This window comes from Plantactinospora sp. B6F1 (assembly GCF_040120695.1).
Classification (GTDB): domain Bacteria; phylum Actinomycetota; class Actinomycetes; order Mycobacteriales; family Micromonosporaceae; genus Plantactinospora.
Genome location: NZ_JBEEAC010000007.1, coordinates 172,093 through 229,763, shown reverse-complemented (window position 1 = coordinate 229,763; position 57,671 = coordinate 172,093). Strand labels below are relative to the sequence as shown.

The window sequence follows — 57,671 nt, the reverse complement described above, 5'->3', positions numbered from 1 at the left end:
GTGACCTGGACCTACGGCGGTGACCAGCGGATCACCAACAGCTGGAACGCCCAGGTCAGCCAGTCCGGCGCGACCGTCACCGCCCGGAACGTGGCCTGGAACGGGTCGCTGCCGGCCGGCGGCTCCACCGAGTTCGGCGTCCAGGGCAGCTACGCCGCGAGTTCGGCGGCACCGAGCGGCTTCACCCTGAACGGCGAGTTGTGCAACGGCGCCGAGCCGACCACACCGCCCAGCACCGTACCGCCGACGACCGCGCCGCCGACGACGCCGCCCACCAGCGCACCGCCCACGGTGACGCCGTCGCCGACCGTCCCGCCCAGCACGCCGCCGCCGAGCGGCTGCGGTACGGCGGCAATCTGCGACGGTTTCGAGAACCAGACCGGTACGTCGCCCTCCGGCGACTGGAGTGTCAGCTACCCGGACTGCTCGGGCAGCGGCACCGCCAGCATCGACACCTCGGTCGCGCACCAGGGCACCCGCTCGGTACGCATCAACGGCGCCGTCGGCTACTGCAACCACGTCTTCGTCGGCTCCACCCGGGATCTCGGCAGCGTCGGACCGGTGCGCTACGCCCGACTCTGGGTACGGCACACCACCGCGCTGCCGACCTCGCACGTGACCTTCCTGGCTATGCGGGACGCCGCCGACGGCAACCGTGACCTGCGGATGGGCGGGCAGAACGGCGCCCTGCAGTGGAACCGGGCCTCCGACGACGCCACCCTGCCGGAGCAGAGCCCGAACGGTGTCGCGCTCAGCGCGCCGCTGCCGGTCAACCAGTGGACCTGCCTGGAGTTCATGGTGGACGGCGCGCAGGGCCGGCTCTCCACCTGGGTAAACGGCACCGCGGTGACCGGGCTGACCGCCGACGGTACGCCCACGCACGACGTCGACGGGCAGTGGTACAACCGGGCCAACTGGCGGCCGAACCTCACCGACCTGCGGCTGGGCTGGGAGAGCTACGGCGAGGGTGCGAACACGCTCTGGTTCGACGACGTGGCGCTCGGCTCGTCCCGGATCGGCTGCTGAACTGAGAGCCGGCTGCTGAGCTGAGGACCGGCTGCTGAGTTGAGAACCGGCGGCCGCTGAACGGAGAACCGCCGGCACTGCCCAGGGGTGGCGGGCGGTGTCGGCGGTTCTCGTTCGGTGTGCGGGTGCGGCCGATCAGTGCATCGACAGGTGCACGTGGTTGGTGTGGTCGCTGGACGGGTCCCCGTTGCCCCCGTTGTACGTCTTCCAACCGCTGCTCGGCAGCCAGATCTGCTTGAACCAGATCACGTACAGCACACCGAGTCGATCGGCGTTGCGCACGAAGTACGCCGCCAGGTTGTTGCCGTACGTCCGGTCGCCGCCGGTGGCCACCCCGCCGAACCCGTTCTTCTGGGCGGCGAAGTCGCACGCCTGTCCCTTCGGATGCTCGCCGCTGCCTCCGTTGCGGAAGCAGGAGACGAACCGGGTGAAGCCGGCCGCCTGGGCCTGCTTCAGCGCGTGCAGGGTGCGCGGGGTGATGCAGCCGCTGGTGGTCGGGTCGTTCTGACTGCACGACTCGTCCGGGAAGGAGCCGTCGGCGTTGCGGGGTGCCGGCCGCGCCGACCCGCCGCCACTGCCGCTGATCCCCGCGCCGGCGCCGCCGCTGTTGTTTGCCGCCGCCAGCGCCCGCTCGGCCTGCTTCTTGCGGGTCTCCATCACCTCGACCTGCTTGCGCTGCTCGGCGATCTCCTTGTCGAGCGCCGCCTTGGCCTGGGTCTCCTTGTCCAGGCTCTCCCGCAGCCCGCGCAGCTCCCGGCTCTCGTTCGCCGAGATGGTGTCGAGTGCGGCGGCCCGGTCCACCAGGCTGGTCGGAGATCCGCTGTTGAGCAGGGCCGAGACCTGTCCGAGCCGGCCGGTCCGGTATGCCATGTCGGCCATCCGGGCGACCCGCTCACCCCGGGTCGCCACCTCGGTGCGCAGCGCGGCGAGCTGCTGGTTCAGTTCCTTCTGCCGCTTGACGGAGTTGTTCAGCTTGTTCTTGGCGTTCAGGTAGCCCTTGCTGGCGACCTGGAGTTGCTCGCGCAGGCTGTCGCTGCCTCCGTCGATGTCGTCCCCGCCGGGTGCCGCGGCCAGCACAGCGGCGGTCGCGTACTCCGGTGCCGCGGCGGCGGGTGCGCCGCCGAGTGCCGCGAGGACCATGCCCAGGGCGATGGCCGCGGTGGTCGCGGCCTTCCGGGACGGTCTCGTGGCGCTCCGCGCGGACGCCGGAGCCTGTCGGGTGGGTGCCAGGAACGGCATATGACAATGTCCTTCCGTCAGCCGCCGACCGGGTTAGCTGACGGGTTCGGGACGGAAGATCCCTACCGCTGGCGCGGATACACCCCTGGTACGTGGTTCCCCGGCTCGCGCGTGCGATTAGGCGACGGCCTCCGCAGGCGCCGGAGGGCGCCGCCCGGCGGAGACCGGAGCCGAGCTTACCGGCAGTTGTCGTCCGGGGATACGTGGCGTCGCTGCCGTCGAATTCACGATTCTCCTGCTTCAGACGGATGTATCCGGACAAAAATAGCGAGCGTGCGGGCGAAACTTAAGATGCCGCTAACTATCGGTGAACCTCTACGCCTGCCGGGGGCGGATTTCCGACAGTTTCCGGCCGGTCGCCCCGACACGCAGCGTCGCGGCCGGTTACCAGTCGGTGGGTCCGCAGCCGCCCAGCGCGGCGTCCGGCTCGACCTGAAGGGTGGCGTGCGAGATGTCGAACTCCTCGCGCAACGCCGACCGGGCCGCCGCGAGTACGGTACCGACCTCCGCGTCGCTGTCCAGCCTCAGGTGCGCCGAGGCCACCTCCATCCCGGAGGTGAGGGTCCAGACGTGCAGGTCGTGTACGTCACACACCCCCGGCACGGCCGCCAGCCGGGTGCCTACGGCCGCCACGTCGAGATGCTCCGGCGCGGCCTGCACCAGGATGCGTACGGCGGTCCGGCCGAGCCGCCAGGTGCGGGGCAGAATGAACAGCCCGACCGCCAGGGCGACGATCGGATCGGCCCAGCGCCAGCCGGTCAGGATGATCACCACGGCGGCGACGATCACGCCCACCGAGTTGAGCAGGTCCCCGAGCACCTCGAGATAGGCGCCGCGCAGGTTGATGCTCTCCTGCGCACCGGGTCGGAGCAGGCCGAACGCGGCGGCGTTGGCCAGCAGGCCGAGTACGGCCACCGCGAGCATCGGGCCGGCCTCCACCCGGGGCGGGTCGGCGAACCGGCGTACCGCCTCGACCAGTACGTAGAGCGCCACCCCGGACAGCAGTACCGCGTTGGCCAGCGCGGCCAGCACCTCCAGCCGGTACAGGCCGAAGGTCCGCTGCGGGGCACCGACCACCCGCCGGGCCGCCGTGATCGCGGCCAGTGCCATCCCGATCCCGAGCACGTCGGTGAACATGTGCCCGGCGTCGGAGAGCAGCGCGAGCGAGCCGGTGACCAGTGCGGCGACCGTCTCCACCACCATCAGGACGGCGAGCAGCACGAAGGCGGCAACCAGCCGTCCCCGGTGCCGCTGCGCCGCCCGGATCAGCGGCACCCCGTGGTCGTGCCCGCCTCCCAACGCGTTCTCCTTTCCCCGCTGTCGATACTGCCGGCCGACGCGGTGTCGGGGGAGCCGGTCCCATCGAAGAGGCGACGCCGAACGCCCACCCCTCGGCACCGAGGGTGCCGGCGCCCGGCGCCCGGCGCTCGCGGGGCCGGCGCTCGCGGGGCCAGAGGCGCGGTCGGGGTCCCCCGGGGCCCGGCAGACCGCCAGTGACTTGACGCATTCCCTTATGGGTATATGATGACTGCCATGGCACGAGCAGCGACGACGTCGGACGTCTTCAACGCGATCGCCGAGCCGCAGCGCCGGGAGATCCTGGTGCTGCTGCGGTCGGGTGAGTGGCCGGTGACCGACCTGGCCCGGGAGCTGGGGATGACCCAGCCGGGGGCGTCCAAGCACCTGCGGGTGCTCCGGGAGGTCGGGTTGGTGCGGGACCGCAAAGCGGGTAAGCAGCGCCTCTACGGCCTGGACGCCCGAGGGCTGCGACCGGTCCACGAGTGGACCGGCGGGTTCGAGCGGTTCTGGAACGAGAGCTTCGACCGGTTGGACGCATACGTGCAGGAACTGAAGAAGGCAAGGCAAGGGGAGTAGCTGATGGGTACGACGGGACGGGAAACGCCGGCGCGATCCGCGACGGCCGACCGGGAGATCGTGGTCTCCCGGGTCATCGACGCCCCGCGGGAGCTGGTGTTCGAGGCGTTCACCGAGGTGCGGCACCTGTCGCGCTGGTGGGGGCCGGAGGGGTTCACCACCACCACGCGGTCCTTCGAGTTCCGCGTCGGCGGGGAGTGGGACTTCGTGATGCACGGACCGGACGGGACGGACTACCAGGAGTGGATCACCTGGACCGAGATCGTCCCGCCGGAGGGGATCACGCTGCTGCACGGTGAGTCCCGCGGCGACCCGAACGCCTTCGAGTCGGTCCTCACGTTCGCGCCCGACGGGGCGGCGACCCGGATCGAGATGCGCACGGTCTTCCCCACCAAGGAGATGCGCGACGAGGCGGTCGAGAAGTACCACGCGGTCGAGGGCGGCCAGCAGACCCTGGACAACCTGGCTGCCTACGTCACCGAGATCGCTCGGAAGGGAGCGGAGGGCTGATGGCCGGGAAGGTCTTCTTCAGCGTGTCGATGTCGCTGGACGGGTTCATCGCACCCGAGTCCAGCGGGAAGCTGATGGGACGACAGTGGATGGAACTGCAGGCGTGGATCTTCCCGCAGCGGTTCTTCCGGGAGAACCTGAAGCTCGGCGAGGGCGGCGAGGAGGGGCGCGACAACGACATCGCGCGGGAGACGTTCGAGCGCACCGGCGCGAGCGTCATGGGCAAGCGCATGTTCGACGCCGGCGAGCAGATGTGGCCGGCCGAGGCGCCGTTCCACACGCCGGTCTTCGTGGTGACGCACGAGAAGCGTGACCCCTGGGAGCGGCCCGGCGGTACCACCTTCCACTTCGTCAACGACGGCATCGAGACCGCGCTCGACCGGGCCCGTGAGGCCGCCGGCGACCGCGACGTCCGCATCGCGGGCGGCGGCGCGACGATCCTGGAGTACGTGAACGCCGGCCTGATCGACGAGTTCTCGATCGCGCTCTCACCCGTGCTGTTCGGCTCCGGAATCCGCCTGTTCGAGGGCGTGGACGCCGCCAGGGTCGCACTGGAACAGGTCCGCTCCGAGTCATCGCCGCGGGTGACACACCTGACCTACGCCGTGCACCCACGGCAGCAATGACCTCGACACCTGGAGATCGTGCTACAGCCATTCGTCACCAGGCGTGGGCAGGGCCTACGACTAACCCCAGTCCTCGTCGAGTGGATCTCCGGGCAGCCATAGGTTCACTGGCCGGCGTACGGGCTCGGGCTCCCATGCCTTCGTCTCCGGGTTCCAGCGGAGTGTGGCCGCGCGCAGTGAGCCGCCGGAGAGGTCGATTTTCTGCAGGGCGGCGAGCGCGGTCTCGTCGACCCGGGCGTCGATGACGACGCGTACGTCGGTCTCGCGGTCGCCCAGCATGATGCGCTCTGGATCCGGTTGCTCCGCCGCGCCTGCCTCGGACTGCTTGCGTGCCCGGAGCCGGCGGACGAGCTGGGTCAGCGCGCGGTACGCGTCGTTGCCCGCGTTTTCGATCAGGCTCTGCACGAAGGGTAGAAGGATGGTGGTGATGCCGACGGTCGAGACAACTGTCAGTGGATCCAACCCACGTGGGCCGGAGTCCTTGATCGCGTCGGCGTCAAGCACCGGATAAAGCGGCGCGAGTGCGTCGGCCGCCCGGCGCGCCCTGGACAACAGCTCATCCGCTTCCGCGATCAACTCGGGATCGAGGCCGTTTTCGCTGCCACGCAGCTCGTCTCGCAAGGAGGAAAGCTGGTCGAGGGAGGACATCAGCTCCGCACGCCAGTGTGACTCGCGCCGCCGGTCACTCATACATCGAACTCTAGTGTAAGTCTGGTGTGGTGCGGTGGAAGAGGAGAGCGCGGGGGCAGGGGGCCGCCGCCGCGCCCGACAGCATCGAGTTGCATGATCGGCTCAGCAAGGCGGCCAGCGCGGTCTACGCCGCGGCCGGCGACGTGTCAGGTCTCAGCGCGGCCATCGACGTGCTCGAGCGGGGGCTGCCGCACGTCGCGGCCGACCATCCCCATCGAGGGATCTACCTGGGTGTCCTCGGTGAGGCATTCGGGCTTCGGTTCAGTCTGACGAGCGTTCCCGCTGACATCGAGGCGGCTGTTGCTTTCGGTGCGCAAGCCGTGGTGGCTCTGCCTGCGGACGATCCGCAACGCGGTGTGGCGTACAGCCGGCTGGCGGAGCACTACATCGTGCGGTTCGAAGCCGTGGGCGATCCGTCCGACCTCGACGCCACCGTCCGGTGCTGCGAGCAGGCCCTGGCGGTGGCGCCGGCGACGCCGCTGGTGCTGGCCCGGCTTGCCTACGCGCACCAGTGTCGCGCCGACCTCAACCCGGCACCAGCCGATGCGGACGCGCAGATCCGGCATGCCGAACACGGTCTGGAAGTGGCCGACGCCGCAAACTCCCATCGGCCACTTCTGCACGAGCTGGCGGCTGCGGGGTACGAGCGACGGTACGAGCGGGTTGGTGACGTCGGTGACCTCGACGCGGCCATCACGTGCCGGGAGGCGGTCGTGGTCGATGGTCGGCGCGTCGACATGCTGGCCCGAAACCTGTCCAACCTCAGCTTCGACTATCTGGAGCGGTACGAGGCGACTGGCCGCTCGGCGGATGTGCACAGTGCCATCGACCGTGCGGGCAGGGCGCTGGAGATCGCTGGCGAGCACGACCGGGACTACGCGGAGCTGCTCTACAAGCGGGGTCTGGCGTTTCGAGCTCGGTTCAACCTGGCCGGCGACGCCGCCGACCTGCGTAGGTACGTCGAACTGGCGCAGGAGTCACGGCGACGCGCTCCTGCCCACTATCAAGGCACAGCGCTGGTCAATCTCGCCGTTTCCTACGTCCAACGCTACGAACACCTCGGTGACCACCGCGACCTGGACGCGAGTATCGAGATCGGTGAGGAAGCGCTGGCACATGGCGGTTTGACCAGCCAACAACGCGGCACCTGCGTTGCGAACCTCTCCAGGATGTACCTGAAACGGTTCGAGCGATTCGGCGCGCAGGGCGACCTGGACCACGCCGTCCAGCTCGGTCACCGTGCCGTCCGGGCGCTGCCCGACGGTCATCCCGAGCTTGTCTCACGACTGGAAGGTCTCGCCAACGCCTACTCCGAACGCTTCGCACGCTTCCGAGAGCTGGAAGACCTGAACACCGCCGTGGAACTGGGTGAACGTGCCCTCGCGATCGCCGGCATCAGGCACACCGAGCAACGGCAGATACAGTCCAACCTCAGCGGGTACCTGCTGCGGCGCTACCTGAGCGGTGGCGATCCCGCCGATCTGGACGCGAGTGCCGGATACAGCCGGCAGGCGCTCGACGGCACCGACGAGGCTGACCCACGGTGGGCTCACTTCGCCGACTCCCTTGCCGGAGCCCTGCTGCATCGGCACCGGCTAGCCGCTTGCACGGGCGAGGAGTCCGGTCACACCGACCTGGACAAGGCGATCGACCTCGTCGAGCGGGCGGCGGCGGCGACCAGGCCGGACTCGCCGGTCTTCCTGGGGCGTCTGCAGAACCTCGCGGTCGCCTACCAGGAAGAGGCAGTCGATCCGGAGCGTCGGGCAGGCGTGGTGCGGCGACTCGTTGAGGCGGTCGGCACCACCACAGATACGACACCGACGGCGCAGGCGAGTGCCCGGACGAATATCGGCCGCCTGGCTCTGCGGGCCGGCATGCTCACCGAGGCAGCGGCGATGTGGCGCGGAGCGGTCGAGCTGCTGCCCCTGTGCGCACCTCAGGGCCTGGCATGGTCCGACCAGGAACACCAGCTCAGCCACAGCTGGGGTCTGGTTGGCGAGGCCACGGCGACTCTCCTCGCGGTCGGTGACGTGGCGGGTGCTGTCGAGCTTGCCGAGCTTGGCCGCGGCATCCTGCTGTCCAACCAGCTGAGCGCCCGCATAGACGTAGCCGAACTCTCGCGCTCCGCTCCCGACCTCGCCGAGGAGTTCACGAAACTCGTGGCCGAGCTGGACACCCAGTCGCGGATCGACGGCCGCCTGCACGACCTCACCGGCGCGCCGGCGCTGCGGCGGCCGCCGCGCCACCTCGCCGACCGCTGGGACCAACTGCTGCACCGGATCCGCGAGCTTCCCGAGTTCGCCGACTTCCTGGTACCGCCCCGGATCGCCGAACTGCAGAGCGCAGCGGCCGGCGGTGCCGTGGTACTCGTCAACGTGGGAACGCTCGGCGGCGACGCGGTGGTGCTCAAGCCGGACGCCCTGGTGCGGGTGCGGCTGCCCGAGCTCACCGAGGCGGACGCGAGGGCCCACGCGAACGCCTTGGCGGGCGTGGAGCTCTGCACGGAAATGCCCGTCACGCAAGCCAGAACCACCCAGCCGGAGGGCGCAAGCCACGAACTGCTCGCCTGGCTGTGGGAGGCGGTCACCGGGCCGGTGCTGACCGCACTCGGATATGACACGCCGCCGGATGCCGGGCAGCCGACACCACGGGTGTGGTGGGTGGCGACCGGGGTGCTGAGCCTCATGCCCCTGCACGCGGCCGGGTTGCCCGACGGGCCCTCGGCACTCGACCGCGTCGTGAGCTCGTACGCCCCGACCATCCGTGCCCTGATCCTCGCCAGGCAACGCACGAGTGCGGAGACCCGCACCCAGCTAACCGTCACCATGCGGCACACGGACGGACTGCCGGACCTGCCCGCTACCGCCGCCGAGACCGCCCACCTGCTGGCCAGGCACCCGGACGCGATCGCGCTCGCGGACGGCGAGGCCAGCGCGGCGGCCGTTCTCGACGCACTGTCCGGCGCCGGCTGGGTTCACTTCGCCTGCCACGCGATTAGTCATCCGGAGAAGGCGTCGAAGAGCGGGCTGCACCTGCACGACAGGACGCTGCGCGTGCCCGAGATCAGCAGGGCCGGTCCGCGGGGCGGTGAGTTCGCCTACCTGTCGGCTTGCTCCACGGGTCAGGGGAGCCTCTTCCAGGCAGACCAGGCGATCCACCTGGCGTCCGCGTTCCAGCTCGCTGGGTACCGGCATGTGGTGGCCACCCTGTGGCCGGTCAATGACCAGGTCGCGGCGATGGCCGCACGTCGCTTCTACCGGTTGCTCGGCGATTCGTCGACTGCGGACGGCGCCGCGGCGGCCTTGCACGACGTGACCCGGCGCCTGCGTGCGAGATTTCCCGCACATCCCGAACTGTGGGCACCGTTCGTCCACAGCGGCCCGTGACGTTTCACCTGCCTCGCAGCCAGACGATCAGCTTGCCCAGTCCTCGCGGCGGCTGCGGGTGCAGCCGCTGGTTTGCGAACCTGACCAGCAGGTTGGCCCGCCGGGTCATGCCGAGGCTCGTCAGCATCCCGGCGATGTCGGAAGCCAGCGCAGCCATCTCCGCGAGGCCTTCGGCGTCACGGACGCGCTTCAAGCATTCAAGGAATGCCCTGTCCGCGTACATCCTGGCATCCGACCGGTGCCCCAGATGCCACATGATCTTGCTTAGGTTGTTCAGTGCGCCCGCCTCGTTGAGGCTGTTGGGATGGTCGCCGCCACTGCGTGCTTGCTGGTAGCACCGCACGGCCTCCTCCGCTGCGGGAAGCGCCTCCTGCCATCGCTCACGATGTGCGAGTGCCGTCACCTGGAGGTCGAGGCCGTTGGCGAGTAGACGCGCGTTCGCCGCACCGGGGTCGCGGGCGTACAGACGTCGCGCGATCGTCACCGACTCCTCGGCGGGGGCCGACGTCTCGTCACCGCGCCCGGCGCTCTGCAGGGCGAAGCAGAGCGTGTGCAAGGTGGTTGCCAGGTAGTGGTCGTGCTGCCCTGGTTGCTCCTCGACGAGCTGCCGCCACATCGCCACGGATTCCCTGGCCGCGCTGACCGCGGCACGGTGGTCACCCACATCCCCGAGCGTGACGCTGGCGAGGCCAAGGGCAAGGGCGAGTTGGGTCTCGTACAGGTCGGACTGCGCATTCGCCATCCGCCTGATCAGCCCGACGCCCTCCTCCATCAGGTCCCGCGCCTCGGTTTTCCCACCGAGTCTGTGCTTGGCGAACCCGAGCCAGCAGAGCATTATTCCCAACTGCGGAAGTGAGCTTGGACTGCGCCGTAGCAGCCTGCGGTGCAGTGCGATGCCTTCCGCCAGGAGGTCCAGGTAGGAGTTGGTAACCGGGCCGGGAGCCCGGTGCAGCTCCATGCACAGGGCGTACAGCGCCAGACCGAGTTCTGGTTCGTACGTGGCGGGGTTGACCTTGGCCAATTCCCGGTACTGCGTCACCATCGCCTGCGCGGCGTCAACGCTCACGTCTCGCCTCCGAACGCCCGAATCGGATCGAAGCCCATCGTAATAGCTCAGCTCATGAGTCGTAAAACCGTCGCGGCGGAAAGTCAAGGTTTTATGCGGAGCCACTAGTTCCGGGAAATAGTGCTTCCGGCGCCGGGTGAAGGCACTATTTCCCGGAAACTGTACGACCTTGCCGGTCAGGCCGGGCCGACGGTGGTGAGTCGCTGGGTGGCCCGGGAGAGGGCGACGTAGAGGGTGCGTAGTCCGGCGGGGGAGTCCGCCCGGATCTCGGTCGGGTTGACCAGCACGACGCCGTCGTACTCCAGGCCCTTGGCCTGCATGGTGTCGACGACCTGTAGGCGCGGGTCCGGTGTCGGGTCCAGCCAGCCGGCGACCTCGGCCCGGCGGGTGACCGCGCTGATCACCCCGACCGTCCCCTCGACCTCGGTGAGCAGCTTCGCCGCCGCCTCCCGGACCGCGTCCGCAAGTTCGGCCGGCGGCACCACCAGCTCGACCGGAGGTACCCCGGTGGTCCGGACCGCGACCGGCAGCGGCAGGTCGGGGGAGACCTCGCGGATCACCCGGGCCGCCGCGGCGAAGATCTCCGCCGAGTTGCGGTAGTTGGTGGTCAGGGTGAACTCGTGCCGGGGACGCCGGCCCAGCGCCTTGTCCCGGGCCCGGGACAGCTCGGCCGGGTCACCGGTCCAGGCGCTCTGGGCCGGATCGCCGACCACAGTCCAGGAGGCGAGCCGGCCCCGCCGGCCCAGCATCCGCCACTGCATCGGGGAGACGTCCTGGGACTCGTCGACCACCACGTGGGCGTACTCGCGGTAGTCGGCCGGGCGATCGCCGGCGGTGTCCCGGCCGGCCCGGGCCACGCGCTGCCGGTCCGCGTAGGTGGTCACCTCGCGGACCCCGCCGGGCAACCGGTACGGGTCCCGGTCGCGCCGCGCCGGTCGGGGTGGCCGGCCCAGCAGGTGGTCGAGTTCGTCCAGGAGTGCGACGTCGGCCACGGTCGGTCCCGCGCTGCCCAGCGTCCGGTACGCCTCGGCGAGCAGCCGGATCTCCGCCCGGGAGAGGACACCGGCGGCGTACCGGCGCAGCCGCTCCGGCTCGGCCAGCCAGGGCAGTACGTGCCGGGGGTGCAGCCGGGGCCACCAGGCGCGCAGGAAGTCCCGGAACTCCGGGCGCTCGGCGATCTCGTCCTCGAAGCTCCGCTGATCCGGCAGGCGGCCGACCCGCAGATCCTGTGCCTGTGCCCAGAGCGCGGCGAAGATGCCGTCGAAGCCGGCCCGGCGTACCTCGTTGCGTCGGGCGCCCGGCGGCAGGGCCCGGGTCCGGATCCGTTCCAGTTCGGCGGCGGAGAGCCGGAGCAGTTCGCCCCGGTAGAGCAGCCGCAGCTCGCCGGGGGCGTCCGGCACCTGGTCCCGGACCGCCCGCTCCAGCACCCGACGCATCCGCAGCGAGCCCTTGACCGCGGCGACCGCCGTCGGGTCGGTGCGGGTCGCCGCGACACCGTCGAAGAGCGAGCCGAGCGAGTGCAGGGTGGCGGCGTTCTCGCCCAGGGCCGGGAGCACCGAGGCGATGTAGTCGACGAAGACGGCGGACGGGCCGACCACCAGCACCCCGCCGCCGGCGAACCGGTTGCGGTCGGAGTAGAGCAGGTAGGCGGCCCGGTGCAGGGCCACCGCCGTCTTGCCGGTGCCCGGCCCGCCGGAGACCACGGTCACGCCGCCGGCCGGTGAGCGGATCGCCTCGTCCTGCTCCCGCTGGATGGTGGCGACGATGTCGCGCATTTCCCGGCCGGTGGTCCGGGACAGGTCGGCGAGCATCGCGCCGTCGCCGACCACCCGCATCCCGTCCGGCGCCGCCGCCGGGTCGAGCAGGTCGTCGGAGATCCGGGTCACCCGCTCACCGCTGGAGGTGATCACCCGACGGCGGACGACCCCGCGCGGGTCGACCGGGGTGGCCTGGTAGAACGCGGCGGCGGCCGGCGCCCGCCAGTCGATAACCAGCGGTTCGGCGTGCTCGCCGCGTACGCCGAGCCGGCCGACGTGCAGCACCTGCCCGGTACGCAGGTCCAGCCGACCGAAGACCAGCCCTTCGTGTTCGGCGTCCAGCGCGTGCCGGCGCCGGGCGGCGTGGAAGACCATCGCGTCCCGCTCCACCAGCGCGCCGAGGTTGCCGACCCGGGCCAGCTGGTAGCCCTCCCGCTCGGCCAGCACGGCGGAGTGCCGCAACTGCGCCAGCCGGGCGTAGACCCGGTCCAGGTGGCGCTGTTCGGCCTCGATCTCCTGCCGCAGCGTGGTGTGGTCGGTCAACGCGTCTGCTCCTGGAGATCGATCTGTGGCGAGGTCGCCATCCGACGCCCGAGGTCCGGACGGCCACGAGCCGAACTGCCAGGAAGCGAGGGTACGCGGTGCCGGCCGGGCCCGGCTCGGCCACGCCAGTTCCGCTGCGGGCCGATCTGGCTCAGGGCCATGATGCCGATCTGACGCAAGGGCAACCGCCGGCCCGGGTCAGGGGAACGGTGCCGGTCCGGGTCAGGGGCGTGCCGCCGGCCCGGGTCAGGGGAACGGTGCCGGTCCGGGTCAGGGGCGTGCCGCCGGTCCGGGGCGGGGGCGTGCTGCTGGTCAGGGGCATGGTGCGCCGCGTCGGGCGCCGACCGGCCTGGGCTGTTCGAGGAGAGCCCCGGACCTCCGCGACCGGGCGGTGGCCGTCGACTTCCGGGTGATCCGCCTCGCCTGCCGCACCCGGTCGACGACCGTGCACAGGGCGGCGGTGACCTCCTCGGGGCGCTCCAGCATCAGCATGTGGCCGGCGCCGGGGCAGACGGTCAGCGCGGCCGAGGGCAGCGCCTCGCTGATCGACACCGTGCAGGGCGGCGGGGTGAGCCGGTCGCGGTCGCCGACCAGGGCCGCCACCGGCAGGTCGCCGAGGGTGGCGAGCGTCTCCAGCCGGCGCTGGGCTCCGATGGAGGGCCGGAACCCGCCGATCGAGACGAGCGAGGCCCGGGCCACCGCCGAGGTGGTGAGCCGGATGTCGGCCGAGTCACAGCCGTCACCGAAGAGCAGCCAGCGCAGAGTCGGCCGGATCGCGTGCAGCAGGGGCGCCGGGGCATGCCAGCCGCCGCACCGGGCCAGTAGCCCGGCGCAGGTGGTCTCGGCGATCCGGATCACCCGGGCCAACGGTGCCGGTACGCCGTACCCGGTGTGCGTGTGGCCCTCGGCGGTGGTGGCCACGAAGACGACTCCGGCGACCCGACGGGCGAAGTCGGCGGGGTGCCGGTGGGCGTACTCCATCACCGTCATGCCGCCCATCGAGTGCCCGGCCAACACCACCGGCCCGGTCGGCGCCACCTGGGCGAGCACCTCGGCCAGGTCGTCACCGAGCTGGGCGAGGGTGGCCGAGCGCAGCGTGGCCGGTCCGGACCGGCCGTGTCCGCGCGCGTCGTACCGGACCACCCGTACGGTGTCGCCGTACCGCTCGCGCAGCGCGGCCACCTGCCGATGCCAGGTACGCCCGTCCAGGGTCCAGCCGTGCAGCAGCAGCACGGTGAGCGGAGCGGTGTCCGGACCGGAGACGTCGACGTGCAGCCGCACGCCGTCGGTGAGCCGTACGGCGGCCGGTTCGGGCATGGTCACCTCCGCGTCGACGTCACCGCCGGAAAGCGTCGCCGCAGCGTGGATACCCGCCCGCCGTCCCGGTGAATCATCCGCGGGGACGGGCCGGACCGGCGCGGGCCGCCAAGGCAGACGTGAACGCCCCGACGGGACCGCCGGGGGAGGGGGCCGTCAGGGCAGACGTGAACGCCCCGACGCGAGGCGACCCGGCCGGGGCGTTACCGGTTGTGGAGCTGGTGGGCTCAGGCCTGGAAGACGCCGGCCTCGACCAGCCGCTTCTCGGTGGTGTCCCAACCGTCGGCCGGGTGGGTGGCGGCCAGGCTGTTCAGCTCGGCGCGGATCTTGATGGCGTGGCCGGCGCTGGCCAGCGCCCGGATCTCCTCGACGAAGGCCTCGGAGTCGGTGCGCAGGTGCGAGGTCCTGCCGTTGAGCAGGTTCCGCACGTAGGCGTACTTGCCGCCGTTGAGCGGGATGAGGTACTTGAACTCGCCGAGCACGCTCAGGGCACCACCCTGGCCTGCCTGTCCGGCGCGGACGGACGCGCGCGCGGTCTTGGAGGTGTTGCTCGCCACGGGGGCACTCCTTGGAGACGTACGGGAGGACTGGAAGTCCGAGGGGACAAGCCGGGCGACAGACGCCGCCGAGCGAATTGTACGGCAGACGCCGCCGAGTGAAGTTTACGGCAGACTGCCGGCTAGCAGACCTTACGGGCCAGCGAACCCGACGGGCCAGCGAATTTTACACGGCACCGGTGATGGCCGGACGGCCGTCGCCGCTGACGTCGGGGTCCAACCACCGTCACCGGTACGGCTATTCCCCCCGGGCAGTTTCGTGAATCCCTGGCGTACCATCCGTCACAAGCGTCATCATGTGTTCCAGCAATCGCACGGTGAGGCCAGCCCACCGAGGTCGAGGTCGTAGGGGAAGACGCACCTCGCTCTCCGGGAGGTCACCGTGCCAACGCGTGGCGTCGTATACGTCCACTCGACCCCACTCGCCGTGTGCCAGCACGTCGAGTGGGCGATCGCGCGCGTCCTTACCGCGCCGGTCACCCTGCACTGGACGGCCCAGCCGGTCGATCCGGGCGCCCGTCGGGCGGAGTGCGGGTGGTCCGGCCGGCCTGGGACCGGCGCGGAGCTGGCGGCTGCCCTCAGACAGTGGCCCATGATCCGATTCGAGGTCACCGAGGAGCCGAGTCCCGGCGTCGACGGGGAGCGGTTCATGTACGTGCCCGGTCGGGGGCTCTTCCGGGCCACCGCGGGAGCGGCCGGCGACATCCAGCTCGGTGAGGACCGGCTGCGGTCGATCATGGAGTCGGCCCGGGCGCCGGAGGCGCTCGCGCACGCGCTCGACAAGGCGATGGGCACCGCCTGGGACGCCGAGCTCGAGCCGTACCGGTATGCCGGGGACGGCGCCCCGGTCACCCTGCTCACCCGGGTCGGGTGAGCGCTTCCGGTCCTCGGTCAAGTTGCCCGGCCGGTGGTGGGCTGGTGGGATAGCGGGCGTGTCGACTCCCCTCCGGCGCGCTCCGGTCGTGCTCCCCCTCCTCACCGCTTTGATCGTCTCCGGCTGCGCCGGATCGCGGACGCCGGCGGCGGGTCCCGCGTCGCCGGCACCGGCAACCACCAGCGCGAGCCCGACGGCGGCGCCGGACCCGGCCGCCCGGGCGGCCCAGCTGGTCGGCACCCTCGCCGACGAGGACCTGGTCGGCCAGGTGCTGATGCCGTACGCCTACGGCAACTCGGCGACCACGGTGTCGGCCGGTTCGGCGGCCGGCAACCGGAAGCTGGCCGGAGTCCGCACCCCGGCCGAGATGATCGCCAAGTACCGGCTGGGCGGTCTGATCCTGGTCGGCTTCTCCGCCGACGACCCGACCAGCGACACCCAGCCGACCACCAACGTCGAGAACCCGGCCCAGGTGCGCGAGCTGACCGCCGGGCTACAGGCCGCGGCCGGAAAACTGCCGGCCGGGGCCGCCGGCGCGCTGATCGGCATCGACCAGGAGTTCGGCGTGGTCACCCGGATCTCCGAAGGGGTGACCAACCTGCCCAGCCCGATGGCCTTCGGCGCGGCCGGCGACCCGGCGCTCACCGAGTCCGCCTGGCGGGCCGCCGGCACCGAACTCGCCGCGCTCGGGGTCAACGTCGACTTCGCGCCGAGCGCCGACGTACTCGAGGCGAACAGCAGGGTGATCGGCTCCCGCTCGTACGGTTCGGATCCGTTGGCGGCCGCGGCGCAGGTCGGCGCCGCCGTGCGAGGGCTGCAGGGCGCGGGCGTCGCGGCCACCCTGAAGCACTTCCCGGGGCACGGGCAGACCGCCGCGGACTCGCACAAGGGTCTGCCGGTGGTCACCGCCGACCGGAAGAAGCTGGAGTCCACCGCTCTGCCGCCGTTCTCGGCCGGGATTACCGCCGGGGCCTGGCTGGTGATGGCCGGGCACCTCGACGTGCGGGCGCTCGACCCGAAGGTGCCGGCCACCTTCTCCCGCAAGATCCTCACTGACCTGCTCCGCGGTGAGCTGGGCTTCACCGGTGTGCTGGTGACCGACGCGATGGACATGGCGGCGGTGGCGAAGCAGCCGGCCGGGACGACCGCGGTCCGGGCACTGAACGCCGGCAACGACCTGGTGCTGATGCCGCCGAACGTGACCGAGGCGTACGAGGGGGTGCTGGCCGCGCTGCGGGACGGCTCGCTGCCCCGGGCCCGGCTGCTGGAGGCGGTGACCCGGGTGCTGACGCTGAAGTTCCGGCTGGCCGGACAGCCGAGGCCGGAGATGGGCACGCTGAACAGCGCCGGCCACCGGGAGGCCGCCCGGCGGGCGGCGGAGTCGTCGATCACCATGCTCCGGGGTAGCTGCGGCAGGCCGCTGGTGACCGGGCCGGTGACGGTGACCGCGGCGAGCGGCCGGGAGCGGAGCCGGGACCGGCTCAGCCGGGCGCTCCGGGCCGCCGGGGTGAAGGTGACACCGTCCGGCGGGACCGTGGTGCACCTCGTCGGGTACGGCGACACCTCCGCCGACCTGCGCGCGGGTGCGGCCGTGACGGTGGCGATGGACACCCCGTACCTGCTCGGCCGGGCCAGCTCCGGGGTGCTGCTGGCGACGTACTCGTCGACCACGGCTTCGGTGACCGCGCTCGCCGAGGTGCTCGCCGGGCGGGCCCGGCCGACCGGGCGGTCCCCGGTGCCGGTGGGCGGCCTGCCCAGGACGAGCTGCCCTTGACCGTGCAGCTCAGCCGGGTGTTCCTGACCGGGCAGCCCAGCCGGTCGCTGGTGAGTTCCGTCACTGGGCTGGCTGGTAGCGTTCGGCTGTCCGGTGAGCGGGAGACGGGGGTGTACTGACGGTGACGAGCCGGGAGCCCACCCTGTCCGTGGTCGTGCCGATCTACAACGAGGAGAGCGTCCTCCCGTTGCTGGTCGAACGGCTGCGGCCGGCGCTCGACGGGCTCGGCGAGCCGTACGAGGTGGTCGCCGTCGACGACGGCAGCACCGACGCCACCCCGGTGGTCCTGGTCGGGATGCGACGTGGCTGGCCGCAGCTGCGGGTGGTGCGGCTGCGCCGCAACAGCGGCCACCAGGCGGCGTTGACCGCCGGCCTGTTCCGGGCCCGGGGCGACTACGTCGCCAGCATCGACGCCGACCTCCAGGACCCGCCGGAGGTAATCGTCGAGATGCTGCGGCTGGCCCGGGCCGAGGGCCTGGACATCGTCTACGGGGTACGCGCCGACCGCTCCACCGACACCCGGTTCAAGCGCTCCACGGCAGGCCTGTACTACCGGCTGGTGCGTCGGCTGGTCGGCAGCGCCGTACCGGCCCAGGCGGGTGACTTCCGGCTGCTCAGCCGGGCGACCGTCGAGGCACTGCGGGAGCTGCCCGAACGTCGTCCGGTGCTCCGGCTGGTGGTGCCATGGCTGGGCTTTCCCAGCGGCGAGGTGAGCTACGTCCGCCAGGCACGTGCGGCGGGCAGCACCAAGTACTCGCTGTCCCGGATGATCCGGCTGGCCACCGACAGCATCATCAGCTTCTCGGAGGCGCCGCTGCGGGTGGCGACCTGGCTCGGTGCCGGCGGAATGCTGCTCTGCCTGGTCATGGTGGCCTTCGCGGTGGTGATGTATCTCCGCGACTCGACGGTCACCGGCTGGGCCTCGCTCTACGTCGCGGTGCTCTTCCTCGGCGCCGTCCAGTTGCTCTGCCTGGGGCTGCTCGGCGAGTACATCGCCCGGATCTACGCGGCGGTGCAGGGCCGGCCCGCCTACTTCGTCGGCTCGGACAGCGCCGAACCGGTCGAGGACCTGCCCCCGCTGGCCGAGGCGCCGCCCCGGGCCGGACGGCGGCCCGCGCCGCCGGCCGCCAGGGACTCCGCGGGCCCGGCCAGCCGCGACGGCGGCGTGCGGACGGTCCGGTGACCGCTACCGACGCGGCGGTGGCGGGCTCCTCCGCACCGGCCGCGCCCCGGCCCGCACCCGCGGTGCTGCGCTGGGCACCGCTGCTGGCCGGTGCGGGCCACCTCGCCGTGGTACTGCTGGCAGCCGACACCGATCCGGCCGACCTCGCCCGGTACGCGGGCTACCTGCTGCTGGCCCTGATCCTCCCCGGCACCCTGGTCTACCGGGCGCTGCGCCGCCGGCCGCACACCCTGGTCGAGGACGTGGCGATGGGTGCCGCCGTCGGGCTGGTGCTGGAACTGCCCGCCTGGGCGCTCTACGCCTGGCTCGGCCTCGTCGGCTGGCTCTGGACCTGGCCGGCGGCGGTGGTCGCGCTCTTCCTGGCCGTGCCCCGGCTGCGCCGGCACTGGCTGGTCCGGGGCTACCGGCCCACCCCGATCGGCTGGTCGTGGTCGGTGACCGGGGCGGTGGCCTTCTTCACCACCTACCTCTCCAGCACCTTCCTGGAGCGCAACCCGATCCTGCCCACCTCGGAGAAGACCCGGCAGTACCTGGACCTCGCCTACCAGCTCTCGCTGGCCGGCGAGGCGAAGCACCAGTTCCCGATCCACCTGCCCCAGGTCGCCGCCGAGCCGCTCGACTACCACTGGTTCGGCTACGTGCACATGGCCGCGACCAGCCTGATCGGCGGGATCGACCTGCCGGTGGTGGCGCTCCGGCTGACCATCCCGGCGCTCTGCGCGGCGGCGATCGTGCTCACCGCCGTGCTCGGCTGGCGGGTGAGCGGTCGGCCGGCGGTCGGCGTGATCGCCGCCGTGCTCTTCTTCGTGATCGGCGAGACGAACTTCACCGATCCGGTGACGATGCCGTTCGGCACCCAGGCGTCGTTCGTGATCTGGCACGGCATGTCGATGATCTACAGCTGGGTGCTGCTGATCGCGCTGATCGCCGTACTCGCCGACGTGGTGGACCGGCGCCCGGGCCGGCCGGTGGCCGCGATCGGCCGGGGCGCGTTCGTGCTCGCCCCGCTGCTGATGCTCGCCTCCAGCGGGGCGAAGGCCAGTTCGCTGCCGGTGGTCGGGCTGGCGCTGGCGTTCACCGCCGTCGCCCTGCTGGTCGCCACCCGGCGGATCCCGTGGGCGGTGGTCGGGGCGGGGCTGGCCACCGCCGCCGCGCAACTCTTCGCCACCGCCGTGCTCTACCGGTTCAAGGCGTACGGGATCGAGGTCGACCCGCTGGCCAGCAGCCTGGAGCCGTACTGGTCACCGCCGCCGGACGGCTGGCCGATCCCGCTGACGGCACTCGTCGTGCTCGCCGCCTTCGTGGTGAACATGCAGCTCCGGGTGGTGGGGATCGGCCCGCTGCTCTGGCTGCGCCGGGGCCGGCTCGAACCCGTGCAGTGGTTCCTGCTCGGCGGCGCGCTGGCCGGCCCGCTGCTCTACCTGCTGCTCCGGCAGCCGGGCGGGGCGAACCAGTACTTCACCCGGGCCGGCTTCACCTTCGCGGTGGTCCTCTCCGCTTGGGGGTACGTGATGGTCGCCGACCGCGCCCGGCTGACCCGGCGCTCCGGCACGGTACTCGGGCTCTGTGCGCTCGCCCTGGCCGCGGCCCTGGTCGCGGTCCAGTTCCGGTACGCCGAGCCGGCCGCCGGGGAGACCATGTTCGACTGGCTGCGGCCGCTGCTCTGGTGGTCGGCCGGTCTCGCCGTGCTGACGGTGGTCGCCGCCGGAATCTGGCGGCCGGCCGGCCTCGGCGTCGCCGCGCTGCACCGGCGGGGGGCGATCGTGCTGCTCACCGCGGTCCTGGTGGTCGGGGCGCCCGGCCTGCTGATGGACATGCGCAAGTCGGAGCGCTCCCCGAACGGCGGCGCGTACGCCAACGTCGCGCTGCCGAAGAGCCGGGTCGACGCCGCCCGGTGGGCCCGGGAGCACAGCGAACCCGGCGACGTGCTGGCGACCAACGTGCACTGCCTGGCGGTGGTGAAGGGCTGGTGCGACGCCCGCTCGTTCTGGCTCAGCGCGTACTCCGAGCGCCGGGTACTCGTCGAGGGCTGGGGGTTCGCGCCCCGGGTGGCGTCGTCGGGGGCGTACACCCCGTTCTGGGACCGGGAGCTGTTGCGGCGCAACGACGCGGCGTTCACCGAGCCGACCGAGGCCGGGCTGCGCGAGCTGCGGGACCGGCACGCCGTGCGGTGGCTGGTGGTGGACCGGTCCGTGGGGGTGGAGTCCCCGGAGCTGGGCCAGCTGGCCCAACTGCGCTACGACAACGGCCGGATGGCCGTCTACCGTCTCCGCTGAGACCGCCCGGCCCGGGCACCGGACCGCCCGTAACCGGCGGATCAGCCGAAGCCGTCCGACCGGATGTGATCGAGGAACGCGGACCATCGGGCCGTTGCGAAGCCCAGTTTGACCGACGGGTCCTTCGAGTCCCTGACCGCGACCGTCTCACGCGGAGTGAGCGCGGCCTCCACACAGTTGCTCTCGACGCTCCGTGAGCTCTTGTGCCAGGTGATCTCGGGCTCCTCTGACGCCACCAACGTGCCTCCTCGCCGTGGCGCGGCCCTCAACGCCGCTGTTCCGAGCCCCTCGCAACCGCCGCAGCGGACCGTTCAGACCGCCCTTGGAAATCGGGGCCGCTGGATGCGAGAGGATTCCAGATTCCGCAAGTGTAAGGAGGAAAGTGAGGCAGAATCCAGCGGCGATGTGTTGGCGTCTGTCGATCTGGGCAGGTCACGGATGCTGGCCGGTATCCGACATCGGCGAAAAAGTGATCTTGTCGTTCCGGGCAGACGTAACGAGCGGAGGACTCTATGCTTGGGCAAGGACGAGGAGGCGGCGTTGTACCTCAGGAAGCGATGAGCGTGAAGGCCGAAGGAGAGATCCGCAGGCGAACTGGTGTTCGACGGTATCCTCCGAATGGCCGAAGTTCATCGACGAATGACGACGAGCCCTCGGCTCTGCGGCTGGCGGTCTATGGCGTGGCGACCGGTGTGACGGCGTTGTTGACCGCGGAGATGCTGACCCGGGCGCTCGGAAACCTGGGCGCGACGGCGAAAGTCGTTACCTTCGCCGTAACGGTGGCGCTGATCAGTGCGGCCGGGGGAATTTATTCCACTCCGATCCTGAATCACGTTCGGGAAGTCGAGGCGCGGGTCCGGCGGATCTATCACTAGTGCGGAGCTGTTCGGCCCGGCTCTGACAGACCTTCGTGACGGTCCGGCACACCATCACGCCGATTCCGGCGCCGGCCACGATCGCAAGCTTCGTCCAGTCGAGCCAGCCGATCAGGATTCCCAGGAACCCCAGGCAGACGGTGATGACGATGATCATCGCTGTCACCCGGAACAGCTTCCAGTTGTCGCTGACCGCCTCGTGCAGGAGGCGGCCGGGCCACGAGTTCGGTGGCTCGGCGCGCGGTCGATCCTGCCGTGCCGGCGGCTCGGCGCCCGGCTGATCCTGGCGGGCCGGGGTGGTCACGGTCGTACTCCGGGCAGGTCGTACCGCCGAGCCGGCTTCCGCCGGCCCGGCCGTACCCGTCGCCGAGCGAGCGTCGAGGTGATGGTCACTGAGGCACTCCGAGGGCAGAGGGCGGAGGCGCGTCGACCGGCCCGGCAATCGGCGACCCGCCATGACATGTGTTAGTCCGCCGAACGGATCAAGGGCAGATCCAGGTCCGCGAGGGTCACCGCGCGGGCACGGAGGTAATCGAATATCTTGACGAACTCGTCGACCTTGTCCGGCTGATCCCGGGTCGACAGGTCGCCCGCGGTGTTCTCGATGTACAGCAGGGAATCGCCGTACGGCTCGGGCAGTTCCAGCACCACGAAGCTGCCCCGTAGCCCCGGATGAGCCCCCGTGCTGGACGGCAGGACCCGTATGTCGACATTCGGCATCTCGGCGAGTTCGGCGAGATGCCGCAGCTGTCCGGTCATGATCTCGGGCTGGCCGCTCTCCGCGCCGACCGCCCGGCGGAGGATCCCTTCGTTGAGGATGAATTCAGCCTTGACGGCGTCGGACTCCTGGAGCAGCAGTTGCTTGCGTTCCATCCTGACCCGGACCTTGCGCTCGATGACCGCTTCGACCTCGCGACGGTCCCGTGCGGGCAGCAGATCGACCATGCGTACGGCTCGGAGTGTTGCCCGGGCATATTCCTTGGTCTGCAGCGGCCCCGGCACGACATTCGACTCGTAGTGCTTGATGTGATTGGCAAGACCTTCGAACTCAAGGAAGTGGAGGAATTCCTTGGCAAAGATGCTGCGGTATTCCCCGAAGTTCTGCTGGCGGGCCTTCTTTGCCATCTCCAGAAGCTCGGCGACAGTTTCGGGGTCGTCCACATGATAGAGCGGGAGCAGGGCCAGAAGATCTGTGCGGGTAATTGCGGACTCGCCGAGCTCGATCCGGTTGACCTTGGACTGGGACCAGTCGAGCTGGTTGGCCACGTCGGCCTGGGTCAGGCCGGCATCCGTGCGGAGGTGGCGGAGCCTCCGGGTCAACCTTCGACGCTCCGCAGCGGATCTTGGACGTTCAGTCATCGGGATGGGTCCTCGCGTAGAGTAGTTTGATCATCGGGTTACCCGCCATGCATTAATCGTACTGCAGTATGCGGAGTGGGTAATTCGCGAGGCTCCCGTTGGGCGCAGCCGTGACCTGCGTCACTTTGACTGGCTTACCTGGCCATCGACTGTGGAGCCGCCCTGGTCTGGACCTCCCACGGCTCGATGCTGATTACTCAGCGTCGTACCTTCGGCCGACTCCACGACGGAGGGTCGCTCCGGGACGGTGGTCGGCCGGACCTGATATACCCAGGCTACGCGTCGGTGTACCCGGGGTAACGCCGGGATGGCAGGGTGGATTCCCCGGCACTCGGGAAAGCGCTTCCTGGCTACCTCGGCCCTTAATGCAAAGGCTTTGCAGTGACGTATCCATGGCGATGGGAAGGCCTCCCGTGCCCGCTGTCGCGTCCTTCGAACCCGGGTATGCCCGACGATTCTTCGGCACCTGTCCGGATTGGACGACGGATCACAACCTGTCGAGATCCCCGGCGACCGCCCGGGTGGCCGGGTGGTCCTCGCCGAGTACCCGGGCGAGGGCGACACGAATAGCGGACAGATCGGTTACCGTGGCAGCAACTCCCCGCTCGACTCGCTGAAGCAGCGCCAGCCGGTACCGAATGGCCAGAGTGCTCGGATGGTCCGCACCGCAGCACTGCCGGCACACCTGGAGCGCCTGGCGGTATTCCGCCTCGGCCTCGCGCCGCCGTCCCCGCCGGGCCAGCAGATCGGCCAGGCCGTAGCGGGCCAGCGCGGTGTCCGGATGGGACTCGCCGAGCACGGCCGTCCGGTCGGCCAACACCGCGCGGTACTCGGCCTCGGCCTCCTGCCACCGGCCCCGGTCGGTGAGGACGCCGGCCAGGCTGTACCGGGTACGCAGGGTCTCCGGATCCCGCGCGCCGAGCGCCTCGGTACGCGCCTTCAGCGTCGTCCGGTACGCCGTCTCCGCCTGCTCCAGCATCCGCCGCTCCCACAGCAGCGCCGCCCGGTAGTAGTGCGCGGTCAGCCGCTCGGGGTCGTCCTCGAAGAGCCCGACCCGCCGGTGCAGCTCGTCCACCTGGTCCAGGAGCCGGGCGGCCTCCTCCTCCCGACCCAGGTGGAGCAGGAGCAGGATCCGGTCGCCGAGCACGCTCGCCGTGACCGCCTCCAGCCGGCGCAGCGCCTCGGGGTAACTGCCCTGCCGCTCCAGTTCGGCGGCGGCGTCGTACCCCTCGGTCAGCGCCCGGCCGGTCAGTCGCGGCCCGCCGGGCGGGGTCCGCGGCCCGGCCTCCGTCGCGGCCCGGTCCGGCAATCGTCCGGCCTCCAGGGTCTCGGCCAGATCCTCCCGTTTGATCGCGAGCAGAGCGTCCGGCAGCTCGTCAAGTCGCTTCCGCGCCTTCAGCCAGCGCCAGATCTGGCGCCCCTCCTCGCCGGTGGGAAACCGGTCCCGATCCTGCTCGTCGATCTCCAGCACGGTGCAGAGGTCCGGCCAGCTGCTGTGCAGGCGGCCGTAGAACTCCCGCTCGGCGGCGGCGGTGAACCCCACGGTCAGGCATCCTCGTCGAGCAGGTTCACCAGGTCCGGCCGGTCGAGAGCGAACAGCGCGTCACGCAGTTCCGGCAGCCGGCGGCGCACCTCCAGCCAGGACCAGATGTGACTCGCCTCCCGGCCCTGCGGGAGCCGGTCCACCTCGTCCGGACGCATGCCGAGCAGGTCGGCGAGCTCCGGCCAGCTGTCGCCGAGGCGGCGGCCGAAGTGCACCCTGGTCAGACCGGAGTAGCTGTCCCGGCCGGAGCCTCCCGGGCGTACCCCGGTCCTGGCCGGACCGGGTCCGCCGACACCGGCCGGGCCGCCCGGGCGATCGCGGCCCTCGGCGGCCGGTGGGGCCGGGCGTTCGTGGGTTTCGGCGGCCGGTGCGGCCGGACGTTCGCGGCCGTCAGTGGCCGGTGGCGGCGTCGGGTCGCGGTCCGACAGGCGCGGCGGGGCGACGCTGCCGGGCGGTACGGCGTCGACCCGGAGCGCGGGGCGTGGCGTGCTCGGCGGCGTGGTGTGGTCCACGGGCACGCTGCCGCCGTCGCTGCCGAGCGCCCGGACGGCCAGCGCAGCCAACTCGAAGTACCACCATCGTTCGGGTAACCCGGCGTCGCCGCGGCTGACGGTACGCAGCGCCGAGGCGGCGAGCACCAGCCGATGCTGTCGGGCCCACTCCTTGACCAGGCCGTACGGGATGGCCCAGCCGGCCGCCGCCACGTAGATCGCCTCGGCGACCTCCAGGTAACCGGCGATCGGCGGGGTACGCGGATAGCGGTCCGGGTCGACCACCAGTTCGGCCAGGCTCGACCGGAGCGCCGAGTACGGCGCGAGGCCGGGCAGCCAGCGGTCGGCGATCGCCAGTAGCAGCTTGACCGGGTCCCGGGAGACCGGGGTGGTGGGTGAGAACCGCCCCAGGTCGATCAGCCGGAAGTCGGCGGCCCGGATCTCCCGGTCCACCGGGATCAGGATGTTGCCGGGATGCAGGTCACCGTGCCCGTTGCCCCGGAACACCTCGATCTCGTCGGCCGGGCCGCCATCGCCGAACACCAGCGCGAACGGGTTCGGCAGCGGGTCTGCCCGGCCGGGCACCCGGACCAGCTCGGCCGGACTGCGCGGGTCGAGCCCGGCGAGCCGGGCGAAGTCGCGCAGTCCGGCCAGCTTGTCGGCGAGATCCGCCCGGAGGAACTCGCCGGGCGGGACGCTCTTGCTCTCCGAACGGGCGTCACCGGGCCAACCGTCCACGAGGGCCGTGACGATCGTGCCGCAGTACGCGGCGAGGTCGGCGTGGTCGACGAGGCTCTCCAGCGGCAGCATGGTGGAGACGTCGGCCTGGGCAACCTCCTGTAGGTGTAGCCACCAGGAACTTCCCGGCAGCGGGCCGACCCACTTGGTGGGAACCAGATGCCGGGTGTAGAAGTCGGCAGGGGTGCACTGCGCGGCCAGGTCGACGGCCCGCGATTCCGCGGTGGCCAGGTGTGGCGGCACCAGTTTGAGGATCGCCCCGTGCTGCGGGCCGCGATGCGGACGCAGCCGTACCGAGGCCACGTGGGACCCGCTCCGGCCGTCGGTGAACCAGCGGTGGAATGTGAGATCGAATGCCTGTCCTCTGATCCATTCCGAAAGGGCGGAAAACAGATCCTCGGGCAGAACCTCGGCCCAGGCGAGTGGGTTGGTAAGTCGACCGTGTGTCGTTTCGGCCATCGTCTGGACACCGTCCCGGCGGTTGGCGGCAAAGCGGCGGAGGGAGGAAGGCAGAGTGAGGAAGGTGGAGGGAACAGGGCAGCGGGAACAACGGCTCATCCCACCACACCCCCGACCACCTGGCAATCCATCCTGGACGCTCGATCGACGGCCAACCGCTTTCCCGGCCCGGCTACCCTTCAGCTATCTGATCAAGGAGCGTGAGATTGACCGGAATCGCCGCCCGCACCCCGGACGAACTGCCCGAGCCCACCACCACACCTCCCGAGCGCACCACCACACCTCCCGACGGCAGTGCCACACCTTCCGACGGCACTTCCCCGATCGGCAGCGACCCGGAGATGCCGGGTACGGCGAAACAGATTGATCTTCTTCGGTGGCATCTCGACCGGTACGACCGGTTGCGTGCCTCCACGGCGAGCCGCGCCTCGGTGGTGCTCAGCGCCAGCGCCATCCTGTCGGCCGGGAACGCCGTCGTGTTCGCCCAGTTGCTCAGCGGCTCCGTCGCCGACCGGCTCGGTCCCGCGTTGCTGGTGGTGTTCACCCTGGCCAGCATGGTGAGCGCCGGACTGGTCGTGCTGGCACTGCTGCGCGCGGCGAGCGTACTGGTGACCATCCGGCCGAGCCGGGCCCTGCTCGGCGGCTACGACGACCTTCCGGCCGCGCTGGTCTTCAACGGCAGCGACACCGTACGCCGGCTGCACTCCTTCGCCGAGTTCCGCTCGGCGCTGACCGGTCAACGCAGCGCGGAGATCCTCCAGGCGGCACAGGTCGAACTCTGGATCGGCATCCAGCAGCACCGGCAGCGGTACGTACGGCTCCGCGAGGCGGTACGGCTGCTGCGGTACGCCGCCGTGGCGTTTCTGGCCATTCTGGTCAGTGCCCTGGTCGGAAATCTCTTCCTACAGCTCTGACGCCTCCGGAGCCTTCAGCCGGCGGTCGGGAAGTAGCGGTCCAGCATCTCGTTGCGGAACTTGCCGGTCGGGTCGTACCGGTGGGTCAGCTTGGCGAAGTCGGCGTACCGGTCGTAGCGGTCGCGGAGCTGCCCCGGTGGGGTGACGAAGACCTTGCCCCAGTGCGGCCGGGGCGCGTACGGGGCGAGCCGCTCCTCGATCGCCGCCAGCACCGGCATCACCGCCTCGGTCTCCTTGACCCAGGTGAAGTGCAGCGCCACGCTGTCCCGCCGATGGCTCGGGCTCAGCCACAGCTCGTCGGCGGCGATGGTGCGGATCTCCGAGATCTGGAGTACGGCGGCGATCCGGTCGGCGATGCCGTCCAGCGCGGCCAGCGCCGCGACCAGGTGCTCAGCCGGCAGGAAGTATTCCGACTGGAGTTCCTCGCCACTGCTCGGAGTGAAGTCGAGCCGGAAGTGCGGCAGCCGGGCGTGCCACGGCCCCGGCACGCCGAGCTGCTCGGTGCAGTGCACCGCCGACATCCCCGGCACCGGGTGCCGGGGCTCGGCCGCCAGGGTGGCGCCGTGCCAGTACGGCTCGACGGCACCGGCACCGGCACCGGCGCCGATCGCGTCGACCCGGCGCTTCACCCACACCTGGTTGATCCGGGGACCGGTGAAGTCGGTGAAGAGGCTGACGCTGTAGCCGGCGCCGAGGATCTCGGCGGCGTGCGTGTCGAGCCGGTCGCGGGGCAGGTCGTCGTAGACGTACTGGGCGATCTCGAAGGTCGGGACGAGATCGAGGGTGAGCCGGGTGACCACGCCGAGCGCGCCGAGCCCGACCACGGCGCCGAGGAAGTCCTCGCCGTCGGCGTCCCGGCGCAGCGTCACCAGGTCGCCGTCGGCGGTGACCAGCTCCAGCGCGGCGACCGAGGTGCCGAGGTTGCCGTTGGTCGGCCCGGAGCCGTGCGTGCCGGTGGCGCAGGCACCGGCCACCGAGATGTGCGGCAGCGAGCCGAGGTTGTGCAGCGCGAAGCCGGCCCGGTCCAGCTCGCCGACCAGGTCGCCGTAGCGCAGCGCCGCCGAGACGGTGACGGTGCCGGCCGCCCGGTCGACCTCCAGCACCGGCGGCAGGCCGGCGACCGAGACGAGGTCACCGGTGGTGTCGGCGATCCGGTTGAAGGAGTGTCCGGTGCCCAGGACGCGGATCCGGTCGCTGCCGGCGACCAGCGACCTCAGCTCGGCCAGCGAGCCCGGCCGGTGCAGCCGGCGGGCCCGGAAGTCGACGTTGCCGGCCCAGTTGCGCAGCGGGGTGGTCATCGCGGGCCGTCAGTCGTGGTCGGGAACGAGTGCCGGAGTCCGCATCCGCATCATCCAGTGGCTGGTCGGTATCCGGGTGGCGTCGTCCACGACCTCGCCGTCGACGTCCGCGAAGGTCTCCCGGCCGAGCGCCACGAACGCCTCCGGGGTGCGGACGTACTCGCCACGGTCGTTCTTGGACATCCACCGGGAGATCGGATGCTGTCCCGGCACCAACGTGGGGTCGACGGCGATCACCCGGCCGCCCGGGGCGAGCGCCCTGGCCGAGACCCGCAACAGCTGCCGGCATTCGTCGTCGGAGAGGTGATGCAGCAGGCCGAGCAGCAGGATCGCATCGGCCGGCGGGATCTGGGCCAGGTGCTGCTCGCCGAAGACCTCGCAGCGGAACTCGACCTGGTCGCCGCCCCAGCGCCGGCGGGCGTGCGCGATGTACTTCTCGCTGGTGTCGAAGCCGTAGTAGCGGACCTTCGGCAGCCGCCCGAAGTAGTAGGCCGGGCCGCAGCCGACGTCGATGATCGTGTCGCCGTCGACCAGGGCGAGCTCGTCCAGGCAGCGGTAGCGGAGCCGATCCGCGCCCAGACCCTTCTGCAGGGCCACGTACAGCGCCTCGTGGCCGAGCAACCCCTTCAACGCCGCCAGCATCCGCGCCTCTCCTCGGCTCGCCGTCCGGACAACCCGCCCGCGGCACCAGGTGGCCCCGCGGGCGCCGGAACGACCGCAATCTACCACCGGCCGCCGACCCGACGGTGCCGGCCGGGTACGCGCTCCGGGCGTCCCCGACCGGCACCGCCCGCCCAGATCAAGAGCGACGCGCCGCGCCCCGCCCTGTGTGCGGACGCGGTCCGCGGTCTCCGGCGCCGGTCAGGCCCGGGCGAAGACGAGGACCGCGTTGTGACCGCCGAATCCGAATCCGTTGTTCAGCGCCGCCGGTACATCCATCTGCCGGGCCTTGTGCGCCGCGACGTCCAGGTCGAGGGCGTCGTCGGGGTCGTCGAGGTTGATCGTCGGCGGGATCACCCCGTCCCGGATGGCCAGGATGGTGGCGATCGACTCCAGCGCACCGGCGGCACCCAGCAGGTGCCCGGTCATCGACTTGGTCGCGGTCAGCACCGGATGGGTGCCGAGCGCGGACCGCAGCGCGACGATCTCGGCGATGTCGCCGACCGGGGTGGAGGTGGCGTGCGCGTTGACGTGCACGATGTCCGAGCGGTCGATGTCGGCGTCGGCGATCGCCATGTTGATCGCCCGGATCACGCCGCGTCCCTCGGGGTGCGGCTGCACGATGTCGTACCCGTCGGAGGTGAGCGCGGCGCCGGCCAGCCGGGCGTAGACCCGGGCCCCGCGCGCGGCGGCGTGGTCGGCCCGCTCCAGGACCACCGCACCGGCCCCCTCACCGAGTACGAAACCGTCCCGGGCCTTGTCCCAGGGCCGGGATGCGCGCTCCGGCTCCTCGTTGCGGGTCGACATCGCCCGCATCGAGGCGAACCCGGCGATCGGCAGCGGGTGCACCACCGCCTCGGTCCCGCCGGCCAGCACCACGTCGGCACGACCGGAGCGGATCATGTCGAGACCGAGCGCGATCGCCTCGGCCCCGGTGGCGCAGGCGCTGGCCACCGAGTGCACCCCCGCCTGCGCACCCAGTTCCAGCCCGACCCAGGCGGCGGGGCCGTTCGGCATCAGCATCGGGACGGTGTGCGGGGAGACCCGCCGCGGCCCGGATGCCTCCAGGATGTCGTCCTGGGCGAGCAGGGTCTGCGCGCCGCCGATGCCGGAGCCGACGCTCACCGCGAGTCGCTCCGGGTCGGGCGGCGAGTCGGCGAGGCCGGCGTCCGCCCAGGCCTCGTGCGCGGCGATCAGCGCGATCGCCTCCGACCGGTCGAGCCGGCGCAGTTTGACCCGGTCCAGTTTCTCGGTCGGTTCGACCGCGAGCTGGGCGGCGATGCGTACCGGAAGCTGCTCGGCCCACTCCTGGGTGAGCGGACCCACCCCGGAGCGGCCCGCCAGCAGGGCTTCCCAGGTCGACGCGACGTCCCCGCCGAGCGGGGTCGTCGCGCCGAGCCCGGTGACGACGACGTCGGGGCGCCTCATGATCAGGACTGCGCCTCGATGTAGCTGACGGCGTCGCCGACGGTCTTGAGGTTCTGGACGTCGTTGTCCGGGATCTTGACGCCGAACTTCTCCTCGGCTGCCACCACGACCTCGACCATGGAGAGCGAGTCGACGTCCAGGTCGTCGGTGAACGACTTCTCCTCGGAGACGTCGTCCGGGCTCACTCCGGCAACCTCTTCGAGGATCTCGGCGAGGCCGGAGGTGATCTCGTCACGGGTCATTCTGGTTCTTTCCTCTCCATGGATGGATGTCTACGGTGGCGAATCCGTCCGCCACCGCGGTATCAGCGTTCGACCGATGGACGTCGCCGGGGCGGATGCGCGGCCCCGGTCAGGGGCACCGGACGACCTGCCCGGCATAGGTGAGGCCGCCGCCGAAGCCGAACAGCAGTACCGGGGCGCCGGACGGCACCTCCCGGCGTTCGACCAGCTTGGAGAGGGCCAGCGGCACGCTCGCCGCCGAGGTGTTCCCGGACTCGACGATGTCCCTGGCGATCACCGCCTGCGGCATGTCGAGCCGCTTGGCGATGCCCTCGATGATCCGCAGGTTGGCCTGGTGCGGTACGAACGCGGCGATCTCCGACGGGGCGACGCCGGCCCGCTCGCAGGCCTTCAGGGCGAGCGGGGCCAGCGCGGTGGTGGCCCAGCGGAAGACCGACTGCCCCTCCTGCTGGATGTACGGGCGCCAGCCCTCGATCCGGACCGCCTCGCTGCGCTCCGGGACAGAGCCCCAGACCACCGGCCCGATGCCGTCCGCCTCGTCGTCGCCGGTGGCGGTGAGCACCGCCGCCCCGGCCGCGTCGCCGAAGAGGATGCAGGTCGACCGGTCGGTCCAGTCGGTGAAGTCGGAGAGCTTCTCCGCGCCGATCACGATCGCGTTGCGGGCGGCACCGGCCCGCAGGGCGTGGTCGACGGTGCCGAGCGCGTACGAGAAGCCGGAGCAGGCGGTGTTGATGTCGAACGCGCCCGGGGCGTCGATGCCGAGCCTGGCGGCGACCCGGCAGGCGGTGTTCGGGCTGCGGTCCACGGCCGAGCAGGTCGCGACCACGACGAGGTCGATGTCGGAGGCGGCCAGCCCCGAGTTGGCCAGTGCCTTGTCGGCGGCGGCGGCGGCCATGTCGGCGACGGTCTCGTTGTCGGCGATCCGTCGGGTGACGATGCCGACCCGCTCGCGGATCCAGGTGTCGTTGGTGTCGACGATCTGGGCCAGGTCGTCGTTGGTGAGTACCCGCGACGGCTGGTAGTGGCCGAGCGCGACCATCCTGCTCACCGGGCCACCGCCGGGCGGTGGTCCGGGTTCTTCGGGTGACCGGTCATGAGCGCTGTCCTCCGATGCGGGCGAGGGGCTGGCCCGGGGCTACCGGGTCGGCGTGCTGGGCGAGCCATCCGGTGAGTACGCCGGAGCCGTGCGCGACCACCTCGACCGCGCCCTGCCGGGTGGCGACGTGACCGATGACCTGTCCGGACTCGACGGCAGTGCCCTCGGTCAGACCCTCGGCCGGAGCGAAGGTGCCGGCGGCACCGGCCACCACCACCCGGAACGGCGCAGCCGGGGTGACCGGCCGGTGCCGGGACGGTGCGCCGTGCCGGGCGATCAGGTCGCGGGCCGCGGCCAGGTCGTCCGGCGAGTTCAGGGTGACGATCTCGGGGACCTGACCGGTGCCCTTGAGCTCCCGTTTGATCAGCCCGGCCAGGGTGCCCGCCGGGGGTAGCTCGATCACCGCGGTCACGCCGAGATCGGCGAGGTTCCGCACGCAGCGGTCCCAGCGGACCGGGGCGGTCACCTGGCGGACCAGGCGGTGCAGCATCTCCGGCCCGTGGCTGACGGCGGCGCCGTCGGCGTTGGAGAGCAGGATCCGGGCCGGGTCGTTCGGGGTGATCCCGGCCGCGACGCCGGCCAGGGCCCGCTCGGCCGGCGCCATGTACGGGGTGTGGAAGGCACCGGCGACCTTGAGACCGATCACCTTGGTCCCGGCGGGCGGGTCGGCGGCGAGCTTGGCCAGCCGGTCGACCGCGCCGGCCACCACCAGTTGGCCGGCGCCGTTGAAGTTGGCCGGGTGCAGGTCGTGTGCTGCCAGGGCGGCGAGCACCTCGTCGCCGTCGCCGCCCATCACCGCAGACATGCCGGTCGGTTCGAGGGCACAGGCGGCGGCCATCTCCCGGCCGCGTACGCCGGCCAGGGTGACCGCCGTCTCCGGGGTCAGTACGCCGGCCAGTGCCGCCGCGGCCAGCTCACCGACGCTGTGCCCGGCGGTGGCCGCCACCTCGTGCCTCGGCAGCTGTTCGGCGGCGAGCAGGGCGGCGGCGACCAGCAGTGGCTGGGTACGCGCGGTGTCCCGGATCTCGTCGGCGTCACCCTCGGTGCCGAGCCGGACGAGGTCGACACCGGCCAGCGCGGACCACCAGCGCAGCCGCGCCCGGCTGCTGGGCAGGTCGAGCCACGGGGTCAGGAAGCCGGGCTTCTGGGAACCCTGGCCGGGTGAGAGTACGGCGAGCACCCTTACGACTCTCCTGGATCATCCGCCCCGACGCGGTTGCCGTGATGTACCAATCCGTACTATCAGCTTTGTCAGAACCATACAAAGATCCATGGCGATCACGGACTTCTCGTCCCGTCTGTCCTATCCGGGCCTAGTGTCCCGTCCCAGGTCCGACCGGTGCGGACGGATCCAGCCGGCCGATAGTCAACGCCATCCGCAACGCGAAGGCGTCCCGGGCGGTCAGCGGGGAGAACCCGGTCACATCCGCGACCCGGCGCAGCCGGTACCGGACGGTGTTCGGGTGCACGAACAGGGACCGGGCCGCACTCTCCAGCACCCCGCCGGCCGCGAAGAACGCGTCCAGGGTCTCCAGAAGTTCGCCGCCGGCCCGGACCAGGGCGGCGTAGACGTCCTGGCGCAGCGACCGCCGGGCCTCCGGATCACCGGCCAGGGCCCGCTCGGGAAGCAGGTCGGCGGCGGCGACCGGGCGGGGCGCGGCGGGCCAGGCGGGCGCGGCCCGGAAACCGGCCAGCGCCGCCCGGGCCGAGTCGGTCGCCGAGTCCAGGCTCGGTACCGCCGGCCCGACCACCACCGGGCCGGGACCGAACCCGGCGAGCATCTTCGCGGTGGCGGCCAGCGGGTCGGTCGCGCCGCCGAGCACCACGACGAGGCGGTCGCCGTGCACCCCGCCGATCATCTCCAGGCCCAACCGCCGGGTGACCCGGTAGATGGTGTGCAGCACCGCGGCGACCTCGCCGCCCGGGGAGCGTCCCACCGCCACCGCCACCGGTGGGGCGTCCGACCAGCCCAGTGCGGCCGCCCGGCTGGCCAGCACGTCCGGGGAGTCACCCCGGAGCAGCGCGTCCACCAGCAGCGCCTGCAGACGGGCGTCCCAGGAGCCGCGCGACTCGGCGGCCCGCGCGTACACCCGGGCGGCCGCGAAGGCGATCTCCCGGGAGAACTTGAGGACCGCCTCGTGCAGCAGCCGCTCCTCGCCCGGCGCCGCCAGGTGCGGCACCTGCTCCTCCACCACGTCGATGGTCACCTTGATCAGGGCAACCGTCTGCTGGAGGCTGATCGACCGGGCCAGCGCCCGGGGCGCGGCGGCGAAGACCTCGTCCGGACTGTCCGCCAGCGCGTCGGCGCCGTTGTGGTCGTCGGCGTCCGGACGGGACCGCAGCCACTCGACCAGGGACCGGACGCCGGCCTGGGCGACCAGCATCACCCAGGAGCGCTGCTCGGCCGGCAGGTCGCGGAACCAGGGCAGGGTCTCGTCCATCCGGGCCACACTGGCGCTGGCCAACGTGCCCGCGGCCCGCTCGATCCGGCGCAGCGTGGCCGCCAGTTCGCCGTCGCCCGCCTCGCTCGCCATCGGCCCAGCGTGCCACGTGGAGTCCCGGGCGGCGCCACCGCCCGTGACATCATGTGCCGATGGTCGCCCGCCCCCCGCTGGTCGTCCCGCTGCTCGCGCTCGGCGGTTTCCTGCTGCTGCTCGCACTGACCGTGGCCGGTTGGGCGCCGCTGGACCGGCTCGACACCGCCGTCAGCGACGCCTTCCGGGCGTACGGCGACGCCAGCCCACGCACCGTCGACGTGCTGCGGAGCGCCACCGACGTGGCCGCCACGCTGCCGTTCCTGGCCGCCGGCCTGGCCGTCACGCTGGGGCTGGCCGTCCGGGAGGGACGCCGGGCGGCCACCTTCTGCGGCCTGGTGACGGCGCTGATCCCGCTGCTCTGGGGACTGATGCACCGGCTGGTGCACCACCCCCGGCCCGAGGACGGCTTCGTCGTGATCACCAGCAACGGATTTCCGAGCGGGCACACCAGCAACGCGGCGGCGGCGGCGCTGGTGGCCGTACTCCTGCTCCGACCCCGGCTCGGCGGGCCGGCCCGGGTGTGCACCGTCGCACTGGCCGTGGCCTTCGCGGCCTTCATCGGGTTCACCAGGGTCGCCCTGCTGGCGCACTGGCCCACCGACGTGCTCGGCGGCTGGCTGCTCGCGCTCGCCGTGGTCCCGCTGGCCGCCAGGGTGCTGCGGGGGTCGACCGACACCCCCCGGGTTCCCGAGCGCCACCCGGACCGGGCCGTCCGGTAGCGGGCGGCCGGAGCTGACCGCCGGCCACCTCGGCCGGTGGCGGGCCGGTCAGGGCGGCGGCAGGCCGAGTTCCTGCGCCAGGATCGCCGCCTGCACCCGGCTGCGCAGGCCGAGCTTGCCGAGGATCCGGCTCACGTGGGTCTTGGTGGTGCTCTCCGCCATCGTGAGCCGCTCGGCGATCTGCTGGTTGGACAGTCCCAGCCCGAGACAGGCCAGCACGTCCCGCTCCCGGGGCGTCAGATCGGCCACCGCCGTCCGGGCGGCCGCCGGGGTGGTCGGCGTGGCGGCGGCGAAAGCGGTGATCAACCGACGGGTCACTGCGGGGGCGATGATTCCCTCGCCACGGGCAACGGTACGCACCGCGTCGACCAGCCCGTCGGCGTCGGTGTCCTTGAGCAGGAACCCGGACGCGCCGGCCCGGAGCGCACCGAAGACGTACTCGTCGAGGTCGAAGGTGGTCAGCACCAGGACGTCGGCCAACCGCTCGGCGACGATCTCGGCGGTCGCCGAGACACCGTCGAGCCGGGGCATCCGGACGTCGAGCAGCGCGACGTCCGGGCGGAGCCGCCGGCACAGCGTCACCGCCTCCTCGCCGTCGGCCGCCTCGCCGACCACCGCCAGCCCCGGGGTGCCGGCGAGGATCAGCACCAGACCCGCCCGGACCGCGTCCTGATCGTCGGCGACCACCACCCGGATGACCCGGTCGGTTCCCGGTCCGTCCCCGGTCCCGGTCCGGTCACCGATGGCGGTGGCCCCGGCACCGCCGCCGACCAGGTCGTCGTGCCGCCCGGTCACGGCCGGACCGTCTGCGACACCGTCCGCTGGCCGGGCTGCCCGGCGCTACCGCCGGGGGCGAGCGCTGATCGGGCCGTCGGGCCGGGGGCGTCGACGTTCGGCAGTTCCGCGTGTACCCGCCAGTTCGCCCCGCACGGGCCGGCCTCGAACCAGCCGCCGAGCAGGGTCGCCCGTTCCCGCATTCCGATCAGTCCGGCCCTCGCCCCGGGCAGGTCGGCACCGGCCGCGACCGCCGCGCCCCGGGGCTCGTCGGGGTGGGCGAGCGGGTTCTCGATGGTCAGGCTGACCGACCGGTGCCGGTGGCTGATGGTCAGGGTGGTGGGGCCGGCGCCGTGCTTGAGCGCGTTGGTGAGCGACTCCTGGACGATCCGGTACGCGGCCAGGTCGACGCCGACCGGCAGCGGGCGTACGTCGCCGGTCATCTCGAACCGTAGCGCCAGGCCGGCGTCCCGGGCCTGGCCGACCAGCCGGTTCACCTCGGCCAGCCGGGCCCGGACCGGACCGTCGACCGTGCCCAGCCGGGCCGGTTCGGTGCCGGGATCGTTGCCCCGGCCCGGTGCTCGGCTCGACTCCCGGTCGGCGTCGGACCGGGCACCCGGACTGGCCTTCACACCCCCGGCCGGCCCTTCCGGCGACCGCTCCGGGGCGCCGGGCCGGTCCGGACCGTCCCCGGCAACGTCGGCCCCGGGGTCGGCCGGGGCCGGGTCGGGCCCGGGGTCGGCCGGGGCGGGGACTGGTTCGGCGTCGGCGGGTTCCCGGAGCAGGCCGATCATCTGCCGCATCTCGGCGAGCCCCTGCACGCTGTTCTCCCGGATCACCCGCAGCGCCTGGTCGAGCTGTGTCCGGTCCAGCCCGGAGACCGAGAGCGCGGCGGTGGCGTGGATGGCGACCGCGCTGAGGTGGTTGGCGATCACGTCGTGCAGTTCCCGGGCCATCCGGCTCCGCTCCGCCGCTATCGCCTGGCGCCGGTCGAGCTCCGCCAGCCGGGCGGTCTGTTCGGCCCGGGCACGCTCGGCGGCGGCCTGGTCGCGGTACTGCCGCAGGCCGATGCCGCTGACCACCGGCAGCACGCCGATCAGCACCACCGGGACTCCCAGCCCGATGCCCTGCCAGGCCGGGGACGCCAGGACGACCCCGATCAACACGGCGAGCCCGGTCAGCACCAGGTTGACCCGGAGCAGCCAGCGCCAGAGCATCGCCGACCCGTACACGCAGGAGTCGAAGAGCACCTGGGTGTAGACCAGGGCGGTGGCCAGCGACGACCCGTGGACGAGGTCGACGACCATGGCGACGGTGCCCAGCGCCAGGCCGAGCCGGGTCGCCACCCGGCGCAGCGCCACCGCCAGGCAGGTGACTGCCAGGGTGCCGACGGAGAGTCCGGGCGGGGCGTCCAGCAGGCTGGGGCTGAGTGGGTTGTAGATCCCGAGCGCCAGCATCAACAGCCCGCCCGCCAGGGACGCGGACGCCACCGCGACGTCCCGGGACAGGGACCCGCGCTCCAGACTCAGCCGTGCGGTCACCCCTCGATCCCATCACACCGGCGCGCCGTTCCCGTCGGCCTCGACGACGAGACGGGCCGGTCAGGGTCCGTCGAAGGGTGTAGGCGTACCTCTTTCGGCGGATCCGGATCTCGACACCGGTACGGAGGCCGTGGCGGGTCGCCCCGACCAGACTGGTGGCAGTGACCGTACGACGGCCTCCGGGGGAGCGCCGCCATACCGGAAAAGACCGTGGTGCGACGATCGGGGGGTACGGGATGCTGGCGGTGATCGCCGCGGGCGAGATCGGATTCTGGGTACTGCTCGCTGCCGGCCTGATCGCCCGTTATCCGCTCCGGATGCCCCGGCTGGGCGCTCTGCTGCTGCTCGGTACGCCGTTGATCGATCTTGTGATCCTGGTCGCTACCGTCCTCGACCTGCGTGCCGGTGCCACCGCCGACTTCACGCACGGACTGGCCGCGGCGTACCTCGGCTTCTCGGTCGCCTTCGGGCACAGCATGATCCGCTGGGCCGACCAGCGGTTCGCGTACCGGTTCGCGGGCGGGCCGCCGCCGACGAAGCCGCCAAGTGGCGGCTGGGCCAGGGCCCGGTACGAGTGGCGGGAGTGGGCCAAGGGCCTGCTGGGCTGGGCCATCGCCTGTGGGCTGCTCTGGCTCGGCATCCTCATGGTCGGCGACCCGGACCGCACCGCCGAGCTACAGGCCTGGATCATGCGGCTGACCGCGGCGATCGTGATCTGGCTCGTCGCCTTCCCGGTCTGGGCGACCGTCTTTCCCAAGCGCACCGCGCAGAAGTGACCGCCGGCTGCTCTCCGTTGGCCGAAGGTTGACCAGTTCGTGACCTGGATCTTCCACAGGCTGGAAATGCTGGGGTTTCTCGCCACAGCGGCGTCGAACTCGTCGTCCGGGACCAGTACGGTGACATGGTCCCGGTGATGCGCTTTCCCGCACTGGCTCACCGTCAACGGTGTGGGTGCCACCGCACGGCGGGGCGAGCGCCCACCGGCGGCGAGTGTGAGGAGGCCTGGATGGCGCATGACGCCGAGCGTGGCTGTTCGGAGGACGGGCAGGACTCGCTGCTTGGCGATCGTGGGCCGCTGCCCCCGCTCGGCCCGGTCGGCCGGTTCCGTTGGGTCTGTGGCGCCACCGCCGGGCTGCCGGCGAGTCCGCTGGACGGGACGCCCGGCAGGTCCGGTGCCGAGCCCACGGATCCCCGGTCGGTCGCCGACCCGGTCGAACCGCCGGGTCCGGCGCGGCCGGCGGCGAGGGCCGGGGCGCGTCCAGCCGGACCGGCGGCACCCGACGACCAGACCGGGACGTGTCATCCCGCGGAGCCGGGGGAGGGGGCAGTGCTGGCTTCCGCCCCGGACGGCTCGGAGCATCCCGTGACCGATCCGGGAAGTCTGGGTGAACGGTCGTCGAGGCTGGTTCCCCGGCCCCGCACGGCGGAGCCGGACGGCGACGGCCCGGGGCAGCGCACCGAGGCGGCCACCGCGCCGGTAGAACCGGACGGGTCGGTGCGGTCATCGCCGGACGAGCCGGCCGGCCGGCGTACGCCGGGTTGTCAGACCGACCTGCCGGGCTGGGCCGGGGCGCACCGGCACGGCGCGGTACGCCCGTCGCCGCGCCCCGTCCGGCGGGACCGTCCACCGCGCCGCTGGTGTTGATCCCTGCCGGACAGACCGGCCCCGGGTTGACTGCTGCGAGTTTGACTGGTGCCAGGCTGACCGCTGCCGGGTTGGCGCCCTGTTGAGCCCGCCCGTCGCGGGGCCCGCTCTCCGTGGCCTGCCCGACCGGTACTCTCCGTATCCTGCCCGACCGTTCCGGTCAGCGGGTCCGGCGCCGCACCAGCAGCGCGATGCCGGCGAGCCCGAGCGTGATGGAGACCAGCACCGCGCCGTTGAGCAGCATCAACTGCCGCAGCTCGCCGAGCAGGCGGTCGACGTCCTCACCGGTGCCGATCGCTTCGTCGGGGATCACCCGTTCGCCGCCGCCGATCCCGCCACCGTGCAGGGTGGTGATGTTCTGCTCGGGCAGCGGGGCACCGGCCGCGAGCAGGGTCTCCGCCATGGTCAGCCGGCCGAAGAACCAGGCCGCGCCGGGCCGGCTCTTGTCCGGCTGCTGGGCCGGCCGGTGGACCCGCGGCCCGCCCTTGGCCAGCGGGTAGAGGTCGTAGGTCTGCTGGGCCGCATCGCCGGCGTGCACCGCGAGGGTGTACTTCGGACCCAGATCGGCGGCCTTCAACGCCCCGGTGTTGCCCCCGCCGGTCCTCAGGAAGCCGACCTGGTCGAGGAGTGCGGCGAAGAGGTCCGGCTTGCCCTGCGCCGGGACGGTCAGCGGGGCCGGCAGGTCCTTGCCGCTGAGCACGACCGCCGTCGGCTTGGCGGGTTTCGCCTGTGCGGCCGGCTTCGCCTGTGCGGCGCCCGCGATCCCGAGCCAACTCGCCGCTGCGACCAGCAACGTCGCCACGCCGACGAGTCGACGACTCACCTCTGCGGCCATCGCCGACCTCCTCGCCCCGTCTCGATGGTGGCCATGATGCAGGTCACGCGCTGGTTGGTCGGTGGAGTGCACGATAGTGTCCCGGATGGACCTGCCGTACTCACTACAAAGACTCCGCAGAACGCCGCTCGGTTGCACCTGAACGAGCAGTTATTGGAACTATCTGCGATCTAGGGCCGACTAAGTGGCGAGCCGTTGATCAGTTGGGCGAAATCGTAGCCGGATGGAGGCAATCATGGGGGCCCGGGTCACCCGTGTCGGGACGCTGGCACTCAGCGTGGTGGTGGTGGCGCTGAGCGTACTGTTGCCGGCCAGTCCCGCCGCGGCGCACAACTCGCTGACCGGTAGCGATCCCCGCAACGGCGCCCGGCTCGACAAGGCTCCGGCGAACGCTCGGCTGACCTTCCTGAACAAGCTCGATGCCGCCACGACGCGGGTCACGGTGACCGGCCCGGACAACGTCGACGCGGCGGCGGGGAAGCCCGTCTTCGCCGGCTCCCGGGTCACCGTGCCGGTCCGGCCGGGGGCCGCCGGGCTCTACATCGTCCGGTATCAGGTCGCCTCCGCCGACGGGCACCCGGTGAAGGGCGAGGTCCGGTTCACCCTCACCGTGGGCGCCACCCCGACCGCCTCGCCCTCGGCGGCCGCGCCGACCCCCTCCGTCCCGGCCAGTTCCGCACCGGCCGCCGCGCCGTCGACGGCCGATGCCGGACCGCTCAGCCCCACCGCCGACCCGGGCGGTACGGCGTGGTGGCCGTGGGTCGCCGGTGCGGTGCTGGTGCTGCTCGCGCTGGCCGGCGCGGTGCTGTTCCGCCGCCGGAGTTCAGGCCGCTCCGGTTCGCCGAACTGAGGTCCGCCAACCGGCGACCGGCGACCGGCGACCGTCCGTGGGCGGTGCGGCGCGACGCCGTGGGTCAGCTCTGGCACCACTGCGGCGCACCCAGCCGGTCAGTAGGAGAAGGCGGGTGACCAGGTCGAGGCCGAGGCCGGACGGGCCACAAGACGATCCAGCGCGGCGGCCAGGGTGGTCAGCAGGACCGCGAGGACCAACCACCGCTCAGACCAGCCGGAGTCGGGCAGCGCGCAACCGGGTGAGGGTACGCTCCCGGCCGAGTACGGCCAGCGACTCGAAGAGCGGCAGCCCGACGCTGCGACCCGTGACGGCGACCCGGACCGGCGCCTGCGTCTTGCCGAGCTTCAGTCCCCGGCGGGCGCCGACCTCCTCCAGGGTGGCCTTCAGCGGCTCCGCCGACCACTCCGGCAGGGCCTCGAAGGCGGTGATCGCCTCGTCCAGCAGGTCGGCGGAACCCTCCTTCATGCTCTTCGCCCAGGCCGCCTCGTCGATCAGCGGCGAGTCCAGGAAGAGGAAGTCGACGTTCGGCACGATCTCGCTGAGTACCGCGATCCGGGTCTGGGCCAGCGGCGCCACCGCGGCGAACGCGGCGGGGTCGAACTCCGCCGGCTGCCAGGGCGGCGGGGCGATGGTCTCGGTACCGGTCAGCCACGGCTGGCAGGCCGCGACGAACTCGTCGACCGGCAGCGCCCGGATGTACTCGCCGTTGAAGGCGCGCAGCTTCTTCTCGTCGAAGAAAGCCGGTGACGGGTTTACCTCGGCGAGCCGGAACTCGGACTCGATCACCGACCACGGCACGATCTCCCGGTCGCCCGAGGGTGCCCAGCCGAGCAGCATCAGGTAGTTGCGCATCGCGTCGGCGAGGTAGCCCTCGTCCCGGTACGCCTCCAGGGCCACCTTGTCGCGCCGCTTGGAGAGCTTCTGCCGCTTCTCGTTGACCACCACCGGCACGTGCGCCCAGACCGGCGGCTTGACCCCGAGCGCGTCCCAGAGGAGTTGCTGCTTGGGGGTGTTCGGCAGGTGCTCCTCGGCCCTGATCACGTGCGTGATGCCCATGGTGAGGTCGTCCACGACGTTGGCCAGCAGGAAGACCGCCGACCCGTCGCCCCGGGCGATCACGAAGTCCTCGATCAGCCTGTTCTCGAAGGTGGGCTCGCCGCGGACCAGGTCGACCACCACGGTCTCGCCCTCGTCCGGGGTACGGAACCGCAGCGCCCGCCCCGGGCCCGACTCCAGGCCGCGATCCCGGCAGAAGCCGTCGTACCCCTGGTACTGCGAGCCGGTGCGGGCCTGGATCGCCTCGCGGGTGCAGTCGCAGTAGTACGCCCGGCCGGTGGTGTACAGCCGGGTCGCGGCGGCGCGGTGCTCGCCCGCGTTCGCGGACTGGAAGTGCGGTCCCTCGTAGCTGCCCCGCTTGATCCCGATCCAGTCCAGCGCGGAGAGGATCCCCTCGGTCCACTCCGGTCGGTTGCGGGCGGCGTCGGTGTCCTCGATCCGCAGCACGAAAACACCGCCCTGCTGCTTCGCGAAGATCCAGTTCTGCAGCGCGGATCGGGCGCCGCCGACGTGGAACATTCCAGTCGGGGAAGGGGCAAAGCGTACGCGTACCGTCACGGGCTCCAGCCTACGCACGCTCCCGGGGCGACCGGCCACCAGGTTTCCCGCCGCCCCTTCTGGCGCCCCGCCCGCCGCCCCGCCCGGCGGCACCCTGTCCCGGCGAACTTCACGGCGGTAGTTCCCTCCGGCGTGTCGGTAGCCAATCGTCCGTTTTTGTCGGTAATCGTGAATAAGCTGCCAATGGTCACGGGTTGTCCGCAATGGAGGCGACTGAGGATGATGCTCATCGAACGCAGCACGCGGGTCTCCGCACCGATCGAGGCGGTGTGGGACCTGGTTCAGCGGGCCGAACACCTGCCGGGCTGGCTGGCCGGAGTCCGACAGGCGGAGGTGCTCTCCGGGGAGGGCATCGGCCGCCGCCAGCGGGTGCACGCGGCGGGCCGGGCGCTGGACGCCGAGGTGATCGCGTACCAGGAGCCGACCCTGATCGCCTGGCGCGAACGGGCCGAGGGCGCGGGTGCGCGGGCCGAGGCGCGCACCGAGGTCTACGTCGAACTCGCCCCGGAGGAGGACGGCACCTCGGTACGGCTGATCATGGTCCGCTGGCCGGCCGGCCCGGTCAGCGGGGCACTGCTGCGCTGGGGGATGCGCCGGGTCGGTGCCGACCTCGAAGGATCGCTGGCCCGGCTCACCGGGCTGGCCACGGTCGGCTGAGAGGCGGGCCGTCGCGGCTGCGACGTCCCGCCCCTCCGGGTCGTTTTCAGCGACCCCCTCGGGTCGTGTTCAGCGACCGACCGTCAGGAGTCCCCGCCGGTCTCGCCCACCGGCGCCGCCGAGATGTCGTCGATCGCGTACTTCTTCGCGGCCTCGGCCGGCACCGACGGCGGTACCGCGCCGCGCCGCGCCAACTGGGCGAGCGCGGCCACGGTCACCGACTCGGCGTCCACGTGGAAGTGTCGGCGCAGCGCGTGCCGGGTGTCCGAGAGCCCGAAGCCGTCGGTGCCGAGCGAGGTGTAGTCGCCGGGAATCCACCGCGAGATCAGGTCGGGTACCGCGCGCATCCAGTCGCTGACCGCCACCACCGGTCCCTCGGCGTCGGCGAGCTTGCGCTGGATGTACGGCACCTTCGGCTCGTCGCCCGGGTGCAGGAAGTTGTACTCCTCGCACTCCACCGCGTCCCGGCGCAACTCCGTCCAGGAGGTGACCGACCAGACGTCGGCCGCCACGCCCCAGTCCTGGGCCAGCAGGTTCTGCGCCTTCAGCGCCCACTGCATCCCGGTGCCGGAGGCGAGGATGTTGGCCCGAGGCGCCTCGCCGCCGCCCTCACCGCTGACCGAGGGGGCCGGCGAGTACCGGTAGATCCCCTTGAGCAGCCCCTCCACGTCGACGTTCTCCGGCTCGACCGGTTGGAGGATCGGCTCGTTGTAGACGGTCAGGTAGTAGTAGACGTTCTCCGGCCGCTCGCCGAACATCCGGTGCAGGCCGTCCTCGAAGATGTGCGCGATCTCGAACGCGAACGCCGGGTCGTACGCCACCACGGCCGGGTTGGTCGCCGCGATCAGGTGCGAGTGGCCGTCCTCGTGTTGCAGTCCCTCGCCGTTGAGCGTGGTCCGGCCGGCGGTGGCGCCGAGTACGAAGCCCCGGGTCATCTGGTCGGCCGCCGCCCAGAACCCGTCGCCGGTGCGCTGGAAGCCGAACATCGAGTAGAAGATGTACAGCGGGATCATCGGCTCGCCGTGCGTGGCGTACGACGACCCGGCGGCGGTGAACGAGGCCACCGAGCCCGCCTCGTTGATTCCCTCGTGCAGGATCTGCCCGGTGAGCGCCTCCTTGTAGGACAGGAACAGCTCCCGGTCGACCGAGGTGTACTTCTGGCCGTGCGGTGAGTAGATCTTCTGGGTCGGGAAGAGCGAGTCCATCCCGAACGTCCGCGCCTCGTCCGGGATGATCGGCACGAACCGCTTGCCGAACTCCCGGTCCTTCATCACGTCCTTGAGCAGCCGGACGAACGCCATGGTGGTGGCGATCTTCTGCTTGCCGGAACCCTTCTTGACGTCGGCGAACCGCTCCTTGCCCGGCACCGCCAGCGGCACCGGATCGGTACGCCGGCTCGGCAGGTAGCCGCCGAGCTGCTGCCGCCGCTCGCGCAGGTACTCCATCTCCTCGGACTTCTCGCCCGGGTGGTAGTACGGCGGCAGGTAGGGGTTGGACTCCAGCGCCGAGTCCGGGATGTCCAGGTAGAGGCGGTCGCGGAAGCTCTTCAGGTCGTCCAGGGTGAGCTTCTTCATCTGGTGCGTGGCGTTGCGGCCCTCGAAGCTCGAACCCAGCGTCCAACCCTTGATGGTCTTCGCCAGGATGACCGTCGGCTGACCGGTGTGCTCGACCGCCGCCTTGTACGCCGCGTAGAGCTTGCGGTAGTCGTGCCCGCCCCGCTTGAGGTTCCAGATCTCGTCGTCGGAGAGCCCCTCGACCATCTTGCGGGTGCGCGGGTCCCGGCCGAAGAAGTGCTCCCGGACGTACGCCCCGGACTCCGCCTTGTAGGTCTGGTAGTCGCCGTCCGGCGTGGTGTTCATCAGGTTGACCAGCGCGCCGTCGGTGTCCGCGGCGAGCAGCGGGTCCCACTCCCGGCCCCAGACCACCTTGATCACGTTCCAGCCGGCACCCCGGAAGAACGACTCCAGTTCCTGGATCACCTTGCCGTTGCCCCGCACCGGGCCGTCCAGCCGCTGCAGGTTGCAGTTGATCACGAAGGTGAGGTTGTCCAGCTCCTCGCGGGCGGCCGCGCCGATCGCGCCGAGCGACTCGACCTCGTCCATCTCGCCGTCGCCGAGGAACGCCCACACGTGCTGGTCGGAGGTGTCCTTGATGCCCCGGTGCTGCAGGTAGCGGTTGAACCGCGCCTGGTAGATCGCGTTGATCGCGCCGAGCCCCATCGAGACGGTGGGGAACTCCCAGAAGTCCGGCATCAGCCGGGGGTGCGGATATGACGGAAGCCCGCCGCCCGGGTGCGACAACTCCTGCCGGAAGCCGTCGAGCTGGTGCTCGGTCAGCCGCCCCTCCAGGTACGCCCGCGCGTACATCCCGGGCGAGCCGTGGCCCTGGTAGAAGATCTGGTCGCCACCGCCCGGGTGGTTCTTGCCCCGGAAGAAGTGGTTGAACCCGACCTCGTACAGCGATGCCGAGCTGGCGTAGGTGGAGATGTGTCCACCGACGCCGATCTCCGGCCGCTGCGCCCGGTGCACCAGCATCGCCGCGTTCCACCGGATGTATGCCCGGATCCGCCGCTCGATGTGCTCGTCCCCCGGGAACCAGGGTTCCTGCTCCGGAGGGATGGTGTTGATGTAGTCGGTGGTGGTCAGGGGCGGCACCCCGACCTGGCGCTCCCTGGCCCGCTCCAGCAGGCGCAGCATGACGTATCGGGCGCGTTTGGCGCCGCGCTCGTCGATGACACCGTCGAGTGACTCGACCCACTCGCTGGTTTCTTCGGGGTCGATGTCCGGAAGCTGGCTCGGCAGGCCGTCGCTGATCACCGGGCGCTTGCGTTCCGTGGCCACAGGCGTTCCCTAGGTTGTGTTGGGTAGGTCTCTAGCGTCCATCCTGCCCCCTGATGCCTCGCCGCGTCACCTCTAGACCGGGCATAGGCGACGCGGGACACAGGTACCCGACGGTAACCGCCCGGAAATCCGGAGTTTCCGGAAGAGGCCTCGCAGTGCGCCCCAGGGTGGCCCGGTTTGTCGCCGGCATTTCATCCCCTCCGTACCGTCATCCGGCGACGTTCCGTACCGCCACCCGGCGGGTGGACGGTTGCGGCAGACTGGGCGGATGGAGAGCGAGGTGATCACGATCCGGACGGGCTCCCGGCCGGTCGTCCGGGACATCACCCGGGAGGCCGAGCGGTTCCTCGCGGGCAAGGGGGACGGACTGCTGCACGTCTTCGTGCCGCACGCCACCGCCGGCCTGGCGATCATCGAGACCGGCGCCGGTTCGGACGACGACCTGCTGACCGCCCTCGACGATCTGCTGCCCACCGACGACCGCTGGCGACACCGGCACGGCTCACCCGGGCACGGGCGCGACCACGTACTGCCGGCCATCGTCGCGCCGTACGCGACGCTGCCGGTGCTCGGCGGCCGGTTGGCGCTCGGCACCTGGCAGTCGATCTGCCTGGTCGACCCGAACGGCGACAACTCCACCCGCCAGGTCCGCCTCTCCTTCCTGCCCGGCTGACCGCCGCCCACCCCGGCGCCCGAGGGCAGCCGCGGCGGTGGCGCCGGTTCGGTAGCCTCGCCGGGATGACACCGCCGTCCCGCATCGACGCACCGATCGTCGCCGTCACGGTCTTCCCGGACCGGGCCCGGGTCACCCGCCGAGCGGACCTTCAGCTCCCCGCCGGGGAGCACCGGATCCGGATCGGCCCGCTCCCGCTCGGCCTGCACCGCGACTCGCTGCGGGTCAGCGGCCACGGGCCGGCGAGCGTCCTCGGGGTGGACGTGCTGACCGAGGTGCAGCCGCGCACCTCCGACCGGACCGCTGCCGAGCTGGAGCAGCGGCGCCGCGAGCTGACCGGCGAGCTGGCCGAGCTGGCCGACGCGGACGCGGTGGAGACCGGGCGGGAGGAGTTCCTGACCCGGCTCGCCCAGCGGGCCGGCGGCACGTACGCCCGGGCGCTGGCCGGTGGGGAGGCCACCCCAGCCGACGTACTCGGATTCACCGACTCGGTGGCCGAGCAGACGGCGGCGAGCCAGGCCCGGCGGCGGGAGCTGGGCCGGCGGCGCGACGAGACCCAGGACCGGCTCGCCGCCGTCGAACGCGAACTCGCGGCCCTGCCCGGCAAGCGGCAGCCGGACCGGCTCGCCGCCGACGTGGTCGTCCGGTCCGACCCCGCCGATGCGGAGCAGCCCGGCGACGGCAGCGGCAGCGCCGAGGTCCGACTCGAACTGTCGTACGTCGTGCCGGGGGCGGGCTGGACCTCCTCCTACGACCTGCGGCTGGTCGACGAGAACCTGACGCTCACCTGGTTCGGGCTGGTCAGCCAGCGCACCGGCGAGGATTGGCCGGAGTGCGAGCTGCAGCTCTCCACCGCCCGTCCGACCACCGGTACCGCCCTGCCCGAGCTGACTCCCTGGTATCTGGACCAGCTGGACCGGACGGTCCAGGAACGAGGGAGGGGCGGTGCGCCGGTCCGGACGATGGCGGTGGCCGCGGGTGCGGTCGGCGGTCCGCCGCCGGCCCCGGGAGCCGTAGCCCGCCGGGCCGCCCCGGTCGCCCAGTCGACCGCCACCGTGGAGCAGGGCGTGGTGGCCGCCACGTACCGGCCGGCCCGCCCGGTGGCGGTGCCCGCCGACGGTGGGGCACACCGTGCGGTCGTCGCCGTGCTCGAACTCGAGTCCACCCTCGACTACGTCACCGCGCCGGTCCGTACCCCGGACGTGCACCTGCGGGCCACCGTGACCAACGGTTCCGCCCACACCATGCTGCCCGGACCGGCCTCGGTCTTCCACGGCGGCGACTTCGTCGGCAGTACGCCGCTGCCGACCTGGGCGCCGGGGGAGGAGGTCGAGCTGGCGCTCGGCCTCGACGACCGGATCCGGGTGAAGCGGGAGCTGATCCGGCGCAGCGACACCAGGGCCACGCTGGGCTCGACCCGACGCCGGGAGGTCGAGTACCGGACGACGGTGGCCAACCACACTCCCCGGCCGGCCCGGGTGACCATGCTGGACCAGCTTCCGGTCTCGCGCGCCGAGGGCATCACGGTCCGCGAGCTGCGCCTCGATCCGGCGCCTGAGGAGCGGGCCGCGTTGGGCGAGTTGATCTGGCGGCTGGAACTGCCGCCGGGAGCCTCCCGGGAGATCCTCCTCGGCCTCCGGGTGGAGCTGGCCAAGGGTGTCGAGCTGGCCGGCTGGCGCGAGTAGCCGCCGGGCCACAGGTTGAGCGCCATCACTCCCAGACCGGGGCGCCCGGGTCGACGTGCGCGCCGGCCCGAGATCGCCATGGTTTGCGGGACCTTCCCGCGAGGTAACCCGAACGCCACGGTCGGTTGTGACGTGTCTGAGTGGTCACGGGTGGCCGGCGTCGGTAATGCTGTCGGACGTGACCACCCCCCAAGATCTCGACGAACGGTTCCGGGAGGCGGTCGGCGCCATCGAGGTGTCGGCGACCGGGCGGACGGCGGCGGAGCCGGTCCGGGACGGCGGCACGCTCGACGGTCGGACGGCCCTGGAACTGTTCGACGCCCAACTGGTCAGCCGGCACCTTGATCTCGCTGCGCGCTGGCTGCGCAGCTTCGGCGAGGGGTTCTACACCATCGGCTCCGCCGGCCACGAGGGCAACGCGGCGGTGGCGCTCGCGGTCCGGTCCACCGATCCGGCCCTGTTGCACTACCGGTCCGGCGCGTTCTACTGCGCCCGGGCCGTCCAGGCCGAGGCCGAGGGGCTCGCCGCGCGGGCCGGGCAGGACGACGGCCCGGCGCACCGGGTCGGGGTCGCCGAACGGGTGGCCGAGGCGATGCGCGGCCAGGACGGCAACGGAAAGCCCGGCGACCGGGACCGGGACGGCGACGCCGACGACGGGACCGGCACGCCGGACGCGGTCCTCGATGCCGCCCGGGACGTGCTGCGCGGGGTGGTGGCCTCCGCCGACGAGCCGATCGCCGGCGGCCGGCACAAGGTGTTCGGCAACCCCGCCGTGGCCGTCGTGCCGACCACCTCCACCATCGCCTCGCATCTGCCCCGGGCGGTCGGGATCGGCTTCGCCATCGAACGGCTGCGCCGGCTCGGTGACGGTCGGGTGCGGCCGGCCGGTCGACGGGCGGCCGGCGGTGCGGCCCGGCGGCACGGTGCGGCCGAGCCGGCCTGGCCGAGCGACGCCATCGTGGTCTGCTCGTTCGGCGACGCCTCGGTGAACCACGCCACCGCCGTCGCCGCGTTCAACACCGCCGGCTGGTGCGACCACGCCGGGCTGCGCATTCCGGTGCTCTTCGTCTGCGAGGACAACGGGCTCGGCATCAGCGTCCGGTCGCCGGACGGCTGGGTGGCGCAGGCGTTGCGGGCCAAGCCCGGGATCCGGTACTTCTCGGCGGACGGCTGCGACCTGGTCGAGACGTACGACGTGGCGGTCGAGGCGGCGGCCTGGGTGCGCCGGCACCGCCGGCCCGCCGTGCTGCACCTGTGCACGGTGCGGCTGATGGGGCACGCCGGGGCGGACGCCGAGATCGCGTACCGGAGCGCCGCCGAGATCGCCCGGGACGTCGACCGGGATCCCGTGGTGGCCACCGCCCGGCTGCTCGCCGAGGCCGGCCTGGTCACCCCGGAGGAGCTGATCGCCCGCTACGACGAGGTCGGCTGGCAGGTCCGCAAGGTCGCCGAGGAGGTGCTCGGCGAGCGCAAGCTGGAGAGCGCGGCGGACATCGTGGCTCCGCTGGCGCCCCGGCGGCCGGTCCGGGTCGCGCGGACGATCACCGACGCCGCCGGCCGGGCCGCCGGGCCGGGTGCCGCGGCCCGCAGCGCCGCGTTCGACGGCAAGCTGCCGGAGCAGGCCGGCCCGCTCACCCTGGCCCAGACCATCAACGCCGCGCTCGCCGACGGGCTGCTCGACCACCCGGGCATGACCGTCTTCGGCGAGGACGTGGCGGTCAAGGGCGGGGTGTACGGGGTCACCAAGGGCCTGCGGGAGCGGTTCGGCGCGCCCCGGGTCTTCGACACGTTGCTGGACGAGACGTCGATCCTCGGGCTCGGGCTCGGTGCCGGGCTGAGCGGGATGCTGCCGGTGCCCGAGATCCAGTACCTGGCGTACCTGCACAACGCGGAGGACCAGCTCCGGGGCGAGGCGGCCACGATGCAGTACTTCTCCCGGGGCGCCTACCGCAATCCGATGGTGGTGCGGATCGCCGGGTTGGCGTACCAGGACGGGTTCGGGGGGCACTTCCACAACGACAACTCGCTGGCCGTACTCCGGGACGTTCCGGGGCTGGTGCTCGCGGTGCCGGCCCGGGCCGACGACGCCGCACCGATGCTGCGCTCGTGCCTGGCCAGTGCGGCGGTGGACGGCAGTGTCTGCGTCTTCCTGGAGCCGATCGCGCTGTACCACACCCGCGATCTGCACGCTGAGGGTGACGAGGAGTGGCTCGCCCCCTATCTCGGCCCGGGCGGCTGGACGGCCAGCCACGTGCCGATCGGCCGGGGCCGGGTGTACGGCGTCGGCTCGGCCGAGGACGTCACGATCATCACGTTCGGTAATGGTGTTCGCATGTCGCTGCGGGCCGCCGCGAAGCTGGCCGAGGAGGATGTCGGCGTCCGGGTGCTGGACCTGCGCTGGCTGGCCCCGCTGCCGGTGGCGGACATCATCCGGGAGGCCCAGGCGACCGGCCGGGTGCTGGTCGTGGACGAGACGCGCCGCTCCGGCGGGGTCGGCGAGGGTGTGGTGGCGGCGCTGGTTGATGCCGGTTTTGTCGGATCTGCCCGTAGGGTGGCTGCTATCGACACTTTTGTGCCGCTGGGTCCGGCTGCCCGTCATGTACTGGTCTCCGAAGAGGCCATTACCCAGGGTGCCCGAACGCTGCTGGCGCGGTAAATTCCCTTCGACCCGGTGCGCCACTTGCGCGCGAGGGAACAACTGTGTGGACTTTGCGTCATCGGCGTCGCACGGATGCCGCTGGCAGTGGAGATGAGGAGGCACGTGACAGTGAGCGCGACCGCTGGTCAGGCCGCCGACGGCGTACGGAGTCTGGCGGACCGGTTCGGCATCGAGCCGGGGATGGTCGTCATGGAGATGGGCTACGACGACGACGTCGACCAGGATCTCCGGGACGCCCTGACCGATCGCTGCGGAGAGCTGGTAGACGAGGACACCGACGAGGTCGTGGACTCGGTGCTGCTCTGGTATCGGGACGGCGACGGTGACCTGTTCGAGATGCTCGTCGAGACGCTCAGCCCGCTGGCTGACAACGGCGTGGTCTGGTTGTTGACGCCCAAGGCCGGACGGGAGGGCCACGTCGAGCCGAGCGAGATCAGTGAGACGGCGGTCACCGCCGGCCTCCAGCAGACGTCGACCATCAACGCCGGCAAGGACTGGAGCGGCGCTCGACTGGTCCTCCGCCGTGGCACCAAGGGCAGGAAGTAGGAAGGAACCGGATGCCGATCGAGGTTGGCGCCCCAGCGCCGGACTTCGTGTTGAAGGACCAGAACAACCAGCAGGTACGACTCTCCGACTTCCGTGGTCGCCGAGCCGTGCTGCTGGTCTTCTACCCGCTGGCGTTCACCGGCACCTGTCAGGGCGAGCTGGGCGAGCTGCGGGACAACCTCCACGAGTACCAGAACGACGACGTCCAGGTGCTGACGATCAGCGTCGACTCGGTCTATGCGCACAAGGTGTGGGCCGACCGGGAGGGTTTCGAGTTCCCGCTGCTGGCCGACTTCTGGCCGCACGGTGGGGTGGCCCGGACCTACGACGTCTTCAACGACACCGCCGGGTTCGCCAATCGGGGCACTTTCGTCATCGACCGGGCCGGCACGGTGCGCTTCGCCGAGCTGAACCAGCCCGGCGAGCCGCGTGACCAGGCCGGTTGGCGCAAGGCTCTGGCCATGGTGGTGGCCTGAGCCGGCCGCCGGGGTACGGTTTCGACCGGCCGGTGGGTCTCCGCGCGGGGTGCGTGGCGGCTACCGGGTTCCGGATACTGGGTCGACCGTGGGGCGCAGCGGCAGGGTAAGCTTGCCGCCGCCGGTAGGCCGCACGGGCGTTCCGGGCGCGTAGCTCAGTGGGAGAGCACTCGCCTTACAAGCGAGGGGTCGCAGGTTCGAAACCTGCCGCGCCCACCGATCCTCCTTTTCACCCCACCCCCGGTTCCTGCCGTCGTGATCGACCGGCCGGTGTTCCGTGAGCGGACGATCACCATCCGGGTACCGGCCGCCGTGCTGACCCGGCCGCGTCGCCCGCCGACATAGGTTTCCTTTAAATGTGGCCTAAGCTTCGCTCTCCTCGGGCATCCGAGATTGACTCATAAGCGCGCACGGCAATACGGTCCTGGCCGACAACTCCATTGCCACTCTGGCGCCGCTTTCTGGGAGGTTGAGTACGTGGCCACGGCCCGATCTGCGGTAAAGGCAACGCGTCCGACGGCTGTTCTGCTGGCTGGCCTGGTGATCGGACTGCTCGTGCTGCCGGGGGCGGCGATCGCGGCCCCTGCCGGGCCCACCCAGCTCGGCGCTGCCGACATGGCACTGCTCAGCGGGGTGCGCATGGCCGGGCTCTGGGAGATGCCGGCCGGGCAGATGGCGGCCGAGAAGGGCGACAGCGCCCGGGTCCGGGAGATCGGCGCCGAGATCGCCAAGCAGCACGTGGAACTGGACCAGCTCACCGTGGAGGCCGCCAACAAGCTGGGCGTACAGCTGCCCAACGAGCCGAGTGCGCAGCAGAAGGGCTGGATCACCGAGATGACGAACGCGTCCGGGGCGCGGTTCGACCGGATCTTCGTGGACCGGCTGCGGGCGGCGCACGGCGCGATCTTCCCGGTGATCGGGGCCGTCCGGTCCGGAACCCGGAACGAGATCGTGCGCCAGCTCGCCGAGCAGGCCAACGGCTTCGTCATGAACCACATGACCCTGCTGGAGAGCACCGGCCTGGTCCGGTACGCCGAACTTCCCCCGGTGGTGGTGCCCGCGCCACAGGACCAGTCGCTGGCCGCCAACGCCAAGGCGAACGCGGAGTTCGGCACCGGCCTGAACACCACGGTCATCTGGGCGGTACTCCTCGGCGCGCTGGCCCTGGGCGGCATCGCGACGGTCCGGGTGTTCCGGGGCAGGTAGCGGTTCGGACGGGCCGGAACCGACTCAGGACGGGGCCGGCCCGCGCCATCGGTACAGCCAGGGCGGCCTCTCCCCGGGGGTTGCCTCCAGCTCGTAGATCTCGGCCCGGGCGAGTCCGCCGTCGACCACCAGGTGGTGGGTGAGCGGTGGGCGGCCGTGCACGTCGAGGTCGACGATCACGATGTCGCCGTCACCCGCGCCCCCGACCAGCGGGATCTCGGTGGTGACCTCCATGTGGCCATCCTGCCGCCGGGGGTGCGCCCGGCGCAGCGGATCGGCGTACCCGGCACGCCACCACGTCACCGGTGTCTCCACCGAGCCGGTCCGCCGCCATCGGTCGGCGCCTCCCGACCGGTCACCGCCACTGGTAGTGCAGGTCCGCGACCCGTACCCCGATGCTGACCCGGGCCAGTACGGCGGTCAGCAGCGCCTGCCGCTGGTCCTGCGGCACGTCCCGGGCGGCCTCCCCGTACGTCGCCGCGACGTGTGCCCAGACGGCCTGCTCGGCCTGCTCGGCCAGAATCCAGGGGCGGGGACACTGCCGCCGGGGGCAGCCGTAGTAACGGCGTCCGCTCGACGAGAAGGACGGGATCAGCAGTTCGTCGCAGGGCCCGCAGGAGAGCAGCCCGCGGAGCAGGTAGCGCCCTGGCGTGGCCCGTTTCACGATGGGAAAATCCACGGTCACCGCCTCGCCTCGTGATCTACGGCGCATTCATGCCTGTCGTCATCCTCTCTGTTAGTACGGCTGCCGGGGCGAAACTGTTCGATTCGTGACTGGGGTAAGGCAAAAAATCGCCAGGAGCCAGCCGGCCACCGTCGTCGGCCATCGGGCCGCGGTGCCGGCGGGACGGTTGGCGGGTGCCGGGCGAGGGTCGCGCGGCGGCACCCGACGGGGTGCTACAAAGGGGTTCCGTCAGTTGACCTCACGGCCGAGAAGGGACCTGTGCGTGCTCGTCGTCCACGCTGTGTGGCTGGCCGGTGGTCGGCTCGCGATGTGGGCGGAGGACCCCAGGCTGCCCACCCGGCCGCCGCGCCGGCCCGGCCGTCCGCCCCGGGACCGGCCACACCCCTTCGCGGCCGGGCATCCCGGGCTGGCCGGTGCACTCGGTGAACTCGCCGCCAAGGCGACCACCGGCAGCGCCCTGCTCGCCCTGCCCACCCGGGCCGGCGCCCCTGTCGACTCGGCGGAGCTGGTCCGGACCGAGCCGGTCGAGCCGGCCCGTGGTCCGGTCGACCTTGCCTCGTGGCGGGTGCCGGTCCTGGAGTACGACGCCGACCACGCACTGCCGGTGCTGCTCGCCTTCGCCGCCGAGCCGCTCGGCGGCCGGGAGGCACCGGCCGGCCGGGAGCGGCCCGCCCGGCGGCGGTCGCCGGCCGGTCGAGGCGCCGACCGGGAGCCGCCCGCCGACCGGGAACCCGACGGCTCGACCCCGCCGGTCCCGGGCGCGTCGCTGCGCCACCTCGCCAGGCTGGCCGACCTCGCGGTCGAGCTGGTCCGGCGGGGCCGGGTCCTGCCCGGCCTCTCCACGACCGGTCCGGGCGGTTCGGCGGCCGCTGCCGGTCCGGCGGGTGCCTCTCGACTACCGGGCGGTTCGGCGGGCGCTGCCGGTCCGAGCGGTTCGGCGGGCTCGGCTCGGGCGGTGTGGCGCCCGCTGCTGACCGGGTCCGACGCCGGCTGGGCCCGCGCGCTGACCATGGCGCTGCCGCCGGTGACCCGCGCCGCGCTCGACCCGCCGGCTGCCGGGTTCACCGCGGCGCAGGACGGCACCGGATCGGCCGGGGGCCGGCCGGGTGGTGTTCCCGGAGCGAGCGGCTCGGCGGCGGCCACCGTCGCGGAGGCCCTGGACGCGCTCACCGACGCCGCCGCCCGGACCGCCCTGGAGGGCGTACGGCTGATCGGGGCGGGTCGGGCAGGTGCCGCCGACGCCGCCGTACGGGACTGGCTCCGGGCGCTGACCGGGCGGCAGCGGGACTTCACCGCGGCACCGGAGGCGCTGGCCGGACTGGACCGTGAACTGCGCGCCTGGCAGCGGGACGCCGCCGGCAGCCCGGTACGGGCCTGCTTCCGACTCGTCGAACCACCCGCGCCGGCCGAGATCGACCTGACGCCGACCGAGCCGGACGAGCTGGCGGAGCCAGACGACCCGGCCGGGGCAGACGATTCCGCCGTGGCGGATGATCTGGCGGGGTCGACCGGGAGGGAAGGACTGGCCGGGAGCGGCGCGCTGGCCGGGCTGATCGACGTCGACGCGCCGGCCGGGGCGGAGCGGCGTTGGCGGGTGGAGTTCGCCCTCCAGGCGGCCGACGAACCGAGCCTGGTGGTCGGGGCGGACCGGATCTGGGCGGCCCGGGGCGACCTGCGGGGGCTGGCCCGGCACCTGGCCGATCCGCAGGAGACCCTGCTGACCGAGCTGGGTCGGGCGAGCCGGCTCTGGCCGGAGCTGGACGACGCGCTGCGTACGGCCACGCCGGAGGCGTTGGAGCTGGACACCGAGGGAGCGCACCGGTTCCTCCGGGACGGTGCGCCGGTGCTGCACGCCGCCGGGTTCGGGGTGCTGCTCCCGTCCTGGTGGCAGCGGCCGGGGGCCCGGCTCGGGGCCCGGTTGCAGGCGAAGACCCGTACCGCGCCGGGGACGGTCGCGTCGCGCAGCGCACTGGGTATGGACGCGCTGGTCGACTACCGGTGGGAGCTGGCCCTCGGCGACCAGCCGCTGCACGCCGCCGAGCTGCGGGCGCTGGCGAAACTGAAGACGCCGCTGGTGCGGCTGCGCGGCCAGTGGGTGGAACTGGACGCGAAGCGGCTCGCCGCCGGGCTCAAGCTGCTCCGCGCGGGTGGCGAGCTGACCGTGGGCGACCTGCTCCGGCTGGGACTGGCCACCGAGGACGATCCGGCGGCGCTGCCGGTGCTCGGGGTCAGCGCCGACGGCCCGCTCGGCGACCTGCTCGCCGGTCAGGCCGAGCGGCATCTGACGCCCCGGGAGGCGCCGGAGTCCTTCCGGGGCACGCTGCGGCCGTACCAGCAGCGCGGGCTGGCCTGGCTGGCCTTCCTCCAGTCGCTCGGGCTCGGCGGGATCCTCGCCGACGACATGGGGCTGGGCAAGACCATCATGATGCTCGCACTGCTCGCCGGTGACCCGCCGGAGGCCGGCCCGACCCTGCTGGTCTGCCCGATGTCGCTGGTCGGCAACTGGCAGCGCGAGGCGGCCCGGTTCGCCCCGGAGCTGCGGGTGCACGTACACCATGGTGCGGAACGGCCGCGCGGGGCGAGGTTCGCCGCGGCGGTGCGGGACGCGGACCTGGTGCTCACCACCTACTCGCTGGCGGCCCGGGACGCCGCCGCACTGGGTGAGGTCGACTGGCACCGGATCGTGGTCGACGAGGCGCAGTCGATCAAGAATGCCGCGACCCGGCAGGCCGCCGCCGTGCGGTCGCTGCCCGCCCGGCACCGGGTGGCGGTCACCGGTACCCCGGTGGAGAACCGCCTCGCCGACCTCTGGTCGATCATGGAGTTCGCCAATCCCGGGCTGCTCGGCGCCGCGCCGGCCTTCAAGAAGCGGTACGCCGAGCCGATCGAGCGGCACGGCGACGACGAGGCGGCGGCCCGGCTGCGCCGGATCACCGGCCCGTTCGTGCTGCGCCGGGTGAAGACCGACCGGTCGATCATCACCGACCTGCCGGAGAAGCTGGAGATGGAGGTGCTCTGCAACCTCACCCGGGAGCAGGCCTCCCTCTACCAGGCGGTGGTCGACGACATGATGGCCAGGATCGAGTCCAGTGACGGCATCGAGCGACGCGGGCTGGTGCTGGCCACCATGACCCGGCTCAAGCAGGTCTGCAACCACCCCGCGCAGGTGCTCCGGGACGGCTCGGCGCTGCCCGGCCGCTCCGGCAAGCTGGCCCGGCTGGAGGAGATCCTGGACGAGGTACTGGCGGCCGGCGAGAAGGCACTGATCTTCAGCCAGTACGCCGAGTTCGGCGGGATGCTCCGGGCCCACCTCGCCGCCCGGTTCGGCCGCGAGGTGCTCTACCTGCACGGCGGCGTCGGCAAGACCGACCGGGACGCGATGGTGGCCCGGTTCCAGGACTCCACCGGGGACGGGTCGACCGGCCCGGCCCTCTTCGTCCTCTCCCTCAAGGCCGGCGGCACCGGGCTGACCCTGACCGCCGCCAACCACGTCATCCACGTCGACCGGTGGTGGAACCCGGCGGTCGAGGACCAGGCCACCGACCGGGCGTTCCGGATCGGCCAACGCCGCCCGGTGCAGGTCCGCAAGTTCGTCTGCGCCGGCACCGTGGAGGAGAAGGTGGCCGCGATGATCAACGAGAAGCGGGGGTTGGCCGCGCGGATCGTCGGCAGCGGCGAGCAGTGGCTCACCGAGCTGTCCACCTCGGCACTGCGCCAACTCTTCGCCCTGGAAAGCGGGGCGGTGGTGGAATGACCGACTTCCGCGAGTACGGCCGTCCGCGCAGGGTCGACGGTGGACTGCGGGCGCGTACCGCCCGGGGGGCGATCGGGCAGTCCTGGTGGTCCCGCCGCTTCGTCGACGTACTCGAGTCCTTCGCGTTGGGCACCCGGCTCACCCGGGGCCGCTCGTACGCCCGCGCCGGG

At 72.1% G+C, this 57,671-nt stretch carries 48 protein-coding genes, 1 tRNA gene, 2 pseudogenes and 1 riboswitch (2 of these 52 only partly in view); of the genes and pseudogenes, 25 read left to right on the top strand and 26 right to left on the bottom strand.

The window, feature by feature from the left end; genetic code table 11:
• On the top strand, positions 1–1,026 hold the 3' portion of the coding sequence (locus ABNF97_RS12935; RefSeq protein WP_130460915.1) for a cellulose binding domain-containing protein. The gene continues 225 nt to the left of window position 1, outside the view; 1,026 of the gene's 1,251 nt are visible here — the last part of the coding sequence; its start codon lies beyond the left edge, outside the window; the stop codon is at positions 1,024–1,026.
• A gap of 135 nt (positions 1,027–1,161) precedes the next feature.
• Here the strand turns inward: ABNF97_RS12935 and ABNF97_RS12930 are convergent, their stop codons facing one another.
• Entirely contained in the window at positions 1,162–2,265 is a 1,104-nt protein-coding gene (locus tag ABNF97_RS12930; protein WP_130460914.1) for a VldE C-terminal domain-containing protein, read from the bottom strand.
• Positions 2,266–2,271: 6 nt separating this feature from the next.
• Positions 2,272–2,399: riboswitch (cyclic di-AMP (ydaO/yuaA leader) on the bottom strand.
• A 250-nt stretch (positions 2,400–2,649) separates the two neighbouring features.
• Positions 2,650–3,564: a cation diffusion facilitator family transporter gene (locus tag ABNF97_RS12925; RefSeq protein WP_349338659.1), complete on the bottom strand. Its 915-nt coding sequence runs from the start codon at positions 3,562–3,564 to the stop codon at positions 2,650–2,652.
• A gap of 234 nt (positions 3,565–3,798) precedes the next feature.
• On the opposite strand from ABNF97_RS12925, the gene ABNF97_RS12920 reads away from it, so the two are divergent.
• Genes ABNF97_RS12920 through ABNF97_RS12910 form a run of 3 tightly spaced genes read left to right on the top strand, consistent with a single transcriptional unit; the run spans position 3,799 to position 5,276 of the window.
• Positions 3,799–4,140 (top strand): metalloregulator ArsR/SmtB family transcription factor, encoded by a 342-nt coding sequence (locus ABNF97_RS12920; RefSeq protein ID WP_130460912.1) that lies wholly within the window; start codon positions 3,799–3,801, stop codon positions 4,138–4,140.
• 3 nt (positions 4,141–4,143) lie between these two features.
• On the top strand, positions 4,144–4,650 hold the full coding sequence (locus tag ABNF97_RS12915) for an SRPBCC family protein (protein WP_349338658.1): 507 nt from the start codon (positions 4,144–4,146) through the stop codon (positions 4,648–4,650).
• Positions 4,650–5,276, top strand: coding sequence for a dihydrofolate reductase family protein (locus ABNF97_RS12910; protein WP_130460910.1), 627 nt, complete (start codon positions 4,650–4,652; stop codon positions 5,274–5,276). The genes ABNF97_RS12915 and ABNF97_RS12910 overlap by 1 nt, the downstream gene beginning before the upstream one ends.
• Positions 5,277–5,336: 60 nt before the next feature.
• On the opposite strand, the gene ABNF97_RS12905 is transcribed toward ABNF97_RS12910, so the two are convergent.
• Positions 5,337–5,966, bottom strand: a complete 630-nt coding sequence (locus ABNF97_RS12905; protein ID WP_349338657.1) for a hypothetical protein — start codon at positions 5,964–5,966, stop codon at positions 5,337–5,339.
• 26 nt (positions 5,967–5,992) lie between these two features.
• On the opposite strand from ABNF97_RS12905, the gene ABNF97_RS12900 reads away from it, so the two are divergent.
• Complete coding sequence (locus ABNF97_RS12900) at positions 5,993–9,352, top strand: CHAT domain-containing protein (protein WP_349338656.1); 3,360 nt, start codon at positions 5,993–5,995, stop codon at positions 9,350–9,352.
• Positions 9,353–9,356: 4 nt separating this feature from the next.
• On the opposite strand, the gene ABNF97_RS12895 is transcribed toward ABNF97_RS12900, so the two are convergent.
• The 4 genes from ABNF97_RS12895 to ABNF97_RS12880 all read right to left on the bottom strand — a co-directional run bounded on the left by ABNF97_RS12895 (position 9,357) and on the right by ABNF97_RS12880 (position 14,592).
• Positions 9,357–10,418: a tetratricopeptide repeat protein gene (locus ABNF97_RS12895; RefSeq protein WP_130460907.1), complete on the bottom strand. Its 1,062-nt coding sequence runs from the start codon at positions 10,416–10,418 to the stop codon at positions 9,357–9,359.
• Positions 10,419–10,594: 176 nt separating this feature from the next.
• Positions 10,595–12,718, bottom strand: a complete 2,124-nt coding sequence (locus ABNF97_RS12890; RefSeq protein WP_349338655.1) for a HelD family protein — start codon at positions 12,716–12,718, stop codon at positions 10,595–10,597.
• Between the two features lie 312 nt (positions 12,719–13,030).
• Entirely contained in the window at positions 13,031–14,035 is a 1,005-nt protein-coding gene (locus ABNF97_RS12885; protein ID WP_349338654.1) for an alpha/beta fold hydrolase, read from the bottom strand.
• A gap of 227 nt (positions 14,036–14,262) precedes the next feature.
• Complete coding sequence (locus tag ABNF97_RS12880; protein WP_130460904.1) at positions 14,263–14,592, bottom strand: hypothetical protein; 330 nt, start codon at positions 14,590–14,592, stop codon at positions 14,263–14,265.
• A gap of 382 nt (positions 14,593–14,974) precedes the next feature.
• Between ABNF97_RS12880 and ABNF97_RS12875 the strand changes: the two genes are divergently transcribed.
• The 4 genes from ABNF97_RS12875 to ABNF97_RS12860 all read left to right on the top strand — a co-directional run bounded on the left by ABNF97_RS12875 (position 14,975) and on the right by ABNF97_RS12860 (position 20,699).
• The gene (locus ABNF97_RS12875) at positions 14,975–15,466 is read left to right on the top strand and encodes a DUF3145 domain-containing protein (protein WP_107261790.1); all 492 of its coding nucleotides are present in this window, start codon (positions 14,975–14,977) and stop codon (positions 15,464–15,466) included.
• A 58-nt stretch (positions 15,467–15,524) separates the two neighbouring features.
• Positions 15,525–17,240 (top strand): glycoside hydrolase family 3 protein, encoded by a 1,716-nt coding sequence (locus ABNF97_RS12870; RefSeq protein ID WP_349338653.1) that lies wholly within the window; start codon positions 15,525–15,527, stop codon positions 17,238–17,240.
• Positions 17,241–17,361: 121 nt separating this feature from the next.
• Positions 17,362–18,423, top strand: a complete 1,062-nt coding sequence (locus tag ABNF97_RS12865; RefSeq protein ID WP_349338652.1) for a glycosyltransferase family 2 protein — start codon at positions 17,362–17,364, stop codon at positions 18,421–18,423.
• A complete protein-coding gene (locus ABNF97_RS12860) occupies positions 18,420–20,699 on the top strand; it encodes a hypothetical protein (protein WP_349338651.1) in 2,280 nt (759 codons plus the stop codon). The genes ABNF97_RS12865 and ABNF97_RS12860 overlap by 4 nt, the downstream gene beginning before the upstream one ends.
• 41 nt (positions 20,700–20,740) lie before the next feature.
• Here the strand turns inward: ABNF97_RS12860 and ABNF97_RS12855 are convergent, their stop codons facing one another.
• The 5 genes from ABNF97_RS12855 to ABNF97_RS12835 form a co-directional block, all read right to left on the bottom strand.
• On the bottom strand, positions 20,741–20,935 hold the full coding sequence (locus tag ABNF97_RS12855) for a DUF397 domain-containing protein (RefSeq protein ID WP_130460901.1): 195 nt from the start codon (positions 20,933–20,935) through the stop codon (positions 20,741–20,743).
• 553 nt (positions 20,936–21,488) lie between these two features.
• Complete coding sequence (locus ABNF97_RS12850; RefSeq protein WP_130460900.1) at positions 21,489–21,878, bottom strand: hypothetical protein; 390 nt, start codon at positions 21,876–21,878, stop codon at positions 21,489–21,491.
• A gap of 161 nt (positions 21,879–22,039) precedes the next feature.
• Positions 22,040–22,933, bottom strand: coding sequence for a helix-turn-helix domain-containing protein (locus ABNF97_RS12845; protein ID WP_349338650.1), 894 nt, complete (start codon positions 22,931–22,933; stop codon positions 22,040–22,042).
• Between the two features lie 487 nt (positions 22,934–23,420).
• Positions 23,421–24,476, bottom strand: coding sequence for a tetratricopeptide repeat protein (locus ABNF97_RS12840; RefSeq protein ID WP_130460898.1), 1,056 nt, complete (start codon positions 24,474–24,476; stop codon positions 23,421–23,423).
• 2 nt (positions 24,477–24,478) lie between these two features.
• Positions 24,479–26,008: a hypothetical protein gene (locus tag ABNF97_RS12835; protein ID WP_349338649.1), complete on the bottom strand. Its 1,530-nt coding sequence runs from the start codon at positions 26,006–26,008 to the stop codon at positions 24,479–24,481.
• A 362-nt stretch (positions 26,009–26,370) separates the two neighbouring features.
• Between ABNF97_RS12835 and ABNF97_RS12830 the strand changes: the two genes are divergently transcribed.
• A complete protein-coding gene (locus ABNF97_RS12830; protein WP_130460896.1) occupies positions 26,371–27,078 on the top strand; it encodes a hypothetical protein in 708 nt (235 codons plus the stop codon).
• Between the two features lie 14 nt (positions 27,079–27,092).
• Here ABNF97_RS12830 and ABNF97_RS12825 read toward each other — a convergent pair whose 3' ends face one another.
• The 7 genes from ABNF97_RS12825 to ABNF97_RS12795 all read right to left on the bottom strand — a co-directional run bounded on the left by ABNF97_RS12825 (position 27,093) and on the right by ABNF97_RS12795 (position 34,336).
• Complete coding sequence (locus tag ABNF97_RS12825) at positions 27,093–28,376, bottom strand: D-arabinono-1,4-lactone oxidase (protein ID WP_349338648.1); 1,284 nt, start codon at positions 28,374–28,376, stop codon at positions 27,093–27,095.
• A gap of 9 nt (positions 28,377–28,385) precedes the next feature.
• On the bottom strand, positions 28,386–29,018 hold the full coding sequence (locus ABNF97_RS12820; RefSeq protein ID WP_130460894.1) for a methyltransferase domain-containing protein: 633 nt from the start codon (positions 29,016–29,018) through the stop codon (positions 28,386–28,388).
• 219 nt (positions 29,019–29,237) lie between these two features.
• Complete coding sequence (gene fabF, locus ABNF97_RS12815; protein WP_130460893.1) at positions 29,238–30,464, bottom strand: beta-ketoacyl-ACP synthase II; 1,227 nt, start codon at positions 30,462–30,464, stop codon at positions 29,238–29,240.
• Positions 30,465–30,466: 2 nt separating this feature from the next.
• Positions 30,467–30,706, bottom strand: a complete 240-nt coding sequence (locus tag ABNF97_RS12810) for an acyl carrier protein (RefSeq protein ID WP_130460892.1) — start codon at positions 30,704–30,706, stop codon at positions 30,467–30,469.
• Positions 30,707–30,815: 109 nt separating this feature from the next.
• Positions 30,816–31,745, bottom strand: coding sequence for a beta-ketoacyl-ACP synthase III (locus ABNF97_RS12805; RefSeq protein WP_349338697.1), 930 nt, complete (start codon positions 31,743–31,745; stop codon positions 30,816–30,818).
• Between the two features lie 52 nt (positions 31,746–31,797).
• Positions 31,798–32,982, bottom strand: a complete 1,185-nt coding sequence (locus tag ABNF97_RS12800) for an acyltransferase domain-containing protein (protein ID WP_349338647.1) — start codon at positions 32,980–32,982, stop codon at positions 31,798–31,800.
• 133 nt (positions 32,983–33,115) lie between these two features.
• Positions 33,116–34,336, bottom strand: a complete 1,221-nt coding sequence (locus ABNF97_RS12795; RefSeq protein WP_130460890.1) for a helix-turn-helix domain-containing protein — start codon at positions 34,334–34,336, stop codon at positions 33,116–33,118.
• 59 nt (positions 34,337–34,395) lie between these two features.
• On the opposite strand from ABNF97_RS12795, the gene ABNF97_RS12790 reads away from it, so the two are divergent.
• Positions 34,396–35,058, top strand: coding sequence for a phosphatase PAP2 family protein (locus tag ABNF97_RS12790; RefSeq protein WP_349338646.1), 663 nt, complete (start codon positions 34,396–34,398; stop codon positions 35,056–35,058).
• A 48-nt stretch (positions 35,059–35,106) separates the two neighbouring features.
• On the opposite strand, the gene ABNF97_RS12785 is transcribed toward ABNF97_RS12790, so the two are convergent.
• Positions 35,107–35,802: a response regulator gene (locus tag ABNF97_RS12785; protein ID WP_349338696.1), complete on the bottom strand. Its 696-nt coding sequence runs from the start codon at positions 35,800–35,802 to the stop codon at positions 35,107–35,109.
• 47 nt (positions 35,803–35,849) lie between these two features.
• Positions 35,850–37,373 carry a sensor histidine kinase gene (locus ABNF97_RS12780; protein WP_349338645.1) on the bottom strand — a complete coding sequence of 508 codons (1,524 nt, stop codon included), beginning with the start codon at positions 37,371–37,373 and terminating at the stop codon, positions 35,850–35,852.
• A gap of 236 nt (positions 37,374–37,609) precedes the next feature.
• Between ABNF97_RS12780 and ABNF97_RS12775 the strand changes: the two genes are divergently transcribed.
• A complete protein-coding gene (locus tag ABNF97_RS12775; RefSeq protein WP_349338644.1) occupies positions 37,610–38,149 on the top strand; it encodes a hypothetical protein in 540 nt (179 codons plus the stop codon).
• A gap of 230 nt (positions 38,150–38,379) precedes the next feature.
• Positions 38,380–39,018: a hypothetical protein gene (locus tag ABNF97_RS34155; protein ID WP_502930480.1), complete on the top strand. Its 639-nt coding sequence runs from the start codon at positions 38,380–38,382 to the stop codon at positions 39,016–39,018.
• Positions 39,019–39,178: 160 nt separating this feature from the next.
• Here ABNF97_RS34155 and ABNF97_RS12765 read toward each other — a convergent pair whose 3' ends face one another.
• Positions 39,179–39,853 (bottom strand): hypothetical protein, encoded by a 675-nt coding sequence (locus ABNF97_RS12765; protein ID WP_349338643.1) that lies wholly within the window; start codon positions 39,851–39,853, stop codon positions 39,179–39,181.
• 223 nt (positions 39,854–40,076) lie between these two features.
• Between ABNF97_RS12765 and ABNF97_RS12760 the strand changes: the two genes are divergently transcribed.
• Positions 40,077–40,703, top strand: coding sequence for a copper resistance CopC family protein (locus tag ABNF97_RS12760; RefSeq protein ID WP_349338642.1), 627 nt, complete (start codon positions 40,077–40,079; stop codon positions 40,701–40,703).
• 207 nt (positions 40,704–40,910) lie between these two features.
• Here ABNF97_RS12760 and gltX read toward each other — a convergent pair whose 3' ends face one another.
• Positions 40,911–42,320 (bottom strand): glutamate--tRNA ligase, encoded by a 1,410-nt coding sequence (gene gltX / locus ABNF97_RS12755; protein ID WP_349338641.1) that lies wholly within the window; start codon positions 42,318–42,320, stop codon positions 40,911–40,913.
• Positions 42,321–42,539: 219 nt separating this feature from the next.
• Here gltX and ABNF97_RS12750 point away from each other — a divergent pair, with 219 nt between their 5' ends.
• Positions 42,540–42,977, top strand: a complete 438-nt coding sequence (locus ABNF97_RS12750) for an SRPBCC family protein (protein ID WP_130460884.1) — start codon at positions 42,540–42,542, stop codon at positions 42,975–42,977.
• An 83-nt stretch (positions 42,978–43,060) separates the two neighbouring features.
• Here the strand turns inward: ABNF97_RS12750 and aceE are convergent, their stop codons facing one another.
• Positions 43,061–45,817, bottom strand: coding sequence for a pyruvate dehydrogenase (acetyl-transferring), homodimeric type (gene aceE / locus ABNF97_RS12745; RefSeq protein WP_130460883.1), 2,757 nt, complete (start codon positions 45,815–45,817; stop codon positions 43,061–43,063).
• Positions 45,818–46,085: 268 nt separating this feature from the next.
• Between aceE and ABNF97_RS12740 the strand changes: the two genes are divergently transcribed.
• From ABNF97_RS12740 to ABNF97_RS12710, 8 genes and pseudogenes are all read left to right on the top strand, one after another.
• Complete coding sequence (locus ABNF97_RS12740; RefSeq protein ID WP_130460882.1) at positions 46,086–46,490, top strand: YjbQ family protein; 405 nt, start codon at positions 46,086–46,088, stop codon at positions 46,488–46,490.
• A gap of 65 nt (positions 46,491–46,555) precedes the next feature.
• A complete protein-coding gene (locus ABNF97_RS12735; protein ID WP_130460881.1) occupies positions 46,556–48,175 on the top strand; it encodes a mucoidy inhibitor MuiA family protein in 1,620 nt (539 codons plus the stop codon).
• Between the two features lie 166 nt (positions 48,176–48,341).
• Positions 48,342–48,792: pseudogene (locus tag ABNF97_RS34150) on the top strand (MFS transporter); the annotation flags it as partial.
• Positions 48,793–48,857: 65 nt separating this feature from the next.
• A pseudogene (locus tag ABNF97_RS12730) lies at positions 48,858–50,831 on the top strand (transketolase C-terminal domain-containing protein); the annotation flags it as partial.
• A gap of 111 nt (positions 50,832–50,942) precedes the next feature.
• The gene (locus tag ABNF97_RS12725; RefSeq protein WP_130460879.1) at positions 50,943–51,380 is read left to right on the top strand and encodes a DUF3052 family protein; all 438 of its coding nucleotides are present in this window, start codon (positions 50,943–50,945) and stop codon (positions 51,378–51,380) included.
• A gap of 11 nt (positions 51,381–51,391) precedes the next feature.
• On the top strand, positions 51,392–51,856 hold the full coding sequence (locus ABNF97_RS12720; RefSeq protein ID WP_130460878.1) for a redoxin domain-containing protein: 465 nt from the start codon (positions 51,392–51,394) through the stop codon (positions 51,854–51,856).
• Positions 51,857–52,000: 144 nt separating this feature from the next.
• Positions 52,001–52,072 (top strand) — tRNA-Val (locus tag ABNF97_RS12715).
• Positions 52,073–52,396: 324 nt separating this feature from the next.
• Positions 52,397–53,062, top strand: a complete 666-nt coding sequence (locus ABNF97_RS12710; RefSeq protein ID WP_349338640.1) for a DUF4142 domain-containing protein — start codon at positions 52,397–52,399, stop codon at positions 53,060–53,062.
• Between the two features lie 24 nt (positions 53,063–53,086).
• On the opposite strand, the gene ABNF97_RS12705 is transcribed toward ABNF97_RS12710, so the two are convergent.
• Both ABNF97_RS12705 and ABNF97_RS12700 read right to left on the bottom strand, forming a co-directional pair.
• Positions 53,087–53,296: a DUF8847 domain-containing protein gene (locus ABNF97_RS12705; protein WP_130465649.1), complete on the bottom strand. Its 210-nt coding sequence runs from the start codon at positions 53,294–53,296 to the stop codon at positions 53,087–53,089.
• A gap of 121 nt (positions 53,297–53,417) precedes the next feature.
• The gene (locus ABNF97_RS12700) at positions 53,418–53,741 is read right to left on the bottom strand and encodes a recombinase zinc beta ribbon domain-containing protein (RefSeq protein ID WP_165436598.1); all 324 of its coding nucleotides are present in this window, start codon (positions 53,739–53,741) and stop codon (positions 53,418–53,420) included.
• A gap of 268 nt (positions 53,742–54,009) precedes the next feature.
• On the opposite strand from ABNF97_RS12700, the gene ABNF97_RS12695 reads away from it, so the two are divergent.
• Positions 54,010–57,501: an SNF2-related protein gene (locus tag ABNF97_RS12695; protein ID WP_349338639.1), complete on the top strand. Its 3,492-nt coding sequence runs from the start codon at positions 54,010–54,012 to the stop codon at positions 57,499–57,501.
• On the top strand, positions 57,498–57,671 hold the start of the coding sequence (locus ABNF97_RS12690; protein WP_349338638.1) for an SWIM zinc finger family protein. The gene runs 810 nt beyond the window's last position; the window shows 174 of its 984 coding nt (coding positions 1–174); the start codon lies at positions 57,498–57,500; its stop codon lies off the right edge, out of view. Before ABNF97_RS12695 ends, ABNF97_RS12690 begins: the two co-directional genes overlap by 4 nt.

Coding starts and splice junctions, on each gene's coding strand:
- fabF (WP_130460893.1), bottom strand. CDS start 30,464: ATGAGGCGCCCCGACGTCGTCGTCACCGGGCTCGGCGCGACGACCCCG.
- ABNF97_RS12795 (WP_130460890.1), bottom strand. CDS start 34,336: ATGGCGAGCGAGGCGGGCGACGGCGAACTGGCGGCCACGCTGCGCCGG.
- ABNF97_RS12810 (WP_130460892.1), bottom strand. CDS start 30,706: ATGACCCGTGACGAGATCACCTCCGGCCTCGCCGAGATCCTCGAAGAG.
- ABNF97_RS12735 (WP_130460881.1), top strand. CDS start 46,556: ATGACACCGCCGTCCCGCATCGACGCACCGATCGTCGCCGTCACGGTC.
- ABNF97_RS12910 (WP_130460910.1), top strand. CDS start 4,650: ATGGCCGGGAAGGTCTTCTTCAGCGTGTCGATGTCGCTGGACGGGTTC.
- ABNF97_RS12790 (WP_349338646.1), top strand. CDS start 34,396: ATGGTCGCCCGCCCCCCGCTGGTCGTCCCGCTGCTCGCGCTCGGCGGT.
- ABNF97_RS12720 (WP_130460878.1), top strand. CDS start 51,392: ATGCCGATCGAGGTTGGCGCCCCAGCGCCGGACTTCGTGTTGAAGGAC.
- ABNF97_RS12740 (WP_130460882.1), top strand. CDS start 46,086: ATGGAGAGCGAGGTGATCACGATCCGGACGGGCTCCCGGCCGGTCGTC.
- ABNF97_RS12915 (WP_349338658.1), top strand. CDS start 4,144: ATGGGTACGACGGGACGGGAAACGCCGGCGCGATCCGCGACGGCCGAC.
- ABNF97_RS34155 (WP_502930480.1), top strand. CDS start 38,380: ATGGCGCATGACGCCGAGCGTGGCTGTTCGGAGGACGGGCAGGACTCG.
- ABNF97_RS12775 (WP_349338644.1), top strand. CDS start 37,610: ATGCTGGCGGTGATCGCCGCGGGCGAGATCGGATTCTGGGTACTGCTC.
- ABNF97_RS12705 (WP_130465649.1), bottom strand. CDS start 53,296: ATGGAGGTCACCACCGAGATCCCGCTGGTCGGGGGCGCGGGTGACGGC.
- ABNF97_RS12760 (WP_349338642.1), top strand. CDS start 40,077: ATGGAGGCAATCATGGGGGCCCGGGTCACCCGTGTCGGGACGCTGGCA.
- ABNF97_RS12765 (WP_349338643.1), bottom strand. CDS start 39,853: ATGGCCGCAGAGGTGAGTCGTCGACTCGTCGGCGTGGCGACGTTGCTG.
- ABNF97_RS12820 (WP_130460894.1), bottom strand. CDS start 29,018: ATGCTGGCGGCGTTGAAGGGGTTGCTCGGCCACGAGGCGCTGTACGTG.
- ABNF97_RS12805 (WP_349338697.1), bottom strand. CDS start 31,745: ATGGTCGCGCTCGGCCACTACCAGCCGTCGCGGGTACTCACCAACGAC.
- ABNF97_RS12825 (WP_349338648.1), bottom strand. CDS start 28,376: ATGACCACCCCGCTGCGCAACTGGGCCGGCAACGTCGACTTCCGGGCC.
- ABNF97_RS12885 (WP_349338654.1), bottom strand. CDS start 14,035: ATGCCCGAACCGGCCGCCGTACGGCTCACCGACGGCGTGCGGCTGCAC.
- ABNF97_RS12750 (WP_130460884.1), top strand. CDS start 42,540: ATGATGCTCATCGAACGCAGCACGCGGGTCTCCGCACCGATCGAGGCG.
- ABNF97_RS12905 (WP_349338657.1), bottom strand. CDS start 5,966: ATGAGTGACCGGCGGCGCGAGTCACACTGGCGTGCGGAGCTGATGTCC.
- ABNF97_RS12930 (WP_130460914.1), bottom strand. CDS start 2,265: ATGCCGTTCCTGGCACCCACCCGACAGGCTCCGGCGTCCGCGCGGAGC.
- ABNF97_RS12845 (WP_349338650.1), bottom strand. CDS start 22,933: ATGACTGAACGTCCAAGATCCGCTGCGGAGCGTCGAAGGTTGACCCGG.
- ABNF97_RS12920 (WP_130460912.1), top strand. CDS start 3,799: ATGGCACGAGCAGCGACGACGTCGGACGTCTTCAACGCGATCGCCGAG.